General features: G+C 46.1%; 55 protein-coding genes, 1 tRNA gene, 1 pseudogene and 1 riboswitch (1 of these 58 only partly in view). Of the genes and pseudogenes, 27 read left to right on the plus strand and 30 right to left on the minus strand.

All coding sequences use genetic code 11. The features are described 5' to 3' along the window. Positions 1 to 160 (minus strand): annotated as a pseudogene (locus DPF93_RS07880) (IS3 family transposase); the annotation flags it as partial. A 241-nt stretch (positions 161 to 401) separates the two neighbouring features. After that, the gene (locus tag DPF93_RS07885) at positions 402 to 1637 is read right to left on the minus strand and encodes a uracil-xanthine permease family protein (protein ID WP_114765671.1); all 1236 of its coding nucleotides are present in this window, start codon (positions 1635 to 1637) and stop codon (positions 402 to 404) included. A gap of 361 nt (positions 1638 to 1998) precedes the next feature. Between DPF93_RS07885 and DPF93_RS07890 the strand changes: the two genes are divergently transcribed. Further along, positions 1999 to 3237, plus strand: a complete 1239-nt coding sequence (locus tag DPF93_RS07890; protein WP_114765672.1) for a DUF2066 domain-containing protein — start codon at positions 1999 to 2001, stop codon at positions 3235 to 3237. A 54-nt stretch (positions 3238 to 3291) separates the two neighbouring features. Here the strand turns inward: DPF93_RS07890 and DPF93_RS07895 are convergent, their stop codons facing one another. Genes DPF93_RS07895 through bepA form a run of 4 tightly spaced genes read right to left on the minus strand, consistent with a single transcriptional unit; the run spans position 3292 to position 6122 of the window. Next, positions 3292 to 3729, minus strand: a complete 438-nt coding sequence (locus DPF93_RS07895) for a DUF2069 domain-containing protein (RefSeq protein WP_114765673.1) — start codon at positions 3727 to 3729, stop codon at positions 3292 to 3294. 2 nt (positions 3730 to 3731) lie between these two features. Continuing rightward, on the minus strand, positions 3732 to 4307 hold the full coding sequence (gene wrbA / locus DPF93_RS07900) for an NAD(P)H:quinone oxidoreductase (RefSeq protein ID WP_114765674.1): 576 nt from the start codon (positions 4305 to 4307) through the stop codon (positions 3732 to 3734). Further along, positions 4304 to 4648 carry an arsenate reductase (glutaredoxin) gene (gene arsC, locus DPF93_RS07905; protein WP_114765675.1) on the minus strand — a complete coding sequence of 115 codons (345 nt, stop codon included), beginning with the start codon at positions 4646 to 4648 and terminating at the stop codon, positions 4304 to 4306. The genes wrbA and arsC overlap by 4 nt, the downstream gene beginning before the upstream one ends. 16 nt (positions 4649 to 4664) lie before the next feature. Then, positions 4665 to 6122 carry a beta-barrel assembly-enhancing protease gene (gene bepA, locus DPF93_RS07910; RefSeq protein WP_114765676.1) on the minus strand — a complete coding sequence of 486 codons (1458 nt, stop codon included), beginning with the start codon at positions 6120 to 6122 and terminating at the stop codon, positions 4665 to 4667. A 284-nt stretch (positions 6123 to 6406) separates the two neighbouring features. On the opposite strand from bepA, the gene DPF93_RS07915 reads away from it, so the two are divergent. From DPF93_RS07915 to DPF93_RS07925, 3 genes are all read left to right on the plus strand, one after another. Further along, complete coding sequence (locus DPF93_RS07915; RefSeq protein WP_114765677.1) at positions 6407 to 6628, plus strand: sulfurtransferase TusA family protein; 222 nt, start codon at positions 6407 to 6409, stop codon at positions 6626 to 6628. Further along, on the plus strand, positions 6629 to 7702 hold the full coding sequence (locus DPF93_RS07920; protein ID WP_114765678.1) for an AI-2E family transporter: 1074 nt from the start codon (positions 6629 to 6631) through the stop codon (positions 7700 to 7702). Between the two features lie 180 nt (positions 7703 to 7882). Beyond that, a complete protein-coding gene (locus tag DPF93_RS07925) occupies positions 7883 to 9754 on the plus strand; it encodes a methyl-accepting chemotaxis protein (protein ID WP_114765679.1) in 1872 nt (623 codons plus the stop codon). 61 nt (positions 9755 to 9815) lie between these two features. Here DPF93_RS07925 and bcp read toward each other — a convergent pair whose 3' ends face one another. Continuing rightward, a complete protein-coding gene (gene bcp / locus DPF93_RS07930) occupies positions 9816 to 10283 on the minus strand; it encodes a thioredoxin-dependent thiol peroxidase (RefSeq protein WP_114765680.1) in 468 nt (155 codons plus the stop codon). A 13-nt stretch (positions 10284 to 10296) separates the two neighbouring features. After that, positions 10297 to 10839 carry a glycine cleavage system transcriptional repressor gene (locus tag DPF93_RS07935; RefSeq protein ID WP_114765681.1) on the minus strand — a complete coding sequence of 181 codons (543 nt, stop codon included), beginning with the start codon at positions 10837 to 10839 and terminating at the stop codon, positions 10297 to 10299. Positions 10840 to 11259: 420 nt separating this feature from the next. Between DPF93_RS07935 and dapA the strand changes: the two genes are divergently transcribed. Beyond that, the gene (gene dapA / locus DPF93_RS07940; protein ID WP_114765682.1) at positions 11260 to 12138 is read left to right on the plus strand and encodes a 4-hydroxy-tetrahydrodipicolinate synthase; all 879 of its coding nucleotides are present in this window, start codon (positions 11260 to 11262) and stop codon (positions 12136 to 12138) included. A 54-nt stretch (positions 12139 to 12192) separates the two neighbouring features. Beyond that, positions 12193 to 13215: an outer membrane protein assembly factor BamC gene (gene bamC, locus DPF93_RS07945; RefSeq protein WP_114765683.1), complete on the plus strand. Its 1023-nt coding sequence runs from the start codon at positions 12193 to 12195 to the stop codon at positions 13213 to 13215. 61 nt (positions 13216 to 13276) lie between these two features. On the opposite strand, the gene DPF93_RS07950 is transcribed toward bamC, so the two are convergent. Both DPF93_RS07950 and rnt read right to left on the minus strand, forming a co-directional pair. Further along, positions 13277 to 14599, minus strand: a complete 1323-nt coding sequence (locus DPF93_RS07950) for a Na+/H+ antiporter family protein (protein WP_114765684.1) — start codon at positions 14597 to 14599, stop codon at positions 13277 to 13279. A gap of 30 nt (positions 14600 to 14629) precedes the next feature. Further along, a complete protein-coding gene (gene rnt, locus DPF93_RS07955) occupies positions 14630 to 15289 on the minus strand; it encodes a ribonuclease T (protein WP_114765685.1) in 660 nt (219 codons plus the stop codon). 278 nt (positions 15290 to 15567) lie between these two features. Here rnt and motY point away from each other — a divergent pair, with 278 nt between their 5' ends. Beyond that, on the plus strand, positions 15568 to 16449 hold the full coding sequence (motY, locus tag DPF93_RS07960) for a flagellar protein MotY (protein ID WP_114765686.1): 882 nt from the start codon (positions 15568 to 15570) through the stop codon (positions 16447 to 16449). 70 nt (positions 16450 to 16519) lie between these two features. Here the strand turns inward: motY and DPF93_RS07965 are convergent, their stop codons facing one another. The 9 genes from DPF93_RS07965 to rsxA all read right to left on the minus strand — a co-directional run bounded on the left by DPF93_RS07965 (position 16520) and on the right by rsxA (position 24495). Continuing rightward, positions 16520 to 16957 (minus strand): DUF2753 domain-containing protein, encoded by a 438-nt coding sequence (locus tag DPF93_RS07965; RefSeq protein WP_114765687.1) that lies wholly within the window; start codon positions 16955 to 16957, stop codon positions 16520 to 16522. A 119-nt stretch (positions 16958 to 17076) separates the two neighbouring features. Continuing rightward, positions 17077 to 17493 carry a lactoylglutathione lyase gene (gene gloA, locus DPF93_RS07970; RefSeq protein ID WP_114765688.1) on the minus strand — a complete coding sequence of 139 codons (417 nt, stop codon included), beginning with the start codon at positions 17491 to 17493 and terminating at the stop codon, positions 17077 to 17079. 85 nt (positions 17494 to 17578) lie between these two features. Beyond that, a complete protein-coding gene (nth, locus tag DPF93_RS07975) occupies positions 17579 to 18214 on the minus strand; it encodes an endonuclease III (RefSeq protein WP_114765689.1) in 636 nt (211 codons plus the stop codon). A gap of 131 nt (positions 18215 to 18345) precedes the next feature. After that, a complete protein-coding gene (locus tag DPF93_RS07980; protein WP_114765690.1) occupies positions 18346 to 19035 on the minus strand; it encodes an electron transport complex subunit E in 690 nt (229 codons plus the stop codon). Further along, positions 19028 to 19663 (minus strand): electron transport complex subunit RsxG, encoded by a 636-nt coding sequence (gene rsxG / locus DPF93_RS07985; RefSeq protein ID WP_114765691.1) that lies wholly within the window; start codon positions 19661 to 19663, stop codon positions 19028 to 19030. The genes DPF93_RS07980 and rsxG overlap by 8 nt, the downstream gene beginning before the upstream one ends. 8 nt (positions 19664 to 19671) lie before the next feature. Continuing rightward, positions 19672 to 20718, minus strand: coding sequence for an electron transport complex subunit RsxD (gene rsxD, locus DPF93_RS07990; protein WP_114765692.1), 1047 nt, complete (start codon positions 20716 to 20718; stop codon positions 19672 to 19674). Further along, a complete protein-coding gene (gene rsxC, locus DPF93_RS07995; protein ID WP_114765693.1) occupies positions 20718 to 23321 on the minus strand; it encodes an electron transport complex subunit RsxC in 2604 nt (867 codons plus the stop codon). The genes rsxD and rsxC overlap by 1 nt, the downstream gene beginning before the upstream one ends. 8 nt (positions 23322 to 23329) lie before the next feature. After that, entirely contained in the window at positions 23330 to 23914 is a 585-nt protein-coding gene (gene rsxB, locus DPF93_RS08000) for an electron transport complex subunit RsxB (RefSeq protein ID WP_114765694.1), read from the minus strand. Further along, the gene (gene rsxA, locus DPF93_RS08005; protein ID WP_114765695.1) at positions 23914 to 24495 is read right to left on the minus strand and encodes an electron transport complex subunit RsxA; all 582 of its coding nucleotides are present in this window, start codon (positions 24493 to 24495) and stop codon (positions 23914 to 23916) included. Before rsxA ends, rsxB begins: the two co-directional genes overlap by 1 nt. Before the next feature lie 364 nt (positions 24496 to 24859). Between rsxA and DPF93_RS08010 the strand changes: the two genes are divergently transcribed. Then, positions 24860 to 26173: an anaerobic C4-dicarboxylate transporter family protein gene (locus tag DPF93_RS08010; RefSeq protein WP_114765696.1), complete on the plus strand. Its 1314-nt coding sequence runs from the start codon at positions 24860 to 24862 to the stop codon at positions 26171 to 26173. A gap of 169 nt (positions 26174 to 26342) precedes the next feature. Here DPF93_RS08010 and DPF93_RS08015 read toward each other — a convergent pair. Further along, a tRNA-Asn gene (locus tag DPF93_RS08015) sits at positions 26343 to 26418 on the minus strand. A 549-nt stretch (positions 26419 to 26967) separates the two neighbouring features. Here DPF93_RS08015 and uvrB point away from each other — a divergent pair. The 3 genes from uvrB (at position 26968) to luxU (ending at position 30994) form a co-directional block, all read left to right on the plus strand. After that, a complete protein-coding gene (gene uvrB, locus DPF93_RS08020) occupies positions 26968 to 28998 on the plus strand; it encodes an excinuclease ABC subunit UvrB (protein ID WP_114765697.1) in 2031 nt (676 codons plus the stop codon). A 262-nt stretch (positions 28999 to 29260) separates the two neighbouring features. Further along, complete coding sequence (gene luxO / locus DPF93_RS08025; protein WP_114765698.1) at positions 29261 to 30649, plus strand: quorum-sensing sigma-54 dependent transcriptional regulator LuxO; 1389 nt, start codon at positions 29261 to 29263, stop codon at positions 30647 to 30649. Between the two features lie 6 nt (positions 30650 to 30655). Next, positions 30656 to 30994, plus strand: a complete 339-nt coding sequence (gene luxU / locus DPF93_RS08030) for a quorum-sensing phosphorelay protein LuxU (protein WP_114765699.1) — start codon at positions 30656 to 30658, stop codon at positions 30992 to 30994. Here the strand turns inward: luxU and DPF93_RS08035 are convergent. Further along, positions 30980 to 31867 carry a YvcK family protein gene (locus tag DPF93_RS08035; RefSeq protein ID WP_114765700.1) on the minus strand — a complete coding sequence of 296 codons (888 nt, stop codon included), beginning with the start codon at positions 31865 to 31867 and terminating at the stop codon, positions 30980 to 30982. The two genes, luxU and DPF93_RS08035, sit on opposite strands and share 15 nt — an antisense overlap. Positions 31868 to 32057: 190 nt before the next feature. Continuing rightward, positions 32058 to 32195: riboswitch (molybdenum cofactor riboswitch) on the plus strand. Here DPF93_RS08035 and moaA point away from each other — a divergent pair. The 9 genes from moaA (at position 32184) to udp (ending at position 40482) form a co-directional block, all read left to right on the plus strand. Then, positions 32184 to 33173, plus strand: coding sequence for a GTP 3',8-cyclase MoaA (moaA, locus tag DPF93_RS08040; protein WP_114765701.1), 990 nt, complete (start codon positions 32184 to 32186; stop codon positions 33171 to 33173). Its footprint overlaps the riboswitch before it by 12 nt. 75 nt (positions 33174 to 33248) lie before the next feature. Beyond that, a complete protein-coding gene (moaB, locus tag DPF93_RS08045; RefSeq protein WP_075650097.1) occupies positions 33249 to 33761 on the plus strand; it encodes a molybdenum cofactor biosynthesis protein B in 513 nt (170 codons plus the stop codon). A gap of 28 nt (positions 33762 to 33789) precedes the next feature. Beyond that, positions 33790 to 34269, plus strand: a complete 480-nt coding sequence (moaC, locus tag DPF93_RS08050) for a cyclic pyranopterin monophosphate synthase MoaC (RefSeq protein WP_114765702.1) — start codon at positions 33790 to 33792, stop codon at positions 34267 to 34269. Next, positions 34266 to 34511 carry a molybdopterin synthase sulfur carrier subunit gene (moaD, locus tag DPF93_RS08055; RefSeq protein ID WP_114765703.1) on the plus strand — a complete coding sequence of 82 codons (246 nt, stop codon included), beginning with the start codon at positions 34266 to 34268 and terminating at the stop codon, positions 34509 to 34511. Before moaC ends, moaD begins: the two co-directional genes overlap by 4 nt. Position 34512: 1 nt before the next feature. Continuing rightward, the gene (gene moaE, locus DPF93_RS08060) at positions 34513 to 34968 is read left to right on the plus strand and encodes a molybdopterin synthase catalytic subunit MoaE (protein ID WP_114765704.1); all 456 of its coding nucleotides are present in this window, start codon (positions 34513 to 34515) and stop codon (positions 34966 to 34968) included. Between the two features lie 199 nt (positions 34969 to 35167). After that, positions 35168 to 35584 (plus strand): CBS domain-containing protein, encoded by a 417-nt coding sequence (locus DPF93_RS08065; protein WP_114765705.1) that lies wholly within the window; start codon positions 35168 to 35170, stop codon positions 35582 to 35584. Positions 35585 to 35643: 59 nt separating this feature from the next. After that, positions 35644 to 37083: an MATE family efflux transporter gene (locus tag DPF93_RS08070; RefSeq protein ID WP_114765706.1), complete on the plus strand. Its 1440-nt coding sequence runs from the start codon at positions 35644 to 35646 to the stop codon at positions 37081 to 37083. A gap of 84 nt (positions 37084 to 37167) precedes the next feature. After that, positions 37168 to 39465 carry a zinc/cadmium/mercury/lead-transporting ATPase gene (locus DPF93_RS08075; protein ID WP_114765707.1) on the plus strand — a complete coding sequence of 766 codons (2298 nt, stop codon included), beginning with the start codon at positions 37168 to 37170 and terminating at the stop codon, positions 39463 to 39465. Between the two features lie 258 nt (positions 39466 to 39723). Continuing rightward, positions 39724 to 40482 (plus strand): uridine phosphorylase, encoded by a 759-nt coding sequence (udp, locus tag DPF93_RS08080; RefSeq protein WP_114765708.1) that lies wholly within the window; start codon positions 39724 to 39726, stop codon positions 40480 to 40482. A gap of 116 nt (positions 40483 to 40598) precedes the next feature. Here udp and DPF93_RS08085 read toward each other — a convergent pair whose 3' ends face one another. From DPF93_RS08085 to metG, 3 genes are all read right to left on the minus strand, one after another. Continuing rightward, entirely contained in the window at positions 40599 to 41078 is a 480-nt protein-coding gene (locus DPF93_RS08085; RefSeq protein ID WP_114765709.1) for a YehS family protein, read from the minus strand. Between the two features lie 104 nt (positions 41079 to 41182). Further along, positions 41183 to 42025, minus strand: a complete 843-nt coding sequence (locus DPF93_RS08090; RefSeq protein WP_114765710.1) for a hypothetical protein — start codon at positions 42023 to 42025, stop codon at positions 41183 to 41185. 207 nt (positions 42026 to 42232) lie between these two features. Continuing rightward, positions 42233 to 44299 carry a methionine--tRNA ligase gene (metG, locus tag DPF93_RS08095; protein ID WP_075650374.1) on the minus strand — a complete coding sequence of 689 codons (2067 nt, stop codon included), beginning with the start codon at positions 44297 to 44299 and terminating at the stop codon, positions 42233 to 42235. Between the two features lie 159 nt (positions 44300 to 44458). On the opposite strand from metG, the gene apbC reads away from it, so the two are divergent. The 3 genes from apbC to DPF93_RS08110 all read left to right on the plus strand — a co-directional run bounded on the left by apbC (position 44459) and on the right by DPF93_RS08110 (position 48698). Further along, entirely contained in the window at positions 44459 to 45532 is a 1074-nt protein-coding gene (apbC, locus tag DPF93_RS08100) for an iron-sulfur cluster carrier protein ApbC (protein ID WP_114765711.1), read from the plus strand. 229 nt (positions 45533 to 45761) lie between these two features. Beyond that, on the plus strand, positions 45762 to 46403 hold the full coding sequence (udk, locus tag DPF93_RS08105) for a uridine kinase (protein ID WP_114765712.1): 642 nt from the start codon (positions 45762 to 45764) through the stop codon (positions 46401 to 46403). Positions 46404 to 46574: 171 nt separating this feature from the next. Continuing rightward, on the plus strand, positions 46575 to 48698 hold the full coding sequence (locus DPF93_RS08110; protein ID WP_114765713.1) for an AsmA family protein: 2124 nt from the start codon (positions 46575 to 46577) through the stop codon (positions 48696 to 48698). Positions 48699 to 48808: 110 nt separating this feature from the next. Here DPF93_RS08110 and cobO read toward each other — a convergent pair whose 3' ends face one another. After that, positions 48809 to 49414, minus strand: coding sequence for a cob(I)yrinic acid a,c-diamide adenosyltransferase (cobO, locus tag DPF93_RS08115; RefSeq protein ID WP_114765714.1), 606 nt, complete (start codon positions 49412 to 49414; stop codon positions 48809 to 48811). Between the two features lie 83 nt (positions 49415 to 49497). Between cobO and DPF93_RS08120 the strand changes: the two genes are divergently transcribed. Beyond that, positions 49498 to 49947, plus strand: coding sequence for a low molecular weight protein-tyrosine-phosphatase (locus DPF93_RS08120; protein WP_114765715.1), 450 nt, complete (start codon positions 49498 to 49500; stop codon positions 49945 to 49947). A 5-nt stretch (positions 49948 to 49952) separates the two neighbouring features. Here DPF93_RS08120 and DPF93_RS08125 read toward each other — a convergent pair whose 3' ends face one another. From DPF93_RS08125 to sodB, 3 genes are all read right to left on the minus strand, one after another. Beyond that, positions 49953 to 50615 (minus strand): SDR family oxidoreductase, encoded by a 663-nt coding sequence (locus tag DPF93_RS08125; protein ID WP_114765716.1) that lies wholly within the window; start codon positions 50613 to 50615, stop codon positions 49953 to 49955. A 188-nt stretch (positions 50616 to 50803) separates the two neighbouring features. Then, on the minus strand, positions 50804 to 51307 hold the full coding sequence (locus DPF93_RS08130; RefSeq protein WP_114765825.1) for a VC2046/SO_2500 family protein: 504 nt from the start codon (positions 51305 to 51307) through the stop codon (positions 50804 to 50806). A 122-nt stretch (positions 51308 to 51429) separates the two neighbouring features. After that, a complete protein-coding gene (sodB, locus tag DPF93_RS08135) occupies positions 51430 to 52014 on the minus strand; it encodes a superoxide dismutase [Fe] (RefSeq protein WP_114765717.1) in 585 nt (194 codons plus the stop codon). Between the two features lie 384 nt (positions 52015 to 52398). Here sodB and DPF93_RS08140 point away from each other — a divergent pair, with 384 nt between their 5' ends. Both DPF93_RS08140 and DPF93_RS08145 read left to right on the plus strand, forming a co-directional pair. Then, complete coding sequence (locus DPF93_RS08140) at positions 52399 to 52734, plus strand: Grx4 family monothiol glutaredoxin (RefSeq protein WP_075650356.1); 336 nt, start codon at positions 52399 to 52401, stop codon at positions 52732 to 52734. Between the two features lie 99 nt (positions 52735 to 52833). Further along, the gene (locus DPF93_RS08145) at positions 52834 to 54801 is read left to right on the plus strand and encodes a DNA topoisomerase III (RefSeq protein ID WP_114765718.1); all 1968 of its coding nucleotides are present in this window, start codon (positions 52834 to 52836) and stop codon (positions 54799 to 54801) included. Between the two features lie 33 nt (positions 54802 to 54834). On the opposite strand, the gene DPF93_RS08150 is transcribed toward DPF93_RS08145, so the two are convergent. Together DPF93_RS08150 and DPF93_RS08155 are read right to left on the minus strand one after the other, a co-directional pair. After that, positions 54835 to 55041, minus strand: coding sequence for a hypothetical protein (locus DPF93_RS08150; protein WP_114765826.1), 207 nt, complete (start codon positions 55039 to 55041; stop codon positions 54835 to 54837). Between the two features lie 111 nt (positions 55042 to 55152). After that, positions 55153 to 55839 carry an SDR family oxidoreductase gene (locus DPF93_RS08155; RefSeq protein WP_114765719.1) on the minus strand — a complete coding sequence of 229 codons (687 nt, stop codon included), beginning with the start codon at positions 55837 to 55839 and terminating at the stop codon, positions 55153 to 55155. A gap of 280 nt (positions 55840 to 56119) precedes the next feature. Between DPF93_RS08155 and DPF93_RS08160 the strand changes: the two genes are divergently transcribed. Beyond that, positions 56120 to 57009, plus strand: the 5' portion of a protein-coding gene (locus DPF93_RS08160) for a histone deacetylase family protein (RefSeq protein WP_114765827.1). Its footprint extends 34 nt past the window's final position; only the first 890 of its 924 coding nucleotides appear in the window; its start codon is at positions 56120 to 56122; its stop codon lies off the right edge, out of view.

Below are 57009 nucleotides of genomic sequence, written 5' to 3' on the forward strand. Positions count from 1 at the left end.
CGTGTTTTCGGAGCCACACTAATACTGTAGAACAACCTTGTATGCCGTACTTCTCTTGAGCCTGTTTATAAGTCAGTTCACCTCTTTCAACTTGGTCAACGACATCCAATTTAAAAGCGAGTGAATAGTCACGTTGGGTTCGTCTAGCTGCTGATTTCATAACACTCTCCAATTTTCTGATTGGGTTGTGTCAACCTTATTTAGGACGGGTCAATCGAATGAAAAAAGGGTGACGATAATCGTCACCCTTTTTATTTGTACAATGCGTTTCGCTAGTTAAAATTCCGTATTCCGTATTCCGTATTCCGTATTCCGTATTCCGTATTCCGTATTCCGTATTCCGTATTCCGTATTCCGTATTCCGTATTCCGTATTCCGTAAGCGAAGCGTTCCGTTATCTCTTACTTATCCATCTGCGCGTTATCAACGACGTGGTTTTCACCCAAGTCTTTTGGTAGCACTAGGTTAAGCACGATAGCGACGATACCACATAGGCTGATGCCTTGTAGGCTAAAATCACCGATGCCAAATGCCATGCCGCCAATACCGAAAACTAGCGTAATTGCTACGATAACTAGGTTGCGAGATTTGTGTAAGTCAACGTTGTTCTTGATTAGTGTGTTTAGACCCACAGTTGCGATAGAGCCGAACAATAGGATCATGATACCGCCCATTACCGGCATTGGAATGGTTTGTAGCACCGCACCAAGTTTGCCAACCAGCGATAGAGTAATCGCGGTTATAGCTGTCCAAGTCATGATAACTGGGTTGAAAGATTTGGTGAGCATTACAGCGCCAGTTACTTCTGAGTAAGTGGTGTTTGGCGGCGCACCGACCATAGAGGCTGCGATAGTGGCTAGACCGTCACCTGTGATAGTGCGGTGTAGACCAGGTTTTTTCAGGTAGTTTTTACCCGTTACGTTTGAGATAGCTAGCATGTCACCGACGTGCTCAACTGCTGGTGCAATTGCCACCGGGATCATAAATAGAATTGCGTTGATGTTAAATTCAGGCATCACAAACGCAGGCATAGCAAACCAAGCTGCTTGGTGAACAGGGGTGAAATCAACAATGCCGTAGAACAAGCTCAGTGCGTAGCCAACGACAATACCACCAAGGATTGGCATCAATTTTAGGAAACCGCGACTGAACACGCTGATACCAACGGTTGTCAGCAGTGACGCTGAAGAAATGATAAGCGCTGTATTTTTATCGATAACTTGCTCTCCGCCAGCCACACCTAGCGCCATGCTGACAGCATTCGGTGCCAAGCCAAGACCGATCACCATGATAACCGGACCAACTACCACAGGTGGAAGCAGTTTATGCACGATTTCGATGCCGCGAAGTTTAATTAAACCGCCTAGAGCAACGTAAACCAGACCTGCGACCATTAAGCCGCCCATTGTCGCCGGGATACCCCAAGCTTGAACGCCGTAAAGGATAGGAGCAATAAAAGCAAAAGAAGAAGCAAGGAAGATAGGAACAGAACGACGGGTAACAACTTGGAAGATCAGAGTACCGATACCGGCACCAAATAGGGCAACGCTTGGGTCTAAGCCCGTGAGAAGCGGGACCAGAACCAGAGCACCAAATGCGACGAAGAGCATTTGTGCACCTTGAATGGCATTTTTCATTGTTTTATTCCTTTATGGTGGTAAACAGTCCAAGTTTCACTGTATTTTGCTAGCTTATGAGCATTATTCGGCGAAATTATGGCTCAAAATAAAAATTCGCGGGATTTTATCACCACCGCAAACGATTTCAATCTGAACTGGATCAAATGTTTACGAAAATGTGGGCAAGGTCTATATCAATATTGTCAATAATCGGCTATCGACCTCAAAGTGCTCTGGAACAAATGTCATTTGGCAGAAAAATGTTTGAAGTTACAGTTGAGGTCAAAATTTGGTCAGGTTGCGCGCGCTTTTGTTGCTCACTCTTAATAAGTTGCTTATCATCAGCGATTAAATTGCAGTAATTGATACTAGGATAAATATGCGTTGTTTTGTTTTATTCGCATTGGGGCTAGTTGGCTTGCCAGCCTTCGCTCTTACCAATGTTGATCTGTACCAAACAGAAATTGTATTGGATCAAAGCATTGAGAAACCTGATGCGCAGGCGCGTATGCAAGGTATGCAAGAAGTTGTGGTGCGTGCTTCCGGGGTAACCGATGCGGTGAATAATCCGGTAGTACAAAAAGCACTGAAACAGAATTCTCAGTACGTAGCGCAACTGAGTTACGGCCAGCAAGGGGGTCAGCAAACGCTTAAAATGCGTTTTAATGGACCGCAAATTAACGCTCTGTTAAGTCAAGCACAACTGCCAACTTGGCCTGCGCAGCGTGCCAATGTGCTGGTTTGGCTGGTGGAAGAAACCACGTCAGAACGAGCGATTATCTGGGAGCATTCAAGCTCGACAACATTGGCGCAGTTGAAACAACAAGCGGCTGAGCGCGGTTTGCCGGTAACGCTTCCCGTTGGTGATTTCGATGATGTGACAGGTGTGAACATCTCTGATCTGTGGGGCGGTTTTGCTCTGCCCGTTGGTCAAGCCAGTCAACGTTACCCTGCTGATGCGGTGTTAGTAGTGCGCGCGAGCAATAATACTCTGCGTTGGACGCTCTATGACCAAGCGCCGAAGACCATTGGTGTTACCCGCCAAGCGCCTTTATCAGGTAGCAATAATGGCGCGGATGCTGCCGACAAGATGATCAACCAAATTAGTGACTACTACGCAAAACAAAGCAGTGTGGTGGTGGCAAGTGAGTCATCTGAAGCGATTGAAGTACGTTTTACCTCACTGGATAATGCGGTCGACTTCTTTGTCTTGGAGCGCAAACTTCAGCAGCTTAACTCGGTTGCCTCGCTTGATATCATGAAGATCCAAGGTAAAGATGTGACTTTCTTAGTTCATCTTCTAGCGACGCCTGCGGAGTTTGAACAGCAAGTGCTGCGTATGCGCGAAGCCAAGGCTATTGCGATTGAGCCAGTTCAGCCTGTTATTGTTGAACAGCCAGTTGTGACGGCGCCTGTGGAAGGGGAGTCGCTGGCTAGTAATCCAGCCGAACAAGCCTTGCCTGCGATTATTGAACAAGCGGCACCAGTGCAAGTTGAGCCTCAACCGGCGTTGATGTTTGAGTGGCAAGGCGGACATTACGCAGCGCCTACGCCAGTTGAAGAAGAGCAGGGCGAAGCAGTTGAAGAGAGTGTCGTAGAAACGGATATTGACGCCTAGTTTGATATCATGAAAAAGGTCTAGCATTGCTAGACCTTTTTTTTACTTGGTGCGTTACTTTTCGAACTTGGCGCGCTCTTTCTTTTCGACTTCCGACAAACGGGTTAATTTCATACCAAGTTCTTTGCCGCGAGTACGGGCATAGAGAATATTGCCGGCAAACGCAGCGCTGGTAAGAAGTAGTTCAACCACAGCGAGTAAACGCTCACCACCATCCACGTAGAGAATCGTTAGGGCGTGCAAAAAGTACAACATCAGAACGAAGTTGGCCCATGCGTGGGTATAAGGTTTACCAGCTAAGATCCCGGGTAGTGGTAACAGCAGTGGAATACACCAAGCAATAGCTAAGGTGGTACTGCTGATATGAGGATGCGGTGATAGCGATAGCTGCCAAATTGCCACCCAAGCGAGTAAACCTAAATTCGCCCCCAAAGCCAGTAAACGAAAGGCTCGGGTTGTCGGTTGCATATCATTAATCACGCTATCAGGCATAATCACTCCTTGATTAGTTTTAGTGCGGTGGTGGCCAGTCTTTTTCCAAGTTGCTGCGCAAGTTCACTTTCCTCAGTGGAAAGTGTGGTTTGAGTATGGTGGGCGACATGACTGGCGCCATATGGGGTGCCACCAGTTTGGGTGGTATGTAACTGTGGATGAGAATAAGGGATCCCCATCACTAGCATGCCATGGTGAAAGAGAGGCAGCTTCATACTTTGTAGCGTAGTTTCTTGTCCACCATGCAGACTGGATGAGGAAGTAAATACGCAAGCTGGTTTATCAATCAAATCGCCAGCCAGCCAGAGCGCACTGGTTTGGTCCCAAAAATGCTTAAGTGGCGCAGCCATATTGCCAAACCAAACTGGGCTTCCCATTGCTAGACCATCACACCGCTTGAGTTCATCAACGGTGATGATGGGATCTTGCGGCTCAGCCTCATTGGCGGAAAAGTCATCTACAGTGCGCAGTAGCGCTTCACACTGAGGGATAGATTCTATCCCTCGTGCGATTTGTCTAGCTAATGCTCTGGTTGAGCCGTGGCGACTGTAATAAAGAACAATTAGCTGGCAACTCATAAGATCTCTAAAACTTGTTCTGGTGGACGACCATGTTTGGCTTTGCCATTAGCGACCACAATTGGGCGCTCAATCAGTTTTGGGTTGGCAGCCATCGCAGCAAACAGTTTGTCATCTGATGCAGTAGCGAGCTCAAGCTCTTTGTAGATGTCTTCCTTGGTACGCATCATGCCGCGCACACTGTCTAGTTCGAGTTGTGCATAAAGCGTTTTTAGCTCAGCAATTGATGGTGCGGTGTCTAGGTACTTGATGACTTCCGGCTGGACATTATTCTCTTCAAGTAGCGCTAACGTTTGGCGGCTTTTTGAGCAACGAGGGTTGTGATAAATCACGACTGACATGGAACGTCTCCTATTTTTATTGTAATGCCATAAATCGATCACGTTGGACCATCAACTGGTCAATACGTGCATCGTATCTGGCTTGTTCTAGGCTGCCTAACTCAGCCATTTGACCTGCCTGAGTATAATACTGAATCGCTTTGTTCCAGTTGGCTTTTAAGGCAAGAATCTCTGCTCGGGCTGCTAAATCTTCTTGGCTATTACCGAGTTTGATATTGGCTTCAGAGAGCAAGTGCCAACCATTAACATCATTGCCATTGTCATGAGTATAACGTTGTAAAACGCGGATCGCCGGCTCGAACTTTTCTTGTGCGATAAGGCTATTGGCATAGTTAATCATTAATACTGGATTGTTGGGTTCTGACTTGAGCGCACGCTCTAACATGGCGCTGGCTTTTTCTGGCTGCTTTTGGGCAATGTAAAGGTCAGACAAAGCATCGAGATAGAAGCGATTGTAATTATCTTGCTGATAGAGCTTGGTTAAGATTGGCGCAGCTTTATCTAGCTGGTTATTGTCTAAGTAGACCAGAGCTCGTCCGTATTGCATTGCGGGTTTAATATCCGGCTGCGCTTTCTTCTCGGTACGCTCTAACCAATCTAATGCTGCATCAGATTTGATTCCCGCGTAGCGAGCGACAATGCGCGCGCGAGCCAAATGGTAATTGAGCGAAGGATTGACTCGCTTTGCTGGGTAAGTTTGCGCTCTTGCGCGCGTATCAGTGATACGGTCTTGTGGCAACGGGTGGGTCAGTAGCATCGGTGGCAGTGTGGTCGCATAACGGTACTCTTCCGCTAAGCGCCCAAAAAAGCGTGGCATGGCTCCAACATCAAAACCAGCTTTGGCAAGAGTGGCAATGCCGAAGCGGTCAGCTTCTTTCTCATTACTGCGGGTGTAGTTAATTTGTCCCTGCATGTTCCCCGCTGTAGTCGCCGTTATTGCGGCAATCCCTGCTTCAGGTGCGGCAATCGCCAGTAGCAAAGAGCCTGCGAGCGCAGCCATAGTCGCAGGTGAGCGACGCGCTTGCTCTTCCATACTGCGCGCTAAATGCCTTTGGGTAACGTGGGCAATTTCATGCGCCAAAACAGAGGCCAACTCACTTTCTGATTGGGCATGCAAAAACAATCCAGAATGCAGCGCAATGTAACCACCAAAGAATGCAAAGGCGTTGATGTTGCGGTCACGAATCATAAAGAAGGTGAAAGGCGTTTTGACGTCATCCGCGTTGGCCACCAACTGATGTCCTAATGTATCGATATATTCATTTAATACTGGGTCATTGATGATGGGAGCTCGGTTGCGCAGCATGCGCATATAGGCATCACCATATTGAAGCTCTTGGTCAATCGTCAGGGTGCTGCTGGCTGCGGTACCAATGTCCGGCAAGTCGAGGCTATTGGCCATCAATGGCGCAGAAGGAATACACAGTGTCGTCGCAATACAAAGGGCGATGAACGATCGCGTCTGTTTAAACATAGCTAGCTGGTTCGTTTCCTATACAAATGACGCACTTTGCTGTGGTCATAAAGACATTCCGTAGAGAGTTTGCTAAGCCTAGTAAGCGAATAGCGCTATGGGCTTGCTTTAATATAGACACTTTATTGGTGTGAGGGTTTCAAAGCAAATAAAGTTATTCGCTATCACCATCTTTGTCACTAACAAGCGGTTATATTTCGGCTTAGCTCCGCAGGGCGAGCAATTTTAAGCAGTTAAGTATACAATGAGCGGCTCATCCTGTTTATTCGGATATTGTCAGTTAGATGAAAGAACTAGATTTGCGGGAGCAGCGATGCCCCATGTCATTGTTGTTAGCCAAGCGTCACGCGATGGCGCTAGAACCTAATCAACAGCTGCAAATTTTGCTTACTGACGGTAGCTCTAAGTCAGATATTGTTCGCTTTTTAAGCCAACATTCATTTGATGTTGAATTAATGCAGCTCGACAACTATTACTCATTAAACGTGACAAGAGGGAAGCCTTAGATGTTAGAAATGGTGAGTCGTTGGTATAAACGACGTTTTTCTGATCCACACGCCGTCAGTTTAGTCGCAATCCTCCTATTCGGCTTTATTACCATTTACTTCTTTGGCAACTTAATCGCGCCTTTGCTGGTGGCGATCGTACTCGCATATTTGCTTGAGTGGCCAGTATCAAAACTGTCGAAGCTTGGTATTCCGCGCGCCTTGGCTGTGGTGATCACCATCCTTTCATTTTTCAGCCTGGCGCTGATTGCTCTGTTTGGCTTAGTCCCAACTATTTGGACGCAGGTCGGCAACCTTATCAATGATATTCCGAATATGTATTCGGGTTTGCAGCAGGTGATTGCTGAACTGCCACAAAAATACCCAGAGTTAGCTAACTTCCAAATTGTCGAGTCATTAGTCACGAACGCGAAAAACCAAGTGATCAGTGTCGGCGAGAGTGTGGTTAAGGGCTCGCTTGCTTCTTTGGTGAGTTTAGCAACCTTAGCGGTGTACTTGATCCTTGTGCCTTTGCTGGTGTTTTTCTTGCTAAAAGATAAACAAGAGATGATCGCAATGGCGAGCGGCATGTTGCCGCGTAACCGTAAACTTGCAACTAAGGTGTGGGACGAGATGAATGAGCAAATCTCTAACTACATTCGTGGCAAGGTAATGGAAATCTTAATTGTTGGTGGGGTCAGTTACGTTACGTTCGCAATTTTGGATTTACGTTACTCCGTGTTGCTGGCGGTTGCGGTGGGCTTTTCTGTATTGATCCCTTATATCGGTGCGGCGGCAGTCACGGTGCCAGTCGCGATAGTCGGTTTGTTCCAATGGGGGCTTTCACCTGAGTTCTACTATCTATTAATTGCCTACGGCATTATCCAAGCTCTGGATGGCAACGTTCTGGTCCCAGTGTTGTTTTCTGAAGCGGTGAACCTTCATCCGGTGGCGATTATTGTTGCCGTGCTGGTGTTTGGTGGGCTGTGGGGCTTTTGGGGTGTGTTCTTTGCTATTCCTCTAGCAACCTTGGTAAAAGCGGTTTGGAATGCGCTGCCAGGACCAGATGAAAGCGAGGCTCAAGTGAGCAAATAGTGAGACTTTCAGTCCAAATAATTAAGCCAACCTTATCGAGGTTGGCTTTTTTTATGCAACTAATACAAGAGCTTAATATATGATTCTTACTTTCTAACAAAATACTAGGTGATCTAGGTATAAACTTTGGCAAAAACTAGCCGATAACACTGGTGTAGCTGGTTTTTTTATGAGGTAAAAATGAAGTTCAGCCAAAAAATTGTAGCCGCCTCTTCGGCACTGCTTTTCGTGACCGTCGCGGCATTGTCTATTCAGCAGTCAATGCTGGTAAAAGCAGAAGTTGAAAATCTAGTCAGCACCAGCTTAACCGATATTGAACAAGAGCTTAGCCGTGCGGTAAGTTCGGAAATGGAAGCAAGCCGCAAACTGGCTCAAGCGACAACGCAGATGATTGAGCTTAATCCAAACGATCAAGCTTATGTTTCGTCTGTATTAGAAACCCCAGTAGTTAAGAACGAGTTTATCGTTGTTGGTGCCGGTTATGAGTCAAATGGGCAAGTTATCGAAAACGATGATGCTTGGGTTGTAGACTCAAGCTATGAAACCCGCACTCGTCCTTGGTATCAAGATGCTAAGTCACAAGGTCGTTTGATTGTGACGGAACCTTATGTAGATTCATCGACCAACAACGTGGTTATTTCTATTGCTATGCCGATGCGTGACAAGAGCGATTTTCTTGGCGTTGTCTTTTATGACATGGAGTTAACCGCGCTTGCTGAGAAAGTAAACCAAACCAATCTGTTTGATGCCGGTTACTTGTTTATAGTCGCTCAAGACGGCACCACGATTGCCCACCCTGATGCTAAAAACAATGGTCAATCGATCGCGAAATATCTTCCACAAGTGGTAGTCAAAGAGGGTGAACAGCGTTTTGAAAAAGACGGCAAGCCTTATTTAGTTCGCTTTACTAAAGTTGCTTCAGAAGGTTGGTATGTTGGTTCGCTGCTTGATGAATCGGTTGTGATGGCAACGATTGATGAGATGCGCACTAGTACCATTATCTACGTGTCGATTGCCTTGGTACTGAGTGTGCTTGGTTTGTCGCTTCTAATTAAAGCGCTGATGCGCCCGCTTAATGAACTTAATCTAGCGATTCAAGATGTTGCATCTGGTCAAGGTGACCTAACCAAACGTCTAGATACCAACACTGATGCGGAATTTGCTCAGTTGGCGAAAGGCTTTAATACCTTTACCGAAAATTTGCAGCAGCAAATCATTCATTCAAAAGAGATTGGTGCGAGTATCTTAGTCGGCACTGAGCAATCTTATGTAAATGCTCAAGACGCCTCGCGTGCGGTTGGCAGTCAATTGGAAGAGCTTGAGCAACTTGCAACAGCGATGCATGAGATGTCGGTAACCGCATCAGATGTCGCCAATAATGCCCAAGGCGCCGCTGAGGCAGTAAAAGAAGCGGAACTGGTCACAGACCAAGGCTCAACGGTGGTAAGTGATACTACTGAAGCGATCAGTCAGCTGTCGCTGCGTGTTGATCAAGCGGTGGAAGAGGTAGCAGGGTTAGCTTCTGCCACCAATAACATTGAAACCATTCTTAAAGTGATCAATGACATCGCAGATCAAACCAACTTGTTAGCACTCAATGCTGCGATTGAAGCAGCCCGTGCGGGTGAATCTGGCCGTGGTTTTGCGGTAGTTGCCGATGAAGTGCGTACACTGGCGCAGCGTACTCAGCAATCGACCACTGAAATTCGTGGCATGATTGAGCAACTTCAATCTGGAGCAAGTGCGGTTTCTTCGGCGATGAGTGAGAGCAAATCAACCGCGGATATCGCGGTTGATAAAGCGCAGCAAGCCAATGAATCACTGCAAGCTATTCGAGCGATCATTCAACGTATCACAGATATGAACTTACAGATTGCCTCTGCAGCAGAAGAGCAAAGCTTGGTAGCAGAAGAGATCAACAGTAATACTGTGCGTATTAAAGATCTGACTACATTAGTTTCTGATGCCGCGCAGCAATCAAGTGTTGCGATGGAGCATCAAACGGAAAGCGTGCGTCAGCAAGATGAGCTATTGAACAAGTTTATTGTCTAGGGTCTAGATAAAATAAAACGCCAGCGAATTCGCTGGCGTTTTTGTATTCTGTTCGGGAAAATTATTTCTCGTTTAAGTAGTTAAGCACGACTTCATGATGGTCTTTGGTCTTGAACCTATTGAACACATGCTCAATCACACCGTTTTCATCAATTAAGAAGCTGATGCGGTGCAGACCGTCGTACACTTTGCCCATAAATTTCTTTTCGCCCCATACGCCGAACTGCTCAGCTACCGCGTGATCTTCATCAGAGAGTAAAGTGAAGTTGAGGTTATCGCGTTCGATAAATTTACCTAAGCGTTTTACCGGATCGATACTTACACCCAATACCACGACATTATGTGCATCAAGCTCTGCTTTGGTATCGCGTAGTCCTTGTGCCTGAACCGTACAACCTGGAGTCATCGCTTTAGGGTAGAAGTAAAACAACACCTTTTTGCCAGCAAAGTCGGCGAGAGTCACAGTGTTGCCGTCTTGATCTAAGAGAGAGAAAGCTGGTGCTGGTGAGCCAGCGGTAAGCGTATTCATGATAATTCCTTTATTATTGGCTGTTTTTTATGAAATTCAGAGAACCTTTTACGTCAAGCTGACGGCAGAGATCAGTAAACTCTTCTTGCAGTTGCATTAGGTTAAACTCAGAGTCGACCGAGGCGGTTAAGGCAAGATGAAACTGGTCGTGTTGAGCTTCAAGCTTCTCTTTGTCGATGGTTTGCGCGCTAAGAGAAGAAAGGTCGATTTGCTTGCTGGCAAAGAAATGGGTGAATTTTTCGGTTAACCCGACTTTGTCATCCGACTCGATAAAGGCTTCTAAAGTGTAAGCTTTATCTTGATGCGCGTGTTTTGCCGTGCGCTTCATTATGGTGATTAGATCTTGCTCTTGTCCCAGCAGTGGTAAAGTGGTCTCGACGCGAGTAATGGCGCCATTGCTTCCTGAAAGCAGCATGATCAGCGTAAACTCACTACCAAACAGTGCAATGCGGCTGTCGACAATATTACAACCAGACTGCGTGACCAAACGCACGACTTGATCGCATACACCAGGGCGGTCACTTCCTACCGCAGTAATTACCAGATGTTGAGTCATACTATCACTTCAATTTTGTTTTGCTTATTAGGCAGGTACTTTAGCATAGTTATTGCTGCTGAAAATGGCGAGAATGATCATTTTATTCACATTTGCTCGCGTTTATGTAGAAAATTCTCAATGTGTTGGAATTTACTATGCCAACTATTCGGGCAAAAGTTGGCGCACAGATGAGTAATAGAGTAAGGCTTGAAGATTGGCGATAAGCGCTAGTGAAACTGTTACTTTTTATTCATGCGCAAGTGGTGGGCAGAGCAGAATTGGCGCTAAGACAATTTGACCTAGGTCTTAATTCTGCGGCTTGAGTGGAATTAGTCCGCTATATTGAGGCAAATCGGTGACTTAAGGGGCGTTAAGCGCTTGTCTTTTTTCATCTCGATACAGTACCATGCAGAAAGTAATAAAATATCGGAGAAGGACATGTTTTCAGGAAGTATCGTAGCGCTTATAACCCCATTTACTCAAGACGGCGAAGTAGATTACGTTAGCCTGAAGAAACTTGTAGATTTTCACGTCGAAGCTGGCAGTGACGGTATCGTTGCAGTAGGCACCACGGGTGAGTCTGCAACTTTAACTATCGAAGAGCATGTCAAGGTAGTGCATAAAACGGTTGAGTTTGCAGAAGGTCGTATTCCTGTTATCGCAGGCACTGGCGCAAATGCAACTCATGAGTGTGTGACGTTTAGCCGTCTACTAAATAACTCAGGTATCGTTGGATGCTTGAGCGTAACGCCATACTACAACAAGCCAACGCAAGAAGGTCTCTACCAGCACTACAAAGCAATTGCGGAAGAAAGTGAAATTCCACAGATTCTATACAACGTACCTGGTCGTACTGCGGTTGATCTGCAGCCAGAGACGGTTGCACGCCTAGCTGAAATTGAAAACATCGTTGCGCTAAAAGATGCGACGGGTGATTTGAGCAGAATTGCAAAACATCGTGAACTTTGTGGCGAAGATTTTATCTTACTAAGTGGCGATGATGCGACAGGCTTGGATTTTGTCCGTCTTGGTGGTCAAGGTGTGATTTCAGTAACGAACAACTTGGCAGCGAAAGAGATGGCGACCATGTTCCGTCTTGCCAGAGAAGGTCGTTATGAAGAGGCTGAGATTATCAACCAACGTTTGATGCCGCTACATAAGAATCTATTTGTTGAGTCGAGCCCAATCCCAGTGAAGTGGGCAGCGCTACAGATGGGATTGATTGAGTTTGGTGGTCTACGCTTACCGCTAACCGAGCTTTCTTCAGCGGCTGAGCCTATTGTGCTTAAAGCTATGCAAGATGCAGGCATCTACTAAATATTAAGGATTGCTGAAGCTTAATGCTTCAGCATTTGTTTATCAGGAGTTTCAATGAAGTTGTCATCCCAGCTAGTCGTTAGTTCACTAGCTGTTTTTGTTTTAAGTGCATGTTCTGGTGGTGCTGATCAGCGTCGTCAAGCGGACAATGACTTCGACTACCTAAATACCCCAGCTTTGGTGGATTGGACCCCATTGCCGGGCACTGAGGTTCGTCACTACACTAACTACCTTATCCCGCAAGGTGACTTTAAAGGTGGTGTAGGTAACCAAGTAGATATTCGTCCACCTCAGCAAGTACTTGAGCTGATCCCTGGCGCGCGTGTTGAACGTGCAGATGGCAACGTGGCAATTTGGCTACTGAGAAAAGACGAAGCAGACCGCGTTTGGCAAACGGCACAAACCATGATTGCAGAGCGCGATCTTAAAGTGCGTGAACAGAGCGATACGCGTATTGAAACAGAGTGGGTTACTTGGGTTTCAGAAGATGAATCTGCGCCGTTAAGTGCTCGTTATGAGCTGACGCGTGGTGAAAGCAATGGTCGTCAAGTGATCGTACTTGCACTGATCGATTGGCGCCAAGGTAATGATGAAGTTCCGGTTACTTATACCAACAAAGAACGTTACAGCGCTTTGATGGCGAACCTGATCACTGCTCGCTACGATTTAGATGTTCGTCTAGAAGCCGAGCGTCAAGCGAATGAGCTGGTTAAGCAGATCCCAATCACCATGGGTACGGACCGTTCTGGTCTACCAGTGATTATCGCGCGTTCATCATATGATGTGCTGTGGGCTCGTTTACCGAAGATTTTGCCTGAGATGGGCTTTAAGATCGAAGAACGTAACCAATCTCAAGGTACGATCAAAGCGAAGTACTTTGAGCCTGATGATGAGTTCTGGCAAAAAGTGGGCGTGAAGCCAATCGCGCTTAAGTCAGTGACTTATACCTTCCTCTTTGGTGATCTAGGTAACCGTACCTCAATTAACGTGACGGACCCACAAGGTAAGCCAGTTGAAGAAGAGTTGCTAAAAGACATGGTGCCAGTATTGGCAGCAATGGCAAAACAGCATCAGTAATCTCGATGAATAAAAAAAGCTGACATGATGTCAGCTTTTTTTTGTCTCAATAATAGTTGGCTTATAGCACCATGGCGGCAATCCAACCAAAGGCAATCAAAGGTAGATTGTAGTGGATAAAGGTCGGTACAACCGTTTCCCAAATATGCTCGTGTTGCCCATCAGCATTTAGACCCGATGTTGGACCTAAGGTTGAGTCTGACGCCGGTGAGCCTGCATCACCTAGCGCGGCTGCTGTACCAACCAGTGCAATGGTTGCCATTGGCGAGAAGCCAAACGCAAGTGAGAGTGGTACGTAGATCGTCGCGATAATTGGAATGGTTGAGAACGACGAACCGATACCCATGGTCACTAGCAAACCAACTACCAACATAAGCAGTGCTGCTAGCGGTTTATTATCACCGATACTAGTCGAGAGAGCTTGAACCAGAGTTTCAACGCCACCAGTTTGCTTCATTACTGCCGCAAAACCCGCCGCTGAAATCATAATAAAGCCGATCATTGCCATCATGTGTACGCCTTTAGTGAACACATCATGGGTCTCTTTCCATGCAATCACGCCACCAAAAGTGAAGACCATAAAGCCAGCAAGGGCACCGATAATCATTGAACCCGTTGTCAGCTGTACCGCCAGCGCTGCCACAATACCAAGCCCTGCCACAACAATGTTTTTCTTGTTGATTTCCTGAGTTTCCTGGCTCGCTTTGGTGTGACTTGTTTCAGCGTATTCACGTGGTTTACGGTAACTGACGAAAATCGCAGTCAACAAACCAAATACCATGCCCGCTGCTGGTAGTAGCATTGCGGTTGGTACTTGTGATGCCACCACGTCTAAGCCGTTATCATGCAGGTTTTTCAGCAGGATGTTGTTAAGGAAAATACCACCAAAACCAACAGGAAGAACCATGTAAGGCGTGATTAGACCAAAGGTTAATACACACGCAATCATACGGCGGTCTAGCTTAAGCTTGGCAAACACCGCTAACAAAGGTGGGATCAAAATTGGGATAAAAGCGATATGCACAGGGATCACGTTTTGTGATGACATAGTCACTAGGACTAGCGCGAATAACATACCGTATTTAAGACCGGTCGTTGAGGCGCTATTTTCTTTGCCATTGAGGCGGCGAATAACACTATTCGCTAACAGATCAGTGATACCTGAGCGAGAAATCGCAACAGCAAAAGTACCTAACATCGCGTAGCTTAATGCAATGGTCGCACCACCACCTAAACCACTTTCAAAAGCGGAAACCGCTTCATTTAAGCTCATGCCAGCGACTAAGCCGCCAACGATAGCACTAAAGGTTAGCGCTACGACAACATTAACCCGCATTAGGGCGAGTATCAGCATGATACATACAGATATTACAACAGGATTCATAGTTAACTCTTTCTTGTGTGTTTGCGTTTATTATTGTGTTTTTTCTGTTTCATCGCTGACAAGTGGCCAGCCACCTAAGGCTTTCCATTTGTTGACGATTCCACAAAATAGCTCTGCGGTTTTTTGCGTATCGTATAGTGCAGAGTGGGCTTCTTTGTTATCAAAATCCATCCCCGCGGCTTTGCAAGCTTTAGCCAAAACGGTTTGACCGTAAGCAAGACCACTTAACGCGGCAGTATCAAAGGTCGCAAAAGGATGGAAAGGGACACGTTTTAGGTTGCTACGTTCACTCGCTGCCATAACGAAGTTATGATCGAAAGTGGCGTTGTGAGCAACAATAATCGCACGGCTACAATCTGCCGCTTTTTGCTCCTTGCGCACAAGCTTATAAATTTCCTTCAAGGCTTCTGATTCTGCTATTGCACCACGCAGTGGGCTAAACGGATCGCGAATGCCGTTAAATTCAAGAGCTTCTTTAACTAAGTTTGCCCCTTCAAAGGGCTCAATATGGAAATGAAGCGTCGATGCTGGATGGAGATCGCCATGCTCGTCCATTTTTAATGTGACGGCACAAATCTCTAAAAGTGCATCGGTTTGGGCGTTGAATCCCGCGGTTTCGACGTCAATCACTACCGGGAAATACCCACGGAAGCGTTTTTTAAGCGTCAAAGCTTCATTTTCAATAGTCATATTCTTTTACATTTGTGTGACAAGGCTTGCATTATTGCAGATTCTTGATGCAATACCAATCAAGATTACTTTGCAATTAAGCAAGGTAAGCTGGTTATGATTCAAGCTGTGAGCAATCAGCCACTATCGTTGGGACGAGATTGGACAAACTTAGCGCAACTGCGCAGCGATAGTAAAAGTTGGCGGGAATATTGCTTCTGAACTAGTGGTATTATCCTATGAGCGACAGGATAGGCAAATTAGTGCCGTAATCACTCAACACCAGAGAAATGAATAGAATGAAGAATCGGATTGTAAGCAGCTTAGCATGTACGATAGCTATCCTGAGCACCAACACTTGGGCGATGGATAAGTATTATGGTGCATCACCAACACAATCCCAGTGGCAAATGGTGGTTAATAACCCTTTGCAATGCCAACTCGTGCATCCTATTCCCAATTTTGGCGACGCGGTATTTACCTCTAATGCGAGCAAAAAAATTAACTTAGATTTCGAGTTAAAGATGAAACGTCCAATGGGCGAAACTCGCGATGTCTCGTTGGTATCTATGCCGCCAGCTTGGCGACCTGGCGACAGCGCTGATCGCATGACCAATTTACGCTTTTTTAAACAGTTTGATGGTTATGTCGGTGGGCAAACTGCGTGGAGCATTCTGAGTGAATTAGAGAAAGGGCGCTCACCAACGTTTAGTTACCAAGAGTGGCAAAGTGGCGACCGACGTGTCGAAGTGGCCATTTCATCGGTACTATTCCAGCAAAAGTACAATGTCTTTAGTGATTGTATTGCCAACTTGCTGCCTTATAGTTTTGAAGATATCGCCTTTACGATTCTTCACTACGATCGCTCCAGCGTGCAGCTTAATAAAGCATCGCAGAAACGTTTGTCGCAGATTGCCGAGTATATTCGCTACAACCAAGATATTGATTTGGTGTTAGTCTCAACCTACACAGGTTCAGAAGACAGTAAGAGTGAAAGCCAAGCCCTGTCTGAGCAGCGTGCGGAAGTGATGCGTGATTACTTCAAGTCGATTGGCTTGCCAGAGGACCGTATTGAGGTGCAAGGCTATGGTAAACGCAGACCGGTGGCAGATAACGCTTCGCCGCTGGGTAAAGATCGCAACCGACGCGTGGTCATTTCACTTGGTCGCACTCAGGTCTAACAATCAAAGACAAAGAAAAACCAGCGTTCATCGCTGGTTTTTTATTAATGACTAGTGACCAAAATAGGAGTTAATTTAACTTGAACTTGGCGATCAAGTTGCAGTTAGTCGCGGTATCGATATCCTGGACTAAGCGAGCTATTTTCGCATTAGGGTGACGTTTCATAAACTCGACCAAGGCTTTCTTACAGCAACCCATTGAGGTGACAAAAGCATCACAATCGGAGTTAGGACATTGGGGAACAAGCGTGAGTACTTTTTCAGAGGCCAACTTAAGGTACTTTAGCTCATACTTAGTGTCACCAATGGTGCGCCAGAAAGAGGCTAGGTTGTGACAAGAGATAACCGAGATCATAAGTCTATCTTCCACCTCGATCTCAACCGACTCGCTAATTTGCTCGCTTAAGGTAAGCGCTTGTTGATAGTGCAAAACACAACGTAAATGGTCATGCTCTTGCAATGCAATGTCAGCAAGTAAGGTGTGTTTCTCCCAGTCTGAAATCTCCATTTCTCCAACCTCATTATGAAACGTGAGGTAAGATTAAATGATAACCATTATCATGTAAAGCAAAAATAAAAGGACAGCGAGTGCTGCCCTAGTACTAGCATGAGTTGGCTTGGTTTAGTTTAGCCTTCAAGACCTGCTGATGCGTGAGAGTTTTGGATCAGCTCAATCATGTAGCCGTCAGGGTCTTTAACAAACGCAATGTGCGTGGTGCCACCTTTAACAGGACCTGGCTCACGAGTGACGTTGCCGCCTGCCGCCTTAATGGTATCGCACGTCGCGTAGATATCATCTACACCGATAGCGATATGACCAAAAGCGCTGCCCAGATCGTATTCGCTAGTGCCCCAGTTGTAGGTCAATTCGATTACTGCACCTTGAGATTCATCACCATAGCCCAGAAAGGCAAGGGTGTATTTGTATTCGGTATTCTCATTTTGGCGCAGTAAGGTCATGCCCATGACCTCGGTGTAAAATTGGATAGATTTGTCTAAATCACCTACGCGAAGCATAGTATGTAAGATACGTCCGTTTGACATTGTTCACTCCAGTGTTGGTTAGTTCGGCAAATATTAGCACGAATCTCGTTCAATCTGTCAGCCGCATTTTGGGGCTTGAATTTAGCTAAACTTCTGTTTTTTCTTTATATTCACACAAATCTTCAATAATGCAGCTACCGCAGCGAGGCTTGCGAGCTACACAGGTGTAGCGACCGTGCAAAATAAGCCAATGGTGAACATCTAGTTTGAATTCTTTCGGTACGACCTTGAGCAATTTCTCTTCAACTTGATCGACATTTTTGCCCATCGCGAACTTAGTGCGATTGGAGACGCGATAAATATGCGTATCGACGGCAATTGTCGGCCAGCCAAAGGCAGTATTTAAAACCACGTTGGCGGTTTTTCTGCCAACGCCAGGAAGCGCCTCTAGATCTTCTCGGTTTTCAGGAACTTCGCCATTGTGTCGCTCAAGCAAGATTTTACAGGTCTTAATTACGTTCTCGGCTTTGGAGTTAAATAGACCTATGGTTTTAATGTACTCTTTGACGCCATCAACGCCCAAATCAAACAGGGCTTGTGGGGTATTGGCAACAGGGTAGAGCTTGTCGGTTGCCTTATTGACACTGACATCCGTTGCTTGAGCTGAGAGCAAAACGGCAATCAGTAATTCAAATGGCGTACTCCAGTTGAGCTCTGTTTGCGGGTTGGGGTTGTTGTCCCTGAGCCGCTTAAGAATTTCAATACGCTTGGTATTATTCATTTGTTAGCTGCTTCTTGTGTATGACCGAGCAGAGGATCAGTGAGATAAAAGTGAAGCATCTCTTGATATCAGCTGGCTATTGTTATTATGGGTGTATAAAAAAGCTCACTGCGAAGAGTGAGCTTTATAGGTTAATTGGTTACGCGAGCGCGCTCAATAGTTGGTTTTTGTTGTTTTGGCTGACGCTGAGCAAGCTTTTTGTCGATCACGTTTTTCAAGGCAATCAAAAAGCCAACCCCGATAAACGCACCCGGCGGCAACAGTGCGAGCAAGAAGCTGTTATCGAACTGGAAAATTTCGATACGCAGTACTTGAGCCCAATCGCCAAGCAATAAATCTGCTCCGTCAAATAGTGTGCCGTTACCGATGATCTCACGCATTGCGCCGAGCACCACCAGAACGCTGGTCATGCCAAGTCCCATCCAAAATCCGTCAAGAGCAGCAGGCAATGGGTCATTTTTGGAAGCAAATGCTTCAGCACGACCAATAATGATACAGTTGGTTACGATCAGAGGAATAAAGATCCCCAGTGAAAGGTACAAACCGTAGGCATAAGCGTTCATCAACAACTGCACGCAAGTTACTAGCGCAGCAATGATCATCACAAACACCGGAATGCGCACTTCTTTTGGCACATAATCACGTACTAAGGAAACGGTCACATTTGAGCCGACCAAAACCAACAGGGTCGCAATGCCTAACCCAAGTGCGTTGGTGACGGTTGATGAAACAGCTAGTAATGGACACAGACCAAGTAATTGAACGAGGGCAGGGTTGTTGTCCCACATGCCATCTTTAAATAGCTTTTTAGTATCAGCCATGAGTACCTCCGCAACCACGTGGTTGAGTGAGTAGTTGTTCACGATTCTGGTTAATGTAATCGACAGTACGTTTTACCGATCTGACCACAGCGCGCGGTGTGATTGTCGCGCCAGTAAACTGATCAAATTGACCGCCGTCTTTACGTACGTGCCAACTCGCTTCATTGTCTGGCGTGGCTTGCTTACCCGTAAAACTCAAAATCCAGTCGCTGACACGCAGATCGATTTTATCCCCCAACCCCGGAGTTTCTTGGTGGGAAAGAACACGAGTACCAGTCACGGTACCATCTTGCTTAACCGCGACAATGATCTTAATTGCACCGTTGTAACCATCAGGTGCAATAGCTTCTAGTGCAATTGCGGTTGGTTGACCTTGTAACGTTGCAATATAAGCCGGCATCGGCGCGTCAGTACCAAGTGCAGGATCTTGGACAAGTGTGCAAGCTTCATATAGCACATTGTCGTGCATCTCTTGCGGGATCACTTGGTTTAATACCGAGAGTAACTGTTTTTGCTCTTGGATTTGAATTTGGTCTTTGGTTAAGTATTGAGTCAATGCGACTAAACCGGTCGATGCACATGCAAAGATAGCCAATACCACCCCGTTTTTACGAATTGCGTTTAACATGGCTTACCTCAGTGTCCGTAAGTACGTGGCTTAGTGTAGTAGTCGATGAGCGGTACACACATGTTTGCCAGTAACACTGCAAATGCGACGCCGTCAGGGAATCCACCCCAGCTACGAATGATAAACACCATAGCACCGATGAAAGCGCCAAAGATTAAGCGACCTTTAACTGTCGTTGAGGCAGAAACTGGGTCTGTGGCAATAAAGAAAGCGCCAAGCATGGTTGCACCAGAGAACAAGTGAACCATTGGTGAAGCAGTTTGGTCAGGCGTCAATAGCATAAACAAACCACTCATCACAAATAGACCCGCTAAGAAACTAACCGGGATCTGCCAACTGATCACGCGAAGTTTAATCAGTGCAATTCCACCAATAAGATAGGCAAGGTTCACCCACTGCCAGCCAAGACCTGCAAATGCACCAAACTGCGGTTGAGACATGGCTTCGCTTGCTGTTTGACCTGCCACTATTGCGGTTTTAAAGCTGTCTAGCGGGGTTGCCATGGTAATGCCATCAATGCCAGTACGGATCTGTTGCAGTGACAGTCCTTCGACATTAAAGCCAGTAAAGATCAACGAAAACGCGTCTACCATGCTGATTGGCGTAGCTTGCAGCTCTTGTGGCGAAATCCAGCTTGTCATTTGTACTGGGAAAGAGATCAGCAACACCACATACGCAACCATTGCTGGGTTAAATGGGTTTTGACCAATACCACCGTATAAGTGTTTGGCGATCACAATCGCAAACACTAAGCCAATTGTAATTACCCACCAAGGTGACAAGGGTGGAATCGCAATCGCCAACAACCAAGCGGTGACTAGGGCGCTGTTATCGCGCAGCGCCGACATTGGTGGGCGCTTACGAAGCAACATTACGATTGCTTCAAGACCAAGTGCAATGATGATCGCCATGACTAATTGGATCACCGTGCCCCAACCAAAGAAGTAAGTTTGGGTGATAAGACCAGGCAAAGCACAAAGCGCTACCCATTTCATAAGATCAGGAGTGCTTCTGCGGCTATGCGCATGGGGTGAGCTGGCAATAAAGAAGGCCACTACTCTTTCTCCTCAGATTGTTTTTGTTGTTCTTGTTGTGCTTTACGTGCCTTTGCGCGCGCAATGGCAGCAGCGACTGCAGCTTTTTTCGGATCGTCTTGCTTAGATTCGGCTTCAGCTTCGACTGCTTCAGTTTCAACGCTATCAGCCTCATCCGCTTTGGCTTCTTGCTCAGCTTTGCGCGCTTTAGCGCGAGCAATGGCAGCAGCGACTGCAGCTTTTTTCGCATCGTCTTGCTTAGGCTCGGCTTTAATGGCTTCAGTTTCAACGGCATCAGCGTCGTCCGCTTTCGCGTCTTGCTGTGCTTTGCGTGCTTTAGCGCGAGCGATGGCAGCAGCAACTGCAGCTTTTTTCGCATCGTCTTGCTTAGGCTCGGCTTTAATGGCTTCAACTGCGACTGATTCAGTTTCAACAGCATCAGCGTTATCCGCTTTGGCTTCTTGCTGTGCCTTGCGTGCTTTAGCGCGAGCGATGGCAGCAGCGACTGCAGCTTTTTTCGGATCGTCTTGCTTAGGTTCGGCTTTAACGGCTTCAGCTTCGACTGCTTCAGTTTCAACGGCATCAGCGTTATCCGTTTTGGCTTCTTGCTCTGCTTTGCGTGCTTTAGCGCGAGCAATGGCAGCAGCGACCGCAGCTTTTTTCGCATCGCCTTGCTCTGGTTGCGAATCAGTCGCGTCAGTCTTATCGGCTTGCGCTTCTTGCTCTGCTTTACGCGCTTTGGCGCGGGCTACCGCAGCGGCAACTGCTGATTTTTTATCGCCAGCAGCATTCTCGCTTTCGTCACTGGCTTGCTGCTGAGCTTTTTTCGCTTTAGCACGAGCAATGGCTGCGGCAACAGCGTCTTTTTTGTCTGCTGTGCTAGTGCTGTTATCTGCTGTATCAGCGCTTACTGGTTGTTTTTCAGCCTTGCGTTCGCGCGCTTGACGTTTACGTTCTTCACGTAGTTTCGCCATTTCACTGTTGTCTGGCTCAGTTTGTCCCTGCTGCAGTGCTTGGGCTTGTTTTGCCTTCGCGCGTGCAATGGCAGCCGCGACAGCCGGTTTAACATTGGCTTCTTGGCTTGGCTCTTGGGTTTTCTGGGCTTTAACACGTGCAATAGCTGCCGCGATCGCATCATCTCCGCCGGAATCTTTCATCTCTTTGCGACGATCATCGGCAGCTTTCTTAAAGCGGTTTTCACGTTCCGCTTTGTCGCGTTCCATACGTGCTTTTTTGTTTTCAAAACGCACACGCGCACGCTCAGATGCATCCGCTTCTTCTTTACGAATGCGGATCTCAGCTTTAGCTTGGCGATAGTACTGAACAAGAGGGATTTCACTTGGGCAAACAAAGGCACAAGCACCACACTCAATACAGTCTTTGATGTTGAGCTCTTCACATTTATCTAGCTCTTGCGCTTTCGCATGCCATTGCAGTTGCTGAGGTAACAGCGATGCCGGACAAGCTTCAGCACACTGACCACAGCGAATGCAAGCCATTTCGTATTGATCGGTTGGGATCTCACGACGGGTTGGCGCTAAAATACAGTTCGCTGTTTTAGTGATTGGCACGTCGGTGTGTGGCAAAGTAAAGCCCATCATCGGTCCACCCATAATTAGGCGTGGCGATTTCTTATCGGCTTTATAGTCAAACTCATTAAGTAGCGCTTGTACTGGTGTGCCGATCAGTGCCCAAACGTTTTTTGGCTGCTTAAAGGTGTTCCCCGTCAGCGTGACGATTCGCTCAATCAAAGGTTCGCCATGGATAACTGCGCGCTGAATCGCATACAGGGAGCCAACGTTTTGCACCAATAAGCCAATATCAGCGGGAATGCCGTTGTTTGGTACTTCTTTATTGGTCAGCACTTTGATTAACTGCTTTTCACCACCCGAAGGGTATTTGGTCGGAATGACGCGAATAACAATATCTTTGTCTTGAGCGGCAAGTTCAAGTGCTTTAATGGCTTGGGGTTTATTGTCCTCAATACCAATAATGGTGAGCTTAGGCTTAAGAATGTGCTCAACAATATCAATGCCTTGAATGACTGCTTGGGCATACTCTTGCATCAACACATCGTCGGCGGTGATGTAAGGTTCGCATTCAGCGGCATTGACGATAAGGATTTCAGTACGACCTAGCCCCGATTGAATTTTTTTCGCGGTTGGGAAGCCAGCGCCGCCCATACCAGAGACACCTGCTTGACGAACAATTTCGATCAAGGCTTCAGGCGTCATACTTTGGTAATCAGCAACAGGATTGCGCTCAATCCATTCCTCTTGATTATCGGGTTCAATCACCACGCACATTTCAGATAAACCTGAAGGGTGGGCGGTAGTACGAGGTTCGATAGCCGTGACAGTACCGGATGTTGGTGCATGCACAGGCAACATAAAGCTGGTGTCGTATTTGGTTAGTGGCTGACCTTTTAGTACTCGCTCGCCAACAGAGACAATTAAGTTGCCTGGTTGACCAATATGCTGCTTGATTGGCAACACAAGTTGGTTGGCTATCGAAGCTCTGGCTAAAGGTGTCTTAAGTGACTGCAGTTTATTTTCTGGTGGATGAACCCCACCAGGAAAGTCCCAAAGAGCGCCATTTTTGATTTGTTTAATTAGTGGCTGCATACCAGTCCTTAATTCACACTTTTCTGCACAGAGGCAGAATCGGTCACATCAACAACAGGAATGGCGTTTAGTTGCCACTTCCAATTCGCTGTAGTCGTAGCTACAGGGATCATCTCGATACAATCCGTTGGACAAGGCGATACACATAAGTCACAGCCAGTACACTCATCCTTAATCACAGTATGTACCGCTTTGGTACCACCGACGATCGCATCGACCGGACAGGCTTGAATACATTTGGTACAACCAATACACATATCTTCATGAATAAACGCGACAGTTTTAACCGCCTCATCAAGGTTGTGTGCAGACTCGGTTGCTTCAACGCCCATTAGATCAGCCAGCTTTTCAATCGTAGCTTGACCGCCCGGAGGACATTTATTGATTGCATCACCATTGGCAATCGCCTCAGCATAAGGGCGACAGCCTGGGTAGCCACATTGACCGCACTGTGTTTGCGGCAAAATCTCGTCGATCTGGTCGACAATCGGGTCACCCTCAACTTTAAAACGAATTGACGCAAAGCCGAGAATGGCACCAAAAACAGCGGCAAGTACCGCGAGTGCGATAATCGCGATTAGTATTGAACTCATTACAGCTTCACCAAACCTGTAAAGCCCATAAAGGCAAGGGACATAAGACCTGCGGTGATCATTGCAATAGAGGCACCCTTAAATGGGGTCGGTACGTCTGCAACTGAGATACGCTCACGCATTGAGGCAAAGATGATTAACACCAAAGAGAAACCAACTGCTGCACCAAAGCCGTAAATGATCGACTCGATAAAGTTGTGGTTTTCATTGATGTTAAGTAGCGCGACACCGAGCACGGCACAGTTGGTCGTGATCAGCGGTAAGAAGATTCCCAGCAGGCGATAGAGCGTTGGGCTGGTTTTGTGCACCACCATTTCAGTAAACTGAACCACCACGGCGATCACCAGAATAAAGCTCATGGTACGCAAATATTGCAGCCCAAGTGGGGCAAGAATATAGCTTTCCACTAAATAGGCACACACTGACGCCAGAGTTAGAACGAAAGTGGTCGCTAACCCCATGCCAATAGCAGTTTCTAATTTCTTAGAAACCCCCATAAATGGACATAAGCCCAAGAACTTCACCAGTACAAAGTTGTTCACCAGCACAGTGCCGACCAACAACAAAAGATATTCGGTCATAATTTTTTATTTAAAGAAATCCGATCCCGATATTATCCCGCTTTGCTTGCTTAATAACAACCAAGGAAAGATAAGGTTTTAGGTTGTTGAGTAAAAATTATACGCAAAATACGTGCTAAAAGAGCGGAAAACGTTTCCGTGCGCCACGCAGCGTGAGATGGAATGTTGCGCAAAACCACTATAACTGAAGCAATCCAATTACATTGAAATAACAAATGACCGTCGGTAGCGAGAGGCATTAAACAAACTTTACAATACGCCTTCTTTTCGTGTTGCTTCTGTGAAGTTGTACTGAAAACGAAAATGACAAAAAACTTACTATCTGCAAGGTTTTAGTTTAAACGTTGTCATCAAGGAGTTTGATGTGTTTTTGATAGAATTTTTAGTTGTTTTGGGATGTATTTTAATTGGTGCTCGGATCGGTGGTATCGGTCTGGGTGTAATGGGTGGTATTGGTCTGGCGATCTTAAGCTTTGTCTTCGGTCTAAAACCAACCAGTCCGCCAATTGATGTAATGCTAATGATCATGGCAGTGGTTGCTGCGGCAGCGGCGATGCAAGCGGCTGGTGGTCTTGATTATCTGATTAAAGTGGCGTCTAACATTTTACGTAAGAACCCTCGCCAAATTACTTTTATCGCCCCGCTTGTTACGTGGTCATTCACTTTCTTAGCGGGTACTGGTCACGTAGCTTACTCAGTGCTGCCAGTGATTGCTGAAGTAAGTCGTCGTAGTGGTATTCGTCCTGAGCGTCCACTCGGTATGGCGGTAATTGCCTCTCAGTTTGCTATCGTTGCTAGCCCAATTGCCGCTGCAGTGGTTGCATTAGTGGCATTCCTTGAGCCGCAAGGCATTACTCTTGCTGACGTTCTGATGGTAACTATTCCTGGTACGTTCCTTGGTCTTGCATCTGCTTGTTTAATTGTGAACAAACTAGGTAAAGAGCTAAAAGACGATCCTGAATACCAACGCCGCATGCAAGATCCAGCTTTCCGCAAAGAGATGGAAGAAGAGACTCAAGTAGAAGAGATCGAAATTCGTCCAGAAGCGAAACGCGCGGTTGGTCTGTTCCTATTTGGTGCATTGGCAGTGGTTATCATGGGTGCATTCCCATTCCTAAGACCAAACTTTGATGGTTCACCAATGGGTATGGCACATACGATTGAAATCATCATGTTAGCAATGGGTGCTTTGATCATCCTAATCTGTAAACCAGATGGCAATGCGATTACCCAAGGTTCAGTTTTCCACGCGGGTATGCGTGCGATTGTGGCAATCTTTGGTATTGCATGGCTTGGCGATACTTTTATCGGCGGTCACGATGTGATGGTTAAAGAAGCGGTATCGGGTATGGTGGAATTGGCACCATGGACCTTCGCCTTCGCACTGTTTGGTCTTTCTGTGATGGTTAACAGCCAAGGTGCAACTACGGCAGTATTGGTACCAGTAGGTATTATGCTGGGTCTACCACCTGAAGTGATTATCGCGACTTTCGTGGCGGTAAACGGTTACTTCTTTATTCCAAACTACGGTCCTATCATCGCGTCAATCGACTTTGACCGCACGGGCACGACTAAGATTGGTAAATACATCTTTAACCACAGCTTTATGATCCCGGGTCTACTGAGCCTAGTGTTCAGTATCATCTTTGGCTTTATCTTTGCTGGTATGGTGTTGTAATCGCTGCAGACGGAGTCTGTCACCCTGATTCAAGGGATAGTTGATAGCAATAGTTGATAACAAAGGCGCCTTCGGGCGTCTTTTTGCTGTTTGCGAGTTAGCAGAGGGGAGACCGTGAAAAATAGATATAAAAAAGCCGCGTCAAAGGACACGGCATTTTTATGGAATTTGGCTCCTCCTGCTGGGCTCGAACCAGCGACCTGCGGATTAACAGTCCGTCGCTCTACCAACTGAGCTAAGGAGGAATTGCATTAAGCGGGGCGAATCTTATCTATAGCCCTTTTTTCTGTCAATAGTTTTTATCGGTCAAAAATAAAAATTAGCGAAGAAAAATAACTTTACTTTTCGCTACCCCGCGTGGTTATTGGGCTGCAATTAGTTATCCACTAAAATTGTGGATAAGTATGTGAATTACGACTTAATAAGCGAAATAACGATAAAAAGATGATCATTATTTATAGATGGAAAGATTCACTGATCAAATGAAAGAGGCAGTAATTACAAGCAACTAAGTTGTCTTTTGATCAAATTTGAGATCAGTAACAAAGAAAAGATCGCTGTGGAAAAACAAAGGATAACTGGTGTTTTGTGTATAAGCTGTGAATGACAGCGAGAGGGATTTTAGCGAGGGGCGCTAATTAGGGTCGGGAATAATATCAGCTTCTGTTGTTGGGATCTAGCATGAATAACAAAAACAATCGCCAAATCTTAGACTATTTTTAAATTGGGGCTTGAGTCTGTATATGTATACAGTCAAAATGCTCATATGATGTAGATAAGCTTTTGAGGATGTCATGAGTAAACTTTATGACCTAGTATCAGACTACAAACCCTCGGGTGATCAGCCAACGGCGATTAATCAATTGCTGGAAGGTCTCGATGCCGGTCTTGCCCATCAAACCTTATTAGGGGTAACGGGCTCGGGTAAAACCTTTACTTTGGCGAATGTTATCGCCACTGCTCAACGTCCCGCCATATTGCTTGCGCCAAACAAAACCTTGGCTGCGCAGCTCTATGGAGAAATGAAAGCTTTTTTCCCCAATAACGCGGTTGAGTTTTTCGTTTCTTATTACGATTACTATCAGCCAGAAGCGTATGTACCCACCACGGATACCTTTATCGAGAAAGATGCCTCAATAAACGCGCACATTGAGCAAATGCGTTTATCCGCTACCAAGGCGTTACTTGAGCGTAAAGATGCCATTATTGTTGCCTCGGTCTCAGCGATTTATGGTTTGGGCGATCCGCAATCTTATCTACAAATGATGCTGCATATTCGTCGCGGCGATGTGATGGATCAAAGGGATATTTTACGTCGCCTAGCTGAGCTTCAATATAGCCGTAATGATGTCGCGTTTGAGCGCGGGCAATTTCGCGTACGTGGTGAAGTGATCGACATCTTCCCGGCAGAATCCGATCAAGATGCACTGCGCATTGAGATGTTTGATGATGAGATTGATTGTATCAGCATCTTTGATCCTCTGACTGGTGTGGTTAAGCAGCGTGACTTGCCGCGTTACACGGTTTACCCGAAAACGCACTATGTCACACCGCGCGATAAAATTTTAGAAGCGGTCGAGCAGATCAAAGTAGAGTTAGAAGAGCGCAAAAAATACCTGCTTGAGAATAACAAGCTACTTGAAGAGCAGCGCATTAGCCAACGTACACAGTTTGATATCGAAATGATGAACGAGCTTGGTTTTTGCTCCGGTATTGAAAACTACTCGCGCTACTTAAGTGGACGCAGTGAGGGTGAGCCACCACCAACCTTGTTCGACTATTTGCCTGCAGATGGTCTTCTCATCATTGATGAGTCCCATGTTACGGTGCCGCAGATTGGCGCGATGTTTAAAGGTGACCGTTCACGTAAAGAAACCCTAGTTGAATATGGTTTTCGCTTGCCGTCGGCATTAGACAACCGCCCGCTTAAGTTCGATGAATTTGAAGCCTTGGCGCCGCAAACCATTTTTGTCTCTGCTACACCTGGCAACTATGAGTTAGAAAAGTCAGCTGACGAGATTGCAGATCAGGTGGTACGCCCCACAGGCTTGCTAGACCCTGAGCTTGAAGTGCGCCCGGTTGCGACGCAAGTCGATGATCTTCTGTCAGAAGTACGTATTCGTGCAGCAAAAGATGAGCGAGTGTTAGTCACCACTCTCACCAAGCGCATGGCGGAGGATTTAACCGAATACTTAAGCGAACATGATGTACGTGTTCGTTATCTGCACTCAGATATCGATACCGTAGAACGAGTTGAAATCATTCGCGACTTACGCTTGGGTGAATTTGACGTGTTAGTGGGCATTAACTTACTTCGTGAGGGTTTGGATATGCCAGAGGTGTCGTTGGTCGCGATTCTTGATGCGGACAAAGAAGGCTTCTTACGCTCAGAGCGCTCACTGATTCAGACCATAGGCCGTGCAGCTCGTAACGTAAATGGTAGAGCGATTCTCTACGCTGACCGAATTACTGGTTCGATGAAACGTGCCATGGACGAAACCAACCGTCGTCGCGAGAAGCAGCACGCATACAACCTAGAGCAAGGCATTGAACCACAAGCACTGAAACGAAATATCAAAGATATCATGGAGCTTGGTGATATTGGTAAAGCGCGCAAGCAGCGTACGGGTAAAGCGGTACCGTTATCGAAAGTGGCAGAGCCTTCTCAAGATTACCATGTACTTACGCCACAACAGCTGGAAAAAGAGATCAGCAAGTTGGAAGCGCAAATGTATCAGCATGCACAGGATCTTGAGTTTGAATTAGCAGCAGCGAAACGGGACGAAATCGAGCAACTACGCGCTCAATTTATTGCCAATAGCTAGGTGGTAAATTACAGACAAAAAAATAGCCAATAGAAATGGTTCTATTGGCTGTCATTTGTGAATACTAAGTTCACTAACAACGTCAGTTGGCTAGGTGACCCGTTAGGGTCATTGTTACTACAGCACTATTCATGCCAATTATTAATCGCTGATTAAGCCTAATATTTCATACAAAGTTTGGATTTTTCTTGGTCAATATTTGCAAATTGCAATGCGCAATGCAATTATTGGAACAAAATGCAATCAAAATCCTGGCTAGGTTATGCAGCAAAATAATCCAACACAAAAAAATAAATACCTTCTGATGGTAGAAGATACGGCCTCGGTTGCCGCGCTCTATCGCTCTTATCTTACGCCGCTTGGTATCGACATTAACATTGTTGGGACCGGACGTGACGCCATTGAAAGCCTTAGCTTTCGCACCCCAGATTTAATCCTGCTTGATTTACGTCTACCGGATATGACGGGTATGGACGTTCTGCATGCGGTGAAACAGCAAAATCCAGATGTGCCCGTGATCTTTATGACCGCGCATGGCTCAATTGATACCGCTGTCGAAGCGATGCGCCACGGCGCACAAGACTTTTTGATTAAGCCATGCGAGGCTGACCGCTTGCGCGTTACTGTAAATAACGCGATTCGTAAAGCCAGTAAGCTGAAAACGGAAGAAGGAATAAATCAGGGTTATCAAGGATTTATTGGTAGTAGCCAAACCATGCAAGCCGTTTACCGCACGATAGACTCGGCTGCATCAAGTAAGGCGAGTATCTTTATCACCGGTGAAAGTGGTACTGGTAAAGAGGTGTGTGCGGAAGCAATACACGCCACCAGTAAGCGCGGTGACAAACCCTTTATCGCTATCAACTGCGCCGCCATTCCAAAAGACCTGATTGAAAGTGAATTGTTTGGTCACGTGAAAGGGGCGTTTACCGGCGCAGCCACCGACAGACAAGGCGCCGCTGAGCTTGCCGACGGCGGAACACTGTTTCTTGATGAGCTGTGTGAGATGGATTTAGATTTGCAGACTAAGCTGCTGCGCTTTATCCAAACAGGCACGTTCCAAAAGGTGGGCTCATCAAAAATGAAAAGCGTTGATGTGCGATTTGTCTGCGCAACCAACCGTGACCCTTGGAAAGAAGTGCAAGAGGGACGTTTTCGTGAAGACTTGTACTATCGCTTGTATGTGATCCCACTACATTTACCTCCTTTGCGCGAACGCGGCGAAGATGTCATTGAAATTGCATACTCTTTGCTAGGGTTTATGTCGAAAGAAGAAGGCAAAGACTTTATTCGACTGTCGCCAGAGGTGGTGGATTGCTTCGCCAAATATGAATGGCCAGGCAACGTGCGCCAATTGCAGAACGTACTGCGTAACGTTGTGGTATTAAATAACGGCAAAGAAATCCGTTTAGATATGTTACCGCCACCACTGGATCAGCCAATGAGTGAAAATGTGACTTTGACCACCCAAGAGAAAGATGTGGTCACCGTGCATGATATTTTCCCTCTTTGGGTAACTGAAAAACGTGCCATTGAACAAGCAATAAAGGCATGTGAAGGAAATATTCCTAAAGCGGCAGGTTATCTCGACGTAAGCCCTTCGACTATTTATCGCAAGCTGCAAGCTTGGAATGACAAACAATTACAGTAGGGCAATATGGACATCATTAATCATCAGCAAGTAGAACGTCTAAAGCAGGAGATTGGAGCAGATAACTTGCCAGTTTTACTCGGTATTTTTCTCACTGAGTTAAATCAATATGCTGAGAAACTCAATTTGCCTGACAACGATCAAGATAGCTATCTTAAAGAGATCAGCCATGCTTTGAAGAGCAGCGCAGCGAGCTTTGGTGCTGAGGCGCTGCGCAATTTGGCGATAGATTACGATAGTGCGGGTAAGTCTGGGCTGATGCTTGCCAGCCCAGAGCACAAACAGAAGATGTTGGATCTATTGCAGATCACCCATCAACAGTATGAATTCTTACTCGCTGAGTAACCCGACAATGGCGGCATGCAGTTTTTGACGATCATGTCGCCAGTCTCGATTTGGTGAGGCCAAATCGGTCGTGATGCAATTCCACTCACTTAGCTCCGGGTGAGGGTGATCGCCAAGCACGACATCCAGTTTGCGACCTTGGCAGGCTCGCTCGCACCATTCTAGTTTCTCACGCAACTCCATACGACCCGCAGGTCCGTACTCAGGCGAGAGGTTTTCGACAAATACCAGTTTCGCGTTGCGGTTTTGTGCAATCGCGCGTCCTACTTCAGGGAGTAGTAGTGGCGGCATCACGCTGGTTAAGAAACTGCCCGGACCGAGAATGATCAGGTCTGCTTGTTCGATAGCCTGTACGCCTTCTTTCGTCGCTGGTACTTCTGGGTCAAGATCTAAGCGTTGTAAATCCGCTTCCATCTCATCCACACTCGTTTCGCCAGTGACCCATTTGCCTTCTTTTGACAGTGCTTTTAGATCGGAAGGGTGCTCTGACATCGGCACCAGATGAACGTCAACTTTAAGCATGTTGCGAATAAGGTTGATGGCATCAAGCGGGCGTACCGAGAGGTTGTCCAATGCGGTCAGCATAAGATTGCCGAGGTTGTGACCATCGAGCTCACCGGCACCTTTAAAGCGGTACTCAAACATCATCGAGCTGATCGAAGGCTCGGTGATAAGTTGATTTACGCAGTTGCGAGTATCGCCCCAAGCAATACCACCTTGGCAATGGCGAATACGTCCGGTCGAGCCGCCGTTATCTGTGGTGGTTACAATACCAGTTGCATTTGTGCCGAAATCTTTTAGGGCAGCAAGCATTCGACCCAAACCGTGACCGCCACCAATCGCAACGACCTTTTTTTCTGAATAGATTGTCATTCGTTTTCTTATTTTCAGCTATACCAACTACAATTTAAGTTAATCGATCTGTCCTGAGTACTCAATAGGGGGCAAATTGAGTGAGCTGTACGTTTTTTTTCATCCTAAGGGTGGAATCCCTCACAGTTTTTAAGTATTTTATGCGGTAGCTGCCGTTAAATTCTCAATTGAACAAATTGTGAACAGGTAACGGTTGCCATAACTCCGAGCTCCGTAAGCTAAGTTCAGTGACGAATAAGCTTTGTGAGCCAGTGACATGATGTCACAAGGGCATAGTTGGAAATGATTATGCCTCCCGTGTTTGGAAAGGTGTTCCGTGGCGCAACAATTAGAAGATAAATTCCATCGCAAGTTTTACTACTTGCGTCTCTCTGTTACAGATGTCTGTAACTTTAAATGCACATACTGTTTACCTGATGGTTACAAACCTTCGGGGCAGAAAAACTCGTCTTTTTTATCACTGCCTGAAATTCAGCGCGTTGTTCGCGCGTTTGCGGATTGTGGTACCAGTAAGGTCCGCATTACTGGCGGTGAACCAAGTCTACGTAAAGACTTTACACAAATCATTGAAACCGTAGCCAATACCAACGGCATTGGTAAAGTTGCGACCACCACGAATGGCTATCGCATGGAGAAGCAAGTTGCCGAGTGGCAGCAAGCGGGTTTAACTCACATCAATGTTAGTGTCGACAGTCTTGACCCACGCCTCTTCCATCAAATCACGGGCGAGAATAAGTTCAATCAAGTAATGGCGGGTATCGATCGTGCCTTCGAGGTTGGTTACTCACAGATCAAGGTCAACGTTGTGTTGATGAAAGATCTGAATTCACACCAATTGCCGCTATTTCTTGATTGGATTAAAGACCGACCAATTCAATTGCGTTTTATTGAGTTGATGCAAACGGGCGAGATGGATGAGTTGTTCCAAAACCATCACGTATCGGGTGTGCAAATTCGCAATCAATTGATCGCCAATGGTTGGTTACTCAAAATTCGTGAGAAAAATGACGGCCCAGCACAGGTTTTTGTTCACCCTGACTATCAAGGTGAAATAGGCTTGATCATGCCGTACGAAAAAGGTTTTTGTGAAAGCTGTAACCGACTACGTGTTTCCGCTTTAGGTAAACTGCATCTGTGCTTATTCGGTGATCATGGCGTTGAACTGCGTGATCTTCTGGAGCAAGACGAGCAAGAGCCGCTATTAATCCAACGTATTCAAGAGCAGTTACAAACCAAGTCTGTCAGCCACTTCTTGCAAGATGGTAATACAGGTATGACGCCACATTTGGCTTCAATTGGCGGCTAACTAAGCACTCTTCCAACTTCTTTATCGCCGCCATAGAGCGGCGAACAAAACTAATCACGACAGGTAGGTGAGCAAATGGGTCATGCAGAAAGCAAGTTCCAACCAGCAAACATTGCAGTTCTAACAGTGTCTGACACGCGTACTGAAGAAAATGATACTTCAGGTCGTTTCCTTGTAGAAAACGCACAAGATGCAGGTCATAACGTTGTTGATAAACAAATCGTTATTGATGATATGTACAAAATTCGCGCGATCGTTTCTCAATGGATCGCAGACGAAAATGTACAAGCAATTATGATCACAGGTGGTACTGGCTTTACTTCTCGTGACAGTACACCAGAAGCGCTTAAACCACTATTTGACAAAGAAGTGGAAGGTTTTGGTGAGCTATTCCGTCTGGTTTCTTACGAGGAAATCGGCACATCAACCATTCAATCTCGCGCGATCGCAGGTTTTGCTAACCACACAGTAATTTTTGCTATGCCAGGCTCAACAGGTGCATGTCGTACTGGTTGGACGAAGATCATCAAGCAGCAGCTTGATGCGAGCCACCGTCCATGTAACTTTATGCCACACCTTTCAGTTTAATTACTGATTTATTTAACGCGGAGCACTCATGAGCCAGTTTACCCATATCAATGCTTCTGGCGAAGCGAACATGGTGGACGTATCGGGCAAGGCAGAAACAGTACGTGAAGCGCGCGCTGAAGCTTTTGTTCATATGGCACCAGAAACCTTGCAATTGATCACCTCTGGTCAGCATCACAAAGGTGATGTATTCGCGACAGCGCGAATTGCCGGTATTCAAGCTGCAAAGAAAACTTGGGATTTAATCCCACTTTGCCATCCTCTACTGCTGTCTAAAGTGGAAGTGCAGCTAGAAGCAAATGAAGCCGAAAATTACGTGCGCATCGAGTCGGTATGTAAGTTGGCGGGTAAAACCGGTGTTGAGATGGAAGCGTTAACGGCTGCTTCAGTTGCCGCGTTGACCATTTACGATATGTGTAAAGCGGTGCAAAAAGATATGGTGATTTCTCAAGTGCGTTTGCTAGAGAAATTGGGTGGTAAATCTGGACACTTTAAGGTGGAAGCATGATTAAGGTTTTATTCTTCGCGCAAACTCGTGAATTGGTCGAAACCGATGAGCTGCAACTTGAAGGTGAGTTCACTACCGTTGAAGAATTGCGTGCCCATTTAGCGGCGCAACAAGGTAAGTGGGATTTAGCGCTTGATCCAGGTCGTTTATTAGCTGCTGTGAACCAATCAATTGTTCCGTTGACTCATCCGCTAACCGCTGGTGATGAAGTGGCATTTTTCCCGCCAGTAACAGGGGGCTAAGATGGACCCGCGTGTATTAGTTCAAGTTGCTGATTTTAATGTTGGTGATGAGTATCAAGCGCTCGCGCAAAGTAACGCTTCTGGAGCAGTGGTAACGTTTGTCGGCAAAGTTCGCGATATGAACCTTGGCGACGACGTGGTTGGTTTATCTCTGGAACATTACCCGGGAATGACGGAAAAAGCGCTGGCTGAAATCTGTGATGAAGCTGAGCAGCGCTGGCCTTTAGAAGCAATCCGAGTTATTCACCGCGTGGGTGATATGACAACTGGCGATCAAATCGTATTTGTTGGTGTTGCTAGTGCCCACCGAGGTGCGGCATTTGAAGCTTGTGAATTTGTCATGGATTATCTGAAAACCAAAGCGCCATTTTGGAAAAAAGAGCGCACGACAGAGGCAACTCGTTGGGTAGACTCTCGTGATTCAGATGCGAAAGCGGCAGAGCGCTGGCAAAAGTAATCCTGCGATAACGCTCGAAAATATTGAGACCACTGGCGAAAGTCAGTGGTCTTTTTTTATCTCTAGTCGTAATGATAGACACAGCCTATTATAAAAATTGCCGCTTCCCATTTAGTAAAATCAAGAAATTAGGCGACAATTAACTTAAGCAAGTTTTTACTCAATATGATTTAGTCAGTGGCACGACAAGGAGACCTACATGGAATCGTTAAAAGTAAGAGACTACATGAAACTGCAAGCGGTAACTTTTACACCAGAGATGTCACTCAGCGCTGCCTTGGACAAGGTAATGGGCTCTGACTATCTTGGTGGACCGGTTGTTAATGAGAACAAAGAAGTGATCGGCTTTCTTTCTGGACAAGATTTGCTCGATAAACTGATCAAAGTTAGCTACTACTGCCAAGATACTCATATCGTCAGCGATTGCATGTACCCAGATGTTCTGTCGGTTTCACCAGAGATGTCGGTGATCGAATTGGCGGAAATGATGCAAGTCGGCAAACCTAAAGTTTATCCGGTATTGGAAAATGGCAAGCTAGTAGGGATTATCACGCGTAAAGATGTATTGCGTGCGATAGCGAAAAATATCGACGCGTGCTTTAAGCACCCAGTGTGATAACCTAATAATAACTGAAGGCGCCAAGGCGCCTTTTTTATTTTGCTAGAGGAAAAGTGATGACCGATCAAAGTGCCAAGTTTGTTGAAGGATCAACAATGCGACATATCTTAGTGATGTCAGGGGCGGGTTCGGTCGGGCTTATGGCTCTGTTTGTGGTTGACTTACTCGATATGCTGTTTATTAGTATGTTGGGGCAAGTGGAACTGGCTGCGGCAGTCGGCTTTGCTGGCACACTGGTTTTCTTTTCAACCTCTATCTCAATCGGTACTTCGATTGCAATGGGCGCTTTGGTATCAAAAGCGATAGGCAGTAAACAATTTACCTACGCCCGCGCACTTAGTGCTAGTACCATGCTGACTGCTTTTGCCATTAGCTGTGTGGTGAGCGTGGTGATGTACAGCTACATTCCAGAGCTACTTGCAGCGATTGGTGCGCAAGGATTTGTGGCAGAAAGAGCGCAAGCTTATCTTGAAATCTTGATCCCAAGTGGTCCTATTTTAGCGTTAGGTATGGCTGCCGGTGCTGGGCTTAGAGCTGCTGGAGATGCCAAACGATCAATGTGGGCGACGTTGGCTGGTGGCATTGTTAATGCGATTTTAGACCCGCTGTTTATCTTCGTATTTAAATGGAACGTCGAAGGCGCAGCAGCCGCTTCGGTAATAGCGCGCTGCACCGTGTTGGCGTTTTCCCTCTACCCATTAATTAAAGTTCACGATCTGGTAGCAATCCCTTCTTGGTTTGCTTGGAAATGTAATGCGAAAGCGATTCTTGCTATCGCCATTCCCGCGATCATTACCAATATTGCTACTCCAATTGGTAATGCGATTGTCACCTCATCAATAGCGCAGTTTGGCGAAGATTTTGTTGCAGGCTTTGCTGTGATAGGGCGTTTAACGCCAGTCTGTTTTGCGGTGATCTTTGCGCTCTCTGGCGCGGTGGGACCAATTATCGGACAAAACTTTGGTGCAGAGCGCTTTGATAGGGTAAAAGAAACTCTCAATAACTCGCTGATTGTGACCACACTGTATACCATCTTCGTTTGTATCGTGCTCTATTTTGTTCAGGGTCTGGTGATCAGTGGCTTTAGCCTGACAGGGGATGCAGCGCTGATTGTCGGGACGTTCTGCACTTTTGTCGCGGTGAGCTTTATTTTTAATGGTATGCAGTTTGTTGCCAATACCTCGTTTAACAACTTAGGAAAGCCGCTTTATTCCACGGCGTTGAACCTTGGTAAAGCAACGTTAGGCACATTGCCATTTGTCTATCTCGGTGCCAGTTGGTTTGGCGCGTTAGGCGTTCTTTACGGGCAAGCGGTGGGTACGGTAGTGTTTGGCATCTTAGCGATGTTGGTCTTGCGCAAGCACATCAAGGATTTGATGCAAGGCGATGTGACCGAGTTAGAACCGAAAGATCCGGCGATCACCAGCGTGAATACCACTCCGTTTTGTAGCCATGATGCGGTGTTAATAGAAGAAGTCGCGGCAAACAAAAAATGATCGAGCTAACTGGCGTGAAATGCTTGACCTTGGAGTGTACTCCAAGGTTTATGCTTAGGGTGTACTTTGATAGGAGAATCATCTATGTGCACCAAACATGAAGCATGCCGTGCAAATAAAACGGCAGCAAATCCAAGCCAAGCTGGCTCATGTGCGAGCCCGAAAATTACTAGCATCAAAATGGCAAGCGTAGCAACTACAGACACCGATTGTTGCTCAAGTTCAACTTGTGGCAGTGGCTCAGATCCAACCGATGAGGAAAGCGACTCCGGTCTGCAAGCTCACTTTAGTCATAGTTGGAAAATTAATGGCATGGACTGTCCATCTTGCGCCCGCAAGGTTGAAACGGCAGTGAATAAAATCTCAGGTATTACTGAAGCCAAGGTGCTGTTTGCCACCGAAAAACTGATCGTGAAATCCAATGACGCCTCTATTGCTGCTTTGGTTGAACAAACTATTTTAGATACTGGCTTTACCTTCAGCTCACCCAATCAAAAATCTAATCAAGCTAAACCGACAGGCTGGTTACCCATTATCAAGCAAAATGGGCAAATCATTGCGATCGCCGCTGCGATGGCATTTGCAGGTTTAATTAAACCTTATCAGCCACAACTGAGCGAATGGCTGTTTATTCTTACCTGTTTGGTTGGTCTCTATCCGATTGCAAAAAAAGCCCTCTCTTTAGCCAAATCGGGCACGCCATTTGCGATTGAAACCCTGATGAGTGTCGCGGCAATCGGCGCATTGTACTTAGGTGAGAGTGTCGAAGCTGCGATGGTACTCTTGCTGTTTTTGATTGGTGAGCGTCTAGAAGCCTTTGCCGCCTCTCGGGCGCGTAGTGGCGTACAAGCGTTAATGGAATTAGTTCCTGAAACCGCAACCAAAATTGTTGATGGTCAGCGGATTGAAGTCTCTGCCAGTGAGCTAAATCTTGGCGATGTGATTGAAGTTGCGCCTGGGGCTCGATTACCTGCTGATGGTAAAATTAACGCCGGTGCGGCAAGTTTTGATGAGAGTGCTCTTACCGGCGAGTCGATTCCAGTTGAGCGCTTTGCCAATGAATCAGTGATGGCAGGCGCTGTGGTAGTCGATAAAGTGGTGCGCTTAACCATCACTTCGCGCCAAGGTGAAAATGCTATCGACAGAATTCTCCATCTGATCGAAGAAGCTGAATCACGTAAGGCGCCGCTAGAGCGATTTTTAGACCGCTTCAGCCGTTGGTATACCCCTTTAATGATGTTGGTCTCATTGCTGGTCATCATAATCCCACCACTGCTGTTTGCTCAGCCTTGGGAAACTTGGGTTTATCGTGGTTTGGCATTACTGTTGATTGCTTGTCCTTGCGCGCTTGTGATTTCAACGCCTGCGGCAATTACCTCAGGGCTAGCTGCTGCCGCGCGTCGTGGTGCCTTGATTAAAGGTGGCGCAGCGTTAGAGCAGCTTGGGCATGTTCAAACGGTGGCGTTTGATAAAACCGGTACTTTAACCAAGGGCAAACCGGAAGTAACCGATGTAGTGACCGCTGCCGGAGTTGATGAGACTTGGTTACTCAAACACATTGCGGCGATTGAAGTGGGTTCGAGTCATCCGCTGGCTAGCTCACTAGTGAAACACGCAGAAGATAAAGGGATTGAGTTACCCGAAGCCAGTGACAAACAAGCGCTGATTGGTAGCGGCATTCAAGGGATTATTGATGGTGAGCTATTTCGCGCGCTGGCTCCAAGCAAACTGGGCTTTGAGCTTGACGCTGAGTTAGCTAGCCGCATTGCCAAACTAGAAGATCAAGGTAAAACCGTGATTGTGGCACTCAAACAAAACCAAGTGCTAGGTTTGATCGCGTGGCAAGATACATTACGTGAAGACGCCAAACAGGCAGTGAAAGCGCTTAAAGTTCTCGGAATTAACGCTATCATGCTTACTGGTGATAACCCGCGCAGTGCATCGGCGATTAGCGCGCAAATCGACATTGATTTTCAAGCCAGCTTGTTACCACAAGACAAAGTGCATTATGTTGAGCAGTTATCGTCGCGCAATAATGTAGCGATGGTTGGCGATGGTATTAATGATGCGCCAGCTATGAAGGCGGCGAGTATCGGCATTGCAATGGGCGGCGGAACGGATGTGGCACTGGAAACTGCGGATGCAGCGATTACGCACAACCGTTTGGTCGAACTGGCAGCGATGATTGAGCTATCTCGTGCAACGCTGAGCAATATTCGCCAAAACATCGCGCTGGCGCTGGGATTAAAAGGGGTCTTTTTAGTCACCAGTTTATTGGGTATTACCGGGCTTTGGGTCGCGGTACTGGCTGATAGCGGCGCGACAGCGATAGTGACTTTAAACGCATTGCGTTTGTTGAAGTTTGAAAGTAAGCAAGACTAATTAAGCCTGCGAAGATTGAAAGCAAAAATAGCCGCTAAAGTTGATTTAGTGGCTATTCTTTTTTATGCAATAAGAGGATGCTATGTGCAGTGTAATGTGATGCCAACCGTTTTTATGTGTAAGTTGGTGTCTTGTTACTTATTTATGTGTGATTTGTATCACTAAATATATAGTGTGAGTTGGTTACATTAACCACGTACCCAATGAATTTATAGATCGAGTGTGAACGCACAACTCGACGTAATAAGGAGTTTTCTTATGTCTCAAGCTGTATTCCATTTAGGTGTTACCGAAGCTGATCTTGCTGGTGCGACACTAGCTATCATTCCTGGTGACCCGGCGCGTGTACAAAAAATTGCTGAGCAAATGGAGAACCCAGTATTTTTAGCTAGCCATCGCGAGTACACCCTTTACCGTGCAGAACTTGACGGTAAGCCAGTGATTGTTTGTTCAACTGGTATTGGTGGCCCATCAACGTCAATCGCGGTGGAAGAACTTGCTCAACTCGGTGTTCGTACCTTCCTACGTGTAGGTACTACTGGCGCAATTCAACCGCATGTTAATGTCGGTGACATGATTGTAACTACAGGTTCTGTACGTCTTGATGGTGCAAGCTTGCACTTTGCGCCGATGGAGTTCCCTGCGGTAGCTGACTTTGAAGTCGCGACAGCCATGAAAGCTGCGGTAGAAGAGTCAGGTGCTACGGTACACATGGGCGTGACCGCATCAAGCGATACCTTCTACCCAGGTCAAGAGCGTTACGATACTTTTACTGGTCGAGTGGTTAAGCGTTTCCAAGGCTCTATGCAAGAGTGGCAAGATATGGGCGTACTAAACTTCGAGATGGAGTCTGCGACCTTGCTAACCATGTGTGCAAGCTCAGGTCTAAAAGCGGGCTGTGTAGCTGGCGTTATTATCAATCGCACCCAGAAAGAGATCCCAGATCACGCGACACTAAAAGAGACAGAAGCACGCTCAATCAAAGTGGTGGTAGAAGCTGCGCGTAAGATGCTTTAGCTCGTTATCGATTGATTGTTCAGCGTCAGTGGGTTTTAGAGCGATAAACACCGACGGATGCGAATAAAAAATCCCCAACTCTGGTCGTCAGCGTTGGGGATTTTTTTGTCTGCTAGTTAACCTGCGAACTCAACTGAGTCTGGACGCTGGGTAAATTGCACACCGTTTAAAAAATCGCACAGCAATTCATCGCTGCACTCTTTGTAGTTCTTATTGTTCGGCTTACGGAAGTAGGCTCCAATTTCATATTTGCTTAGGCTAACGCCCATTAGCTCAAGTGCATCCAACACATCTTCATTCTTCATGTTCAGCGCGATACGCAGCTTCATAAAGATCATATTATTAGTCAGTTGCTGTTCTGGTTTTGGCTGCTCACCCTCTTTTTTACCGCGTTTTAGGTTGATAAAACCGTTTAAGAACACCGCGAGCTCTTTGTCTTTCATCTTAGTGAAAGACTTGTCGTTGTCCGCTTTTAGCCAGTTATTGACCTTATCGTGGGCAACGTTGGTGTCAGCTTGTTCAAACGCTTTGATAATTTGCGCATTTTTAAGGTTTAGCGCGTGTTGGATACGACGCAAAATTTCGTTATTAGTCAAAAGGGATCCCAATTCAGCAGTTCGCCGAGGCAATCAAGCCTCGAGCGGAAATATCGATATGGGCGCGACTCTACCAGAGAAAGCTACCAACCAACAGTTTTACATTAGCGGGCAGTATGGATTTCTGTCTGCCACTGCTGAGAGTCGGTGCTTGGCAAAGGCTGATAAAGGCTTTGCGTGATGTCAGAAAGCATATCATCGTAAACTTGTGCGATAAGATGCGAGACATCTGTGGTTAAGCGATATAACTCACCTTGCTCAAGATTGATGTTGTCGCAGGCAATAAGTTTATCTAGCGAGTCCAAAACTCCGACTCCAAGCGGTGAACGAATAGGTAAAGTGCTGATTAGGCTCAATTGGTGCAGCTTATGACGAATTTTATCGCTGTAGTATTTGACGCGCATTTCACCAACAGGTTGATCGACTTCCTGAATGCAAATCCTCAGTTGGGTTAGCACTTCCATGCTATCGAGAACTTGTTGCCAGTTCATATGGTATTCATTGCTCAGATCTTCTCTGCCTGATTCGAGTAACCAAGCCAGAGCAATATCGTCAATCAGGAACATGCAATGGCGTATTGCCGTGCCATGAACTCTCTGATTACGCGCGAAGGAACGTTGCTGCCAGTCACTACTTAGTCCTTTGAGTTTTAGCTGTAGTACACGAAACATCGGTTTGTTGTCGTAAGTGGCTAAGCCAATCAACTTGCTTGATTCAAGTTCAAGTTCTTCTTCTAACTGTTTGGCAACGTAGTTGTCACTGGAAACATCTGCGTTGGCGATCGCATGGTGAGTGAAAGCGCGATGACGACGGCATAGCTCCATAACCAGTCTCAGTGAGACGATTTGCTGATAGTTGCGTTGATGTGATTGCGAGCGAACGCGTGAATAGTGATAGAGCAGAGCGAGTATCAGGACCGATACTGACATTGAAACAATAACAAACATGGCGACTCCTTGCTGTTTGCGGGCTTACTCAGCTAGAGCAGTATCAATGCCAAAGATTAATTATTTAAATATCAATTATTTAAGTTTTATTGCAATGCGGGGTTGTGCCAAGTTGGTGCAAGCTTTCACCAATCGGGGGAGGGTGGATAAAAAAATCCCCGCCGAAGCGAGGATTTTACTAAAGCGATTGTCTTGTCAGCAAAAAGCTTACATTACACGCATGCCAGGTTGAGCACCTTCGTGTGGCTCAAGGATCCATAGATCAGCGCCACCAGGACCTGCTGCTAGGATCATGCCTTCAGACATACCAAACTTCATCTTACGAGGTTTAAGGTTAGCGACAACAACCGTTAGTTTACCTACTAGGTCTTCTGGGTTGTAGGCAGCTTTAATGCCTGAGAATACTTGGCGCATTTCACCACCGATATCCAATTGGAATTTCAGTAGTTTGTCTGCTTTTGGCACTGCTTCACAAGAAACGATTTTCGCGATACGTAGGTCAACTTTCGCAAATGCATCAAACTCAATTTCTTCTGCGATTGGGTCTTTGCTTAGCTCAGTTTCAGTTTTCGCTGCTTCTGCTTTCTCTTTTGCTGCCATTTCTGCTGCTGCGTCTTCTTTTGATGCTTCGATCATCGCTTCGATGTTCTTAGGATCAATACGGTTGAACAGAGCTTTAAACGCCGTGATTTCGTGAGCGGTTAGTGGCGCAGCAATACCTTCCCAAGTTAGTTCTTGGTTTAGGAACGCTTCAGTACGAGCCGCAAGTGCTGGCATTACTGGTTTTAGGTAAGTCATCAGAACGCGGAATAGGTTGATACCTACCGAACAGATTTCTTGAAGTTCCTGATCTTTGCCTTCTTCTTTTGCCACAACCCAAGGTGCTTTTTCATCAACGTATTGGTTTGCTTTGTCAGCCAATGCGGTGATTTCACGAATCGCACGGCCAAATTCGCGAGTTTCGTAAAGCTCAGCAATGCGATCTGCTGCTGCAACGAATTCGTTGTATAGCTCAGGCTCTGCGAAGTTTTCAGCCAGTTTGCCTTCAAAACGTTTAGTAATGAAGCCAGCGTTACGTGATGCTAGGTTAACAATCTTGTTTACTACGTCAGCGTTTACACGTTGAGAGAAGTCTTCAAGGTTAAGGTCTAGGTCATCAATACGGCTGTTTAGTTTTGCCGCGTAGTAGTAACGTAGACATTCTGGGTCTAGGTGATTTAGGTAGGTGCTTGCTTTTACAAACGTACCTTTCGACTTAGACATTTTCGCGCCGTTTACCGTTACGTAGCCGTGAACGAATACGTTGTTTGGCTTACGGAAACCGCTGCCTTCTAGCATTGCAGGCCAGAATAGGCTGTGGAAGTAAACGATGTCTTTACCGATGAAGTGGTATAGCTCAGTTGTGCTGTCTTTCTTCCAGTATTCGTCGAAATCTAGACCTTCAGTTTTGTCACATAGGTTCTTAAATGAAGCCATGTAGCCAACAGGTGCATCTAGCCATACGTAGAAGAATTTGTTTTCTTCACCTGGGATTTCAAAGCCAAAGTATGGTGCATCACGTGAGATATCCCACTGTTGCAGACCAGACTCAAACCATTCTTGCATCTTGTTCGCAGTTTCAGATTGTAGCGAGCCTGAGCGAGTCCACTCTTGTAGCATGCTTTCAAACTGAGGTAGGTCGAAGAAGAAGTGCTCAGAATCTTTCATGATAGGTGTTGCGCCAGACACTGCTGATTTTGGATTAATCAGTTCAGTTGGGCTGTACGTTTCACCACAGTTATCACAGTTGTCACCGTATTGGTCTTCAGACTTACACTTAGGGCAAGTACCTTTAACAAAACGGTCTGGTAGGAACATCTCTTTTTCTGGGTCAAACAGCTGAGAGATCGTACGGCTAGAAATAAAGCCGTTTTTCTTCAGTTGTAGGTAGATGTGAGACGCCAGCTCGCGGTTCTCTTCTGAGTGCGTGCTGTGGTAGTTATCAAAACTGATATCGAAGCCAGCGAAGTCTTTTTGGTGCTCTTCGCTTACTGCTGCGATCATCTCTTCTGGAGAGATACCCATCTGTTGAGCTTTAAGCATGATCGGCGTGCCGTGAGCGTCGTCAGCACAGATGAAGTTTACAGTGTTGCCACGTAGGCGTTGGTAACGAACCCAGATGTCAGCTTGGATATGCTCAAGCATATGACCTAGGTGGATCGAACCGTTAGCGTACGGAAGGGCACAAGTTACCAGCATTTTCCTTGCAGGAAAGTTTCTTGGATCGTTTGCCATACTTAATATTCGCTTTTCTCGATAGGTACAAAAAAATAGAGACTAATACTACCTGATCCAAACAGCGACTCCAAGGAGTCAAAACCGCATTCCCCCAGTTTTTTCAGGGTTCTGTATCGGCGGCTCGAATGCTACGATGGGAGAGATAAAGGAGGACTTATGCGTCAGTTCAATTCCAAACAAGATTTTTGCGATTGGCTTAGCCAATATGAACACCACTCTGTGATTCAAAACTGGGCGTCAACGCCGGGTATCGTTAGTGTCGATGCCGAGGGCTTTTTCGATATTAAACTGCCTTATGCAGCGAATCAGCTTGTCACAGATATTGATGAGTGGATTCAAGCTCAGCAGCAAAGCCAAGCGGTAGCAAAGTTTAACTATCGCATTGGTGTGCAAGTAAAAACTCTGGTTAACCATCTAGGCAGTTCGGTCAAAGGGGTGAAGAACATCATCGCGGTGACCTCGGCGAAAGGTGGCGTTGGTAAATCGACCACGTCAGTAAACTTAGCGCTAGCAATTTCACGCAGCGGGGCGAAAGTGGGTTTGCTGGATGCCGATATCTATGGTCCTTCGGTACCGATGATGATCGGTCAAATCGAAGCGCAACCAGAGGTGCGAGATAATAAGTGGATGCAACCGGTTGAAGCGCACGGCATCTACACACATTCGATTGGCTATTTGGTTTCGAAAGATGAAGCCACAATTTGGCGCGGTCCTATGGCGGCCAAGGCACTAGCGCAACTACTGAATGAAACCGACTGGCCGGATTTAGACTACTTGGTGATCGATATGCCGCCGGGCACAGGGGATATACAACTGAGCCTTGCTCAGCAAATCCCTGTAACAGGCGCGTTGATTGTGACCACGCCGCAAGATCTTGCCTTAGCCGATGCGCGCAAAGGGGCGGCGATGTTCGATAAAGTGAGCATTCCATTGGTCGGGCTGGTGGAAAATATGAGCTACCACATTTGTAGTAACTGCGGTCATCAAGAACATATCTTTGGTACGGGTGGCGCGGAGAAAATGTCAACGGAATATAACCTGGATTTATTGGGACAAATACCACTGGATATTCATCTGCGTGAAGATATTGATGCAGGTTGTCCAACCGTTGCCGCTCGTCCTGATTCAGTGCACAGCAAACAGTATCTGGAACTGGCAGAAGCGGTGTGTGCTCGCCTATATTGGCGTGGGGACGTGCAACCGGACGCCATCAATATCACCATGCTATAAACCTATTTGCGTATCACGTTTAGCTGGGCTTATTCTGGCTAAACGTTTGCTCGCTTATTGCTTATTCCATTTAGTGTCGAAAGAAGAATTAATCTATTACTTTCTGGTATCTCTCGGACGATCTCCCTATAATCAGGCAGTTTAATTTGGCTCTGCTAACCTTTCCATGCCAAACTTTTAGCAGGTCACAGATCACCAATCACCAATCAATTCATCGGGTGCAAGAATAATGTCTGATAATAATCAATGTGTAATCGTCGGTATTGCTGGCGCTTCAGCTTCTGGTAAGAGCTTAATCGCAAGCACTATTTACAATGAACTTCGTGAGAAGGTAGGCGATCATCAAATTGGTGTGATTACGGAAGATTGCTATTACAACGACCAGACTCATCTGAGCATGGAAGAGCGTGTAAAAACCAACTATGACCACCCGAATGCACTGGATCACGACTTACTGTGTGATCACCTAGAGAAGCTTGTTAAAGGCGAAGCGGTTGAAGTGCCTGAGTACAGCTACTCAGAACATACTCGTACAGCAAACACCACAACAATGACGCCGAAAAAAGTGATCATTCTTGAAGGTATTTTGCTTCTAACAGATCCACGTCTGCGTAAGCTTTGCCACGCGACCGTGTTTATGGATACTCCACTTGATATCTGTCTACTGCGTCGTGTTAAGCGTGACGTAGAAGAGCGTGGTCGTACGATGGAATCGGTACTGAAACAGTACCAAGAAACTGTTCGTCCAATGTTTATGCAGTTTATCGAACCATCTAAGCAATACGCAGACATCATCGTTCCTCGCGGTGGTAAAAACCGTATCGCGATTGATGTTCTAAAAGCACACATTGCTAAGCTTCTGAAATCTTAACGTAATTCTGATTTTCGAAACTTTATTTTTTTCTAGATAAGTGGCACTTTAGGTGCCACTTTCTTTTTGCTGCAAGATAATCGTTTTTGTACTATTTTTGCGCTAAACCATTATACTTTCAGTAAACTTTCCCAATATCGCCGCTAGGCAGTCAAAGCAAGGACTCTGCTGATGAAGAAAATCGCGTTAGTGCTCGCCATTCCTATCGTGGTAATTATCGCCGCCATCTTGGCGTTGGTGTTGCTCGTTAACCCAAACCAATTCAAGCCTCTGATCGTTGAGCAAGCTAAACAGCAAACGGGTTTAGATCTTGTCATTGAAGGCGACATTGATTGGCAATTTTTCCCTTCTGTTGGTTTCACCTTGGGTAAGACTGAGTTGAAAAATCCGCAAGGGTTCAACCAGCCAAATCTATTTAAAGTTGAACAAGTTGGTATTGATGTTTCGGTAATGCCGCTCTTTAGCCAACAGCTTGAGATTGGTAACGTCACGCTTGATGGCGCAGAGTTTTATATTGAAACCCGTAAAGATGGGGTGAAAAACCTTGATGCGCTTGCTCAAAATCAAGATAAGCAAACGCAAACCAAACAAGATGAAGCGCCAGTTAGTGCTCCTGCATCAGAGGCTAATGCACAAGGGTCTTCGCCATGGACCATTAGCCTAGCGGGCGTTTCTATCACTAATGCGCTACTGGATATTCAAGACGACAAAGCGGGCACTCACACTAAGCTGTACGATGTGTCACTCACCTTGACCGAATTTGCCCTCGATGCGTGGAGCAAAGCGGATTTTGCGATGAAAGGTGAAACTAATCAGCAGAAATTTGCAGCCCAAGGTAGTGCAGAGCTGAAGCTTGCGACTGGCTTTACCCAATATGAGCTGAAAAATATCAGCTTTGATGCGAGCTACAGTGATGCGAGCAACAAAATTGACTCCGCCAGTATCCAACTTGATACCTTTGCTTTTGATCAAGTGAATAATCTTAAGTACGCAGTGAAAGGTACAGCAGCAGATTTAGCGCTTGATCTTAAAGGTGGTGCACAACTGACGGTTGATAAAGCAATCAGTAAAGTAACCATGAAACAGTTGGCTTTAGACGCAACATTAGAAGGTGCGGCATTGCCTCAGTCGCCGATGAAAATCGATATGGCGTCAGACTTATCGTTTGATTTGACCAAGAGCCACTTAAGCTTTGTGTTAGAAAAGCTGACTGCCAATGCCTTACAATTTGATGGCAAATTGGATGTGACGCTGGCTGATATTCCAAAGATTGTGTTTAATCTGCACAGTCCAGAGATTGATGTTGATGCATTTTTGGGGCTAGAAACCACCGAGAAGGCGCAATCTTCGCCAAGTACTGGTGATTCAAATCAGCAAGCGAAAGCTTCTGCCCCTGCTAAAGAGCAAGAGCCGGATTTATCAGCATTGAAAACGCTTGATGTGAATGGTGCGATTACCATCGATAAGTTCAAAGCAGGTAACGCCAAAATGCAAAATGTGGCGGCGAAGTTTAGCGTTAATCGTGGTGTGGTGAAGTTAAGCTCATTTAGCTCGAATCTGTACGATGGTTCCATCAAAGCAACGGCAACCCTTGATGCGCGTAAATCTCCAGCCACTTACAGCGCTAAAAAACAAATCAAAGGCGTGAAAGTACTACCCCTGCTGATCGATGTGGCGCAAGTCGACAAGCTAGAAGGGACAGGTAATATTGATGTGGACGTGACAGGCAAAGGTCTAGCTCCAACCACAATGAAGAAAAACCTCGCAGGTACGATTAAGATTAATTTTGCCGACGGTGCAGTAAACGGCATTAACGTCGCGCAGCTTATCCGTGAAAACTACGCCAAATTCAAAGGTCAGTCGTTAGAAGGGCAAGACCAAGTTAAGAAAACCGACTTCAGTGCGATGACGGCAACGCTGAATTTGAAAAACGGTGTGGTCTCTACCAACAACCTTCATGCTCAATCACCACTGCTCCGCGTTCGTGGTGAAGGCAGTGCCAATTACCTCAATGAGACTGCGGACTTTACCATTAGTACATCGATTGTGGGTTCTCTTGAAGGGCAAGGTGGCAAAGATATCGATGAGCTAAAAGACATTACCATCCCGGTCAATATCTCTGGTAAATGGTCAGATCCGAAGTTCAAATTGGTGTTTGATGATGTGCTGAAACAGAAAGCGCAAAAAGAGATCGACCGAGGTCTTGAAAAACTGGATGAAAAATTAGGCGAAAAAATCAAAGACGAAAAGACCAAAGAGGCGATTAACGGTCTGCTTAAAGGTCTGTTTAATTAATTCGTTCGAGAGTGCAATCCAAGCCCGCGTGATGACGCGGGCTTTTTTATGCTTGGTATATCAATCTGATAACGATGAGGTGTAAGCCTGTCATAAACAGATTGGTTAAATTACCAATCCACACCTTTAAGTGCTTTGACGCCAGACTCAAACGCATGTTTAACGTTTTTAACTTCAGATACAGTGTCAGCCATCTCAATTAGGGTGCGATGAGCTGCACGCCCGGTAATCACGACAGACTGCATTTTCGGACGGTTATTTAGCGCTTCCACCACTTCATCCAGATCAATGTAGCCGTAAGTCACCATATAAGTCAGTTCATCAAACAGAACCACATCAATCGACTCATCTTGCAGCATGCGTTTGCACTCTTGCCACACCAATTGCGCGGCTTCTGTGTCTGCTTGCTTATTTTGCGTCTCCCAAGTGAAACCGGTCGCCATCACTTGAAATTCAACGCCCAGCTTTTCTAGTAAGTTACGCTCACCGTTGTCCCAAGTACCTTTAATAAATTGTGCGACAGAACACTTCAAACCATGCCCAACAGCACGTGCGATAGTGCCAAAGCCTGAGGTTGATTTGCCTTTACCATTGCCGGTAATTACAAGCAGTAAGCCTTTGACTTCAGTTGCGGCGGCAACTTTGGCGTCGACTTGTTGTTTTACTTTTTCTTGTCGTGCCTTATGACGTTGTTGTTTATCGTTTTCAGCTACCATGGGAATTCCTTTTTTATCGGTCATTTTTGCTATGATATACGCAAGTAAGGTTAAGAAAAACCATTGATAATTCAGGGGAACGAATGAAAAAGATACTGGTTGTTTGTATGGGTAATATCTGCCGCTCACCAACTGGTGAAGCAGTATTACGTGCCAAAGCACAGCAGTTGGGGATTGATGTTGAGGTAGACTCGGCAGGGACAATTGGTTACCACCAAGGTAACCCACCTGATGAGCGAGCGCGAAAAGCCGCTGAGCTGCGTGGATACTCTTTTAAAGGCATTCGTTCTCGCAAAGTTGAACAGAGTGATTTTGCCAAGTTTGATCTTATTTTGGCGGCAGATCATGACAACTTGCATGATCTACAAGCAATTTGCCCAGCGGAATACCAAGCAAAGTTAAAACTTTATCTCAGCTTTAGCGCCGGTGAAGAGCAAGAGATCCCTGATCCTTACTATGGTGGAGAGCAAGGCTTCGAGTTGGTACTCGACCTGTTAGAAGATGCGGCAGAGAATGTATTAACAACGCTGTGAGCGCGTTAGGCAGCGACAATACGTCCATTAAAATAGTCATTGGTGACAATATACTCGGTGGTGCGGATAACCTCATCTTGCACTTCCGCCCAGTTCAAGCCATTGGCTTCACCGCATGGCACTACGCCACCGACGCGAATATTAAATGGCGTTAACTCTTTCGCCCAGCTTTGGGTAAAGCCTGAAACAAATGAAGAGGCGTTATCAAAACCAGCCATATCTTCATAGTTGGTATAGCCAATTACGTTGACGATAACGCCGGCCTTTTTTTCTTGTCGCATATGACGGGCATAAACCTGCCCAAAACCAAACAGAATGCTCGCCATGGTGGTCAAATTGTTTGCAAAAGAGTCATAAGCAGATTGCTCAAAAATATTGGCTACCGCCTTGCTGGTGCAAGTATTGATCAGCACATCGGGTGAGCAGTCTAACGCCATTTCGATAGAGTTAAACAGCTGTTGAATCGACGGTATGGTGTAATCGACCAAGGTGAACTGGTGAACACTTGGGTTAATAGTTAAACAGCGGTTATATGTATCATCCAGCAAACGCTTGTCGGTATCACACAAAATGACCAGTGCACCTAAAGATGAAAAATGGGTCGCAAGCGTGCTCCCAACTCTAGAACCAGCAGAGGTTACTAACACTACTGCATTGTCTATTTTCATACTTTATCTCCACCTAGCTAACGTCAAAAATCTGTCTACAAAGAATGGTAGATTAATTGTTATTTAGATGTGAATAAGTTCAAATAAGCTGTGTATGAGTTGCATAAGTTTCCGATTATTTGCGGTCATTCACAAACTAGATAACCGACAATTCGGATGCGTAAAAGTGTGCTAGGTGCGGCACTTTTTTACGCTTGTGCGCGGATTTGGGCGGTGCGTTGTGCTTCGACGAGTTGATTGTACAAGTCAAATGGCATCAGCTTTCTCGGCTCTTTTTCACCCAGTTTTCTCTGTTGGTGCAGAGATAGGTTGTGGTAGACCTCTTCGGGCAAACTGTGCGTTTGCTCAGGAAGATAGACTAGTGCTTCGGGGATTAGGTAATGCGCCAATTTGGCACTCGCTAGTCCGCCATGGTGAAACTGGTGAGCTTGTTGCGCTGAGATTTGGTAAGAGCTTTGATCTGATTGCAATTGCTGTGGTTTTTGCAAGTCAAACCGTTGGCGCAATGTTTGGTCAGTAATTTCGACCTGATCGATTTGCTCGACAGGTGTGTTGTCTCGAACATCATTGGAAAACATCGATACCAGCAGGGCAAAATCAGCACGGCGCCCAGCATGAACGGCATGGTTTATCCCCGTGCCGAACTGAAGTTCGCTTATTGTGTTGATATTACTGACGGCTTCTACTTGCATCATATTCCTCTCTTTCCAGATAAATTAGCGGCGAGAGAGTCAGAAACTTTAAGCTAAATTTCGTCAACAACAAAAAAAGCCTGCTAGATGCAGGCTTTTTGTACGATAAAATCGTGATTGGATTACTTAGCTAGGTTCTCAGCTACGAAATCCCAGTTAACTAGCGCCCAGAAACCGTTCATGTAGTCTGGACGAACGTTACGGTAGTCGATGTAGTACGCGTGTTCCCATAGGTCAACAGTTAGAAGCGGTGTAACGCCTTCTTCTGTTAGAGGAGTTGCTGCGTTTGAAGTGTTAACGATATCTAGAGAACCGTCAGCTTTCTTCACTAGCCAAGTCCAAGATGAACCGAAGTTGTTGATCGCTGCGTCAGTAAACTTAGCTTTGAACTCTTCGAAAGAACCGAATGCTGCGTTGATTGCGTCAGCTACTGCACCTGTTGGCTCGCCGCCTGCGTTTGGCGCTAGACAGTGCCAGTAGAACGTGTGGTTCCAGATTTGAGCTGCGTTGTTGAAAACACCGCCAGTTGAAGTTTTGATGATCTCTTCTAGAGTTTTACCTTCAAACTCAGTACCAGGGATAAGACCGTTTAGTTTAACAACGTAAGTGTTGTGGTGTTTACCGTGGTGGAAATCTAGTGTCTCAGCTGAGATGTGTGGTTCTAATGCGTCTTTCGCATAAGGCAGAGCTGGTAGTTCAAATGCCATTGCTCGTTTCTCCATATATTAGAAAGAGGTAACACTCTTTCAATTGCTTCCAGATGTTTATTGTTTTATCCGACCCGCGACCTTGCGTGTCGTTGTCAATTTGACTGACTTGTTGCTAGTTTATCAACTTTTTACGTGATTAAAAGCACGCTAGAGTAAATAGTGTTAGAAAAAATTCGTTTCTAACTGTTTATTTAGACACACAAAAAACGGGGTTTTAGCTAAATTTCAGTGAATTCCGCTTGAGATTACCTGTGCGTAGATATCGTGTTAAGATAGCGTGAAATTATACTTAATAATACCCGCAATAATTCTGTGCTTTTTATTCTTAGACAATGGTTTAAAATGTGCTGATATCTTGCAGTAACTCCATCAGAGGAAGCAATGGAAACTATTGAAAAAATCAAACAGCAAATCGCAGAGAACTCAATCCTTCTTTACATGAAAGGTTCACCTAAACTACCTAGCTGCGGTTTCTCTTCACAAGCGGCGCAAGCGCTAATGGCTTGTGGCGAAAAATTCGCTTATGTAGATATTCTGCAAAACCCAGACATCCGTGCTGAGCTTCCAGCGTACGCGCAATGGCCAACTTTCCCACAACTATGGGTTGAAGGTGAGCTAATCGGTGGTTGTGACATCATCATTGAGATGTTCCAAAAAGGCGAGCTACAGCCACTAGTAAAAGAAGCAGCAGCACGCGCACAAGGTGATGCTGAGTAATACTGTTTAAATTTACAGTTTTTCTTGATTTATAAGGGTCACATTCGATAATGTGACCCTTATTTATTTGTGCTGCTGATAGAGATCACTAGGTACGTTATGTCACGTTTATTTATTGCTGAAAAACCAAGTTTAGGGCGCGCGATTGCAGCGGCACTGCCGGGTCCGAAAAAGAATGAGCAAGGTTTTATTCGTTGCGGCAATGGTGATGTAGTGACTTGGTGTATCGGTCACTTACTTGAGCAAGTTGAACCTGATGTGTATGACGAGCGCTATAAAAAATGGAACCTTAATGATTTGCCGATTGTGCCAGAGCAGTGGCAACTAAGACCGCGTAAGTCAGCCAGTAAGCAATTGACGGTAGTACGTAAGCTACTTAAAGAGAGTGCTCAAATTATTCACGCCGGTGACCCGGATCGAGAAGGGCAACTTTTGGTCGATGAAGTGTTGGATTATTGTAAGGTCTCGCAAAGTAAAAAGCAGAGTGCTCAGCGTTTGTTGATCAGTGACCTTAACTTACCTGCTGTGAAACGCGCGATTGGCGCAATGCGCAGCAACCGTGATTTTATTCCGTTGTCTGTTTCGGCTCTAGCACGTTCACGTGCCGATTGGCTTTATGGTATGAATATGTCTCGCGCTTATACCCTTTTAGGTCAAAAGGCGGGTTATCAGGGTGTATTGTCGGTCGGGCGAGTACAAACTCCTGTTTTGGGCCTGGTGGTGCGCCGCGATGAAGAGATCGAAAACTTCGTTCCGCGTGATTATTTCAGTCTCCATGCTTTGATCCCTTACCAAGGCGAGTTTGGCGCGTTTGATATCCGCGCTAAATGGCAACCGAGTGATGCTTGTAAGCCTTGGCAAGATGAAGAAGGGCGCGTACTGAATCGTAAGTTAGTGGAAAATGTCGCTGGGCGTATTGCCAATCAACCTGCCAAGGTGACCGAATCTCAGCAAAAGCAAACTAAACAAGCGGCGCCTCTACCTTACTCTTTATCAGCGCTGCAAATTGATGCGGCGAAGCGTTATGGCATGAGTGCACAGCAAGTGCTGGACACGTGTCAGTTGTTGTATGAAAAACATAAATTGATCACTTATCCTCGTTCGGACTGTCGTTACTTACCGCAAGAGCACTTTGCGCAAGCGAGCTGTGTGAGCCAAGCGATTTCTAACAATGCCAAAGAGTTGAGCGCAGCGGTTAGTGGTGCAGATTTAAGCCTCAAATCGAAAGCGTGGAACGATAAAAAAGTCGATGCGCACCACGCGATTATTCCTACGCCGAAACAGGCGTCAGTCAACGCACTTTCCGGCAATGAAATGAAAGTTTACCAGTTGATTGCACGGCAGTACCTAATGCAATTCTATCCGCCCGCAGTTTATGCCGAAGCTAAATTGGTGTTTGAGATTGCTGGTGGTGTGTTTGTCGCAAAAGGGCGCCAGTTAGTTGCCGCAGGCTGGAAAGCCCTGATGGGCAAAACTGACGATGAAGACGCCAGTGTAGATAACGTGCCGCCGCTTGCCGAAGGGACAGTACTGACTTGCCGCGAAGGCGAGATAAAGCAGCATCAAACGGAGCCGCCAAAGCATTTTACCGAAGCAACCTTGTTGCAAGCAATGACCGGCATTGCCCGCTTTGTTGAAGATAAAGAGCTGAAAAAAATTCTACGCGAAACAGATGGTCTTGGCACAGAAGCGACGCGCGCGGGTATACTCGATACGCTATTTAAGCGGCAACTTTTGACCCGACAAGGCAAGAGTATTTTAAGCTCTCCAGCGGGGCGCGGCTTGATCCATGCACTACCCAATGAATCCACTTATCCAGATATGACGGCCAATTGGGAGCACCAACTGCAAGGCATGGCGGAGCGAAATCACGCTTACCAGCCATTTATGCAAGCCTTACAAGAACGTATCACCAGTTTGATGACGCAAGTGAAAAGTGGTGAAGTACCGGATTCTTTACGTCATCTACCGAAAGTTGAGCGACCTGCTTTTAAACGTAAGAAGCGCGCATTCACCAAATCGACAGGTAAAAAGCCAGCGGCAGGGAAGGGTAAGGCGAGTAAATAACAGAGGCGGCTACGTCACAAAGCCGCGCTCGACCTAGTCAAATAGACTGCCATTATCAGCGATTGCTCCACGTACGTCATTTTGTGTTAATACTCGTTTACCAAGTTCGCTTTTCACCTGCTTACCCAAGTCAATCAAGGCATCTCGATTAGCTTGGGTTTGGCGTTTACCTGCACTTCGTAGACAGTAATTTAACTCATGCGCTTCACTGAAATTCACTAGATGTTTATCCGCCATCAGACTCTCCTTATTGAGTGAAATCATTTTAATTTTGGAAGCCGAAGGCGAATTTTCAAGCGCGTTTGTTAAGTTTATAAACTCGCTTGTATGGGGAATTTCATAGCTAATTGATCACCAAGGAATTTGCTTTCCATCGAAATTAAGAAATTGCCCCGATTGGTGGTGATGCAAGTTGGCGATAACCTGTGTTAGTCCCTCAACTGAAGTGGCTACATCGATCAGTGCGTTCGGTCCGCCCATTTCGGTTTGCACCCAACCCGGGTGCAGCGCCACAACAGTAAAGCCTTGTGGTGAGAGATCATTGCTTAAGCTTTTGACCACCGAGTTGAGTGCCGCTTTAGATGAGCGATAGATATAGCCCCCTCCAGAGGTGTTTTCAGTCATGCTGCCCACCTTAGAAGATAGGCAAGCAATGGCGGGGTTAGAGCTTTGAGATAAGTTGCTGTGCAGCGCTTCGACTAATTTCAGCGGAGCAATTGCGTTAATTTCAAATACCTTGCGCCATTCATTAACGTCCGTATTGCCAAAACCGTAGCCTTTAGGACCATAGTAGCCAGCATTATTGATCAGCAGATCTAGCAGTCCGATTGTGGCGCTGAGTTGGTGAAACTTGTCATAGTCAGTAATGTCGAGACAATGGCAATGCAGATTAGTATGTTTCTCGGCGAGAGTGAGCAGCTGTTCGGCACTGTTGGCATCACGATAAGTGGCGTGGATTGTCGCCCCTAGTGCTAGGTAATGGTGAACAAATCCTAAGCCAATACCGCGGTTTGCACCGGTGATTAGTATCGTTTTCATAACCTCTCCTGAAGTGACTAACGTGAGAATACTCAACTAAGATTGGTCTATTGTGTTAGGGCATGATGATAAAATCAATCAGCATCCATGCGGTCAACATCATAGCGATAAATGCGAATAAAGCGCCGAGAGTACCGGCTGCGATTCCAAGGAAGAAATAGAGAGTAGAAGAGTGCATAGCAATAAGTTGAAAATGATAATTAATATCAATTAAATCTTTTTTGCAGCTTAATTTCAAGCTGTTAACATGAGCTTATGCCTTGTTACCACGACGATTGTTATGATCCCGATTGTTTACCATCCTATCTATTCAAAGCTTGATTTACCTGCTGAGCATCGTTACCCGATCAGCAAATACCAGCTTTTGCATCAAGCGTTACTTGAGCGTCAGCAACAGGACCATAATTGGTTAGGGCAATTTTCCATTGTCGAGCCAAGTGCGTTATCTATCGAACAAGTGCAGAAAGTTCACAACCCAGACTATATCCAAGCGCTGTTTAGCAACCAACTACCAGCCGCAAAAATGCGCCGCATAGGTTTTCCTTGGAGTGAGCAACTGATTGAGCGCACCTTAACCTCTGCGGGTGGTACATGCTTAAGCGTCGAGTTAGCCATTGAACATGGTATCGCGATTCATTTAAGTGGCGGCTATCATCATGCCCACTACGATTTTGGATCGGGATTTTGCCTGATTAACGACTTAGTCTTGGCTGCCAAACGCGCTTTAGAATTCCCGCAGATAGATAAAGTGCTGATCATCGATAGCGATGTTCATCATGGTGATGGCACCGCAACCTTGTGTGCTAACGAGGATGATATTGTTACTCTGTCATTCCACTGTGATAAGAATTTCCCAGCGAAAAAGCCACACTCAGATATTGATATCGCCTTGGCGAGGGAAACTGGTGATCTTGAGTTTCTCGACCATTTTTACAGCGTGGTGCAAACCGCCGTCAATCTTCATCGTCCAGATCTTATTATTTATGATGCAGGGGTCGATATTCATATTGATGATGAGCTGGGTTACTTCAATGTCTCAACGCAAGGTTTGTATCAACGAGATTGTTTTTTGCTTCGCTTGGCAAAGCAGCAAGGATTACCGATTGCCTGTGTTGTAGGGGGCGGTTATCGCAGTGTGCATCAGGAGCTGGTCCCAATGCACATGCAATT

The organism is Vibrio rhodolitus (assembly GCF_003350325.1).
Classification (GTDB): domain Bacteria; phylum Pseudomonadota; class Gammaproteobacteria; order Enterobacterales; family Vibrionaceae; genus Vibrio; species Vibrio rhodolitus.

What these genes read in the sequence shown, in the direction of transcription:
- rnt (WP_114765685.1), bottom strand. Translation starts at nt 15,289, where the DNA reads ATGACTATTGAAAATGAAGCTTTGACGCTTAAAAAACGCTTCCGTGGG.
- gloA (WP_114765688.1), bottom strand. Translation starts at nt 17,493, where the DNA reads ATGTCAAACGGACGTATCTTACATACTATGCTTCGCGTAGGTGATTTA.
- moaD (WP_114765703.1), top strand. Translation starts at nt 34,266, where the DNA reads ATGATTAAGGTTTTATTCTTCGCGCAAACTCGTGAATTGGTCGAAACC.
- wrbA (WP_114765674.1), bottom strand. Translation starts at nt 4,307, where the DNA reads ATGAGTTGCCAGCTAATTGTTCTTTATTACAGTCGCCACGGCTCAACC.
- DPF93_RS07925 (WP_114765679.1), top strand. Translation starts at nt 7,883, where the DNA reads ATGAAGTTCAGCCAAAAAATTGTAGCCGCCTCTTCGGCACTGCTTTTC.
- moaC (WP_114765702.1), top strand. Translation starts at nt 33,790, where the DNA reads ATGAGCCAGTTTACCCATATCAATGCTTCTGGCGAAGCGAACATGGTG.
- uvrB (WP_114765697.1), top strand. Translation starts at nt 26,968, where the DNA reads ATGAGTAAACTTTATGACCTAGTATCAGACTACAAACCCTCGGGTGAT.
- DPF93_RS07890 (WP_114765672.1), top strand. Translation starts at nt 1,999, where the DNA reads ATGCGTTGTTTTGTTTTATTCGCATTGGGGCTAGTTGGCTTGCCAGCC.
- rsxG (WP_114765691.1), bottom strand. Translation starts at nt 19,663, where the DNA reads ATGTTAAACGCAATTCGTAAAAACGGGGTGGTATTGGCTATCTTTGCA.
- bamC (WP_114765683.1), top strand. Translation starts at nt 12,193, where the DNA reads ATGAAGTTGTCATCCCAGCTAGTCGTTAGTTCACTAGCTGTTTTTGTT.
- moaE (WP_114765704.1), top strand. Translation starts at nt 34,513, where the DNA reads ATGGACCCGCGTGTATTAGTTCAAGTTGCTGATTTTAATGTTGGTGAT.
- DPF93_RS08065 (WP_114765705.1), top strand. Translation starts at nt 35,168, where the DNA reads ATGGAATCGTTAAAAGTAAGAGACTACATGAAACTGCAAGCGGTAACT.
- DPF93_RS08070 (WP_114765706.1), top strand. Translation starts at nt 35,644, where the DNA reads ATGACCGATCAAAGTGCCAAGTTTGTTGAAGGATCAACAATGCGACAT.
- DPF93_RS08110 (WP_114765713.1), top strand. Translation starts at nt 46,575, where the DNA reads ATGAAGAAAATCGCGTTAGTGCTCGCCATTCCTATCGTGGTAATTATC.
- motY (WP_114765686.1), top strand. Translation starts at nt 15,568, where the DNA reads ATGAAGAATCGGATTGTAAGCAGCTTAGCATGTACGATAGCTATCCTG.
- DPF93_RS08130 (WP_114765825.1), bottom strand. Translation starts at nt 51,307, where the DNA reads ATGCAAGTAGAAGCCGTCAGTAATATCAACACAATAAGCGAACTTCAG.
- metG (WP_075650374.1), bottom strand. Translation starts at nt 44,299, where the DNA reads ATGGCAAACGATCCAAGAAACTTTCCTGCAAGGAAAATGCTGGTAACT.
- DPF93_RS08125 (WP_114765716.1), bottom strand. Translation starts at nt 50,615, where the DNA reads ATGAAAATAGACAATGCAGTAGTGTTAGTAACCTCTGCTGGTTCTAGA.
- dapA (WP_114765682.1), top strand. Translation starts at nt 11,260, where the DNA reads ATGTTTTCAGGAAGTATCGTAGCGCTTATAACCCCATTTACTCAAGAC.
- DPF93_RS08075 (WP_114765707.1), top strand. Translation starts at nt 37,168, where the DNA reads ATGTGCACCAAACATGAAGCATGCCGTGCAAATAAAACGGCAGCAAAT.
- luxU (WP_114765699.1), top strand. Translation starts at nt 30,656, where the DNA reads ATGGACATCATTAATCATCAGCAAGTAGAACGTCTAAAGCAGGAGATT.
- moaB (WP_075650097.1), top strand. Translation starts at nt 33,249, where the DNA reads ATGGGTCATGCAGAAAGCAAGTTCCAACCAGCAAACATTGCAGTTCTA.
- DPF93_RS07935 (WP_114765681.1), bottom strand. Translation starts at nt 10,839, where the DNA reads ATGACTCAACATCTGGTAATTACTGCGGTAGGAAGTGACCGCCCTGGT.
- DPF93_RS07920 (WP_114765678.1), top strand. Translation starts at nt 6,629, where the DNA reads ATGTTAGAAATGGTGAGTCGTTGGTATAAACGACGTTTTTCTGATCCA.
- apbC (WP_114765711.1), top strand. Translation starts at nt 44,459, where the DNA reads ATGCGTCAGTTCAATTCCAAACAAGATTTTTGCGATTGGCTTAGCCAA.
- DPF93_RS08140 (WP_075650356.1), top strand. Translation starts at nt 52,399, where the DNA reads ATGGAAACTATTGAAAAAATCAAACAGCAAATCGCAGAGAACTCAATC.
- DPF93_RS08035 (WP_114765700.1), bottom strand. Translation starts at nt 31,867, where the DNA reads ATGACAATCTATTCAGAAAAAAAGGTCGTTGCGATTGGTGGCGGTCAC.
- DPF93_RS08145 (WP_114765718.1), top strand. Translation starts at nt 52,834, where the DNA reads ATGTCACGTTTATTTATTGCTGAAAAACCAAGTTTAGGGCGCGCGATT.
- udp (WP_114765708.1), top strand. Translation starts at nt 39,724, where the DNA reads ATGTCTCAAGCTGTATTCCATTTAGGTGTTACCGAAGCTGATCTTGCT.
- DPF93_RS07885 (WP_114765671.1), bottom strand. Translation starts at nt 1,637, where the DNA reads ATGAAAAATGCCATTCAAGGTGCACAAATGCTCTTCGTCGCATTTGGT.
- DPF93_RS07950 (WP_114765684.1), bottom strand. Translation starts at nt 14,599, where the DNA reads ATGAATCCTGTTGTAATATCTGTATGTATCATGCTGATACTCGCCCTA.
- bcp (WP_114765680.1), bottom strand. Translation starts at nt 10,283, where the DNA reads ATGAATACGCTTACCGCTGGCTCACCAGCACCAGCTTTCTCTCTCTTA.
- DPF93_RS07965 (WP_114765687.1), bottom strand. Translation starts at nt 16,957, where the DNA reads ATGGAGATTTCAGACTGGGAGAAACACACCTTACTTGCTGACATTGCA.
- luxO (WP_114765698.1), top strand. Translation starts at nt 29,261, where the DNA reads ATGCAGCAAAATAATCCAACACAAAAAAATAAATACCTTCTGATGGTA.
- rsxB (WP_114765694.1), bottom strand. Translation starts at nt 23,914, where the DNA reads ATGAGTTCAATACTAATCGCGATTATCGCACTCGCGGTACTTGCCGCT.
- udk (WP_114765712.1), top strand. Translation starts at nt 45,762, where the DNA reads ATGTCTGATAATAATCAATGTGTAATCGTCGGTATTGCTGGCGCTTCA.
- sodB (WP_114765717.1), bottom strand. Translation starts at nt 52,014, where the DNA reads ATGGCATTTGAACTACCAGCTCTGCCTTATGCGAAAGACGCATTAGAA.
- cobO (WP_114765714.1), bottom strand. Translation starts at nt 49,414, where the DNA reads ATGGTAGCTGAAAACGATAAACAACAACGTCATAAGGCACGACAAGAA.
- DPF93_RS07895 (WP_114765673.1), bottom strand. Translation starts at nt 3,729, where the DNA reads ATGCCTGATAGCGTGATTAATGATATGCAACCGACAACCCGAGCCTTT.
- nth (WP_114765689.1), bottom strand. Translation starts at nt 18,214, where the DNA reads ATGAATAATACCAAGCGTATTGAAATTCTTAAGCGGCTCAGGGACAAC.
- DPF93_RS08090 (WP_114765710.1), bottom strand. Translation starts at nt 42,025, where the DNA reads ATGTTTGTTATTGTTTCAATGTCAGTATCGGTCCTGATACTCGCTCTG.
- bepA (WP_114765676.1), bottom strand. Translation starts at nt 6,122, where the DNA reads ATGTTTAAACAGACGCGATCGTTCATCGCCCTTTGTATTGCGACGACA.
- DPF93_RS08155 (WP_114765719.1), bottom strand. Translation starts at nt 55,839, where the DNA reads ATGAAAACGATACTAATCACCGGTGCAAACCGCGGTATTGGCTTAGGA.
- DPF93_RS07980 (WP_114765690.1), bottom strand. Translation starts at nt 19,035, where the DNA reads ATGGCTGATACTAAAAAGCTATTTAAAGATGGCATGTGGGACAACAAC.
- rsxA (WP_114765695.1), bottom strand. Translation starts at nt 24,495, where the DNA reads ATGACCGAATATCTTTTGTTGTTGGTCGGCACTGTGCTGGTGAACAAC.
- DPF93_RS07915 (WP_114765677.1), top strand. Translation starts at nt 6,407, where the DNA reads ATGAAAGAACTAGATTTGCGGGAGCAGCGATGCCCCATGTCATTGTTG.
- DPF93_RS08120 (WP_114765715.1), top strand. Translation starts at nt 49,498, where the DNA reads ATGAAAAAGATACTGGTTGTTTGTATGGGTAATATCTGCCGCTCACCA.
- rsxC (WP_114765693.1), bottom strand. Translation starts at nt 23,321, where the DNA reads ATGCAGCCACTAATTAAACAAATCAAAAATGGCGCTCTTTGGGACTTT.
- arsC (WP_114765675.1), bottom strand. Translation starts at nt 4,648, where the DNA reads ATGTCAGTCGTGATTTATCACAACCCTCGTTGCTCAAAAAGCCGCCAA.